The 56,108-nt window shown below is 73.2% G+C and carries 56 protein-coding genes (2 of these 56 only partly in view); 31 read left to right on the top strand and 25 right to left on the bottom strand.

Translation table 11 applies throughout. The features are described from left to right. The 7 genes from rbfA to Mco01_RS03730 all read left to right on the top strand — a co-directional run. Positions 1–266, top strand: partial view of a 30S ribosome-binding factor RbfA gene (gene rbfA, locus Mco01_RS03760; protein WP_204055553.1) — the 3' portion only. 223 nt of this gene lie to the left of the window's left edge; only the last 266 of its 489 coding nucleotides appear in the window; its start codon lies off the left edge, out of view; the stop codon is at positions 264–266. Continuing rightward, on the top strand, positions 263–1,273 hold the full coding sequence (locus Mco01_RS03755; RefSeq protein WP_204055463.1) for a DHH family phosphoesterase: 1,011 nt from the start codon (positions 263–265) through the stop codon (positions 1,271–1,273). Before rbfA ends, Mco01_RS03755 begins: the two co-directional genes overlap by 4 nt. Further along, positions 1,270–2,154, top strand: coding sequence for a tRNA pseudouridine(55) synthase TruB (gene truB / locus Mco01_RS03750; RefSeq protein WP_204055462.1), 885 nt, complete (start codon positions 1,270–1,272; stop codon positions 2,152–2,154). Before Mco01_RS03755 ends, truB begins: the two co-directional genes overlap by 4 nt. Before the next feature lie 147 nt (positions 2,155–2,301). Next, complete coding sequence (locus Mco01_RS03745; protein WP_204055461.1) at positions 2,302–3,252, top strand: bifunctional riboflavin kinase/FAD synthetase; 951 nt, start codon at positions 2,302–2,304, stop codon at positions 3,250–3,252. A 193-nt stretch (positions 3,253–3,445) separates the two neighbouring features. Beyond that, entirely contained in the window at positions 3,446–3,715 is a 270-nt protein-coding gene (gene rpsO / locus Mco01_RS03740) for a 30S ribosomal protein S15 (protein ID WP_204055460.1), read from the top strand. A 340-nt stretch (positions 3,716–4,055) separates the two neighbouring features. After that, the gene (locus Mco01_RS03735; protein WP_204055459.1) at positions 4,056–6,380 is read left to right on the top strand and encodes a polyribonucleotide nucleotidyltransferase; all 2,325 of its coding nucleotides are present in this window, start codon (positions 4,056–4,058) and stop codon (positions 6,378–6,380) included. Next, the gene (locus tag Mco01_RS03730) at positions 6,377–7,687 is read left to right on the top strand and encodes a M16 family metallopeptidase (RefSeq protein WP_204055458.1); all 1,311 of its coding nucleotides are present in this window, start codon (positions 6,377–6,379) and stop codon (positions 7,685–7,687) included. The genes Mco01_RS03735 and Mco01_RS03730 overlap by 4 nt, the downstream gene beginning before the upstream one ends. A 56-nt stretch (positions 7,688–7,743) precedes the next feature. On the opposite strand, the gene Mco01_RS03725 is transcribed toward Mco01_RS03730, so the two are convergent. Continuing rightward, positions 7,744–8,688: a CU044_5270 family protein gene (locus tag Mco01_RS03725; RefSeq protein ID WP_204055457.1), complete on the bottom strand. Its 945-nt coding sequence runs from the start codon at positions 8,686–8,688 to the stop codon at positions 7,744–7,746. Further along, positions 8,685–9,239 (bottom strand): RNA polymerase sigma factor, encoded by a 555-nt coding sequence (locus tag Mco01_RS03720; protein ID WP_239103310.1) that lies wholly within the window; start codon positions 9,237–9,239, stop codon positions 8,685–8,687. The genes Mco01_RS03725 and Mco01_RS03720 overlap by 4 nt, the downstream gene beginning before the upstream one ends. A gap of 135 nt (positions 9,240–9,374) precedes the next feature. Here Mco01_RS03720 and dapB point away from each other — a divergent pair, with 135 nt between their 5' ends. Continuing rightward, positions 9,375–10,112, top strand: a complete 738-nt coding sequence (dapB, locus tag Mco01_RS03715) for a 4-hydroxy-tetrahydrodipicolinate reductase (protein ID WP_204055456.1) — start codon at positions 9,375–9,377, stop codon at positions 10,110–10,112. 151 nt (positions 10,113–10,263) lie between these two features. After that, complete coding sequence (locus tag Mco01_RS03710; RefSeq protein WP_204055455.1) at positions 10,264–10,833, top strand: hypothetical protein; 570 nt, start codon at positions 10,264–10,266, stop codon at positions 10,831–10,833. A gap of 72 nt (positions 10,834–10,905) precedes the next feature. On the opposite strand, the gene Mco01_RS03705 is transcribed toward Mco01_RS03710, so the two are convergent. From Mco01_RS03705 to Mco01_RS03690, 4 genes are all read right to left on the bottom strand, one after another. Next, the gene (locus Mco01_RS03705) at positions 10,906–11,775 is read right to left on the bottom strand and encodes a 1,4-dihydroxy-2-naphthoate polyprenyltransferase (protein ID WP_204055454.1); all 870 of its coding nucleotides are present in this window, start codon (positions 11,773–11,775) and stop codon (positions 10,906–10,908) included. Positions 11,776–11,933: 158 nt separating this feature from the next. After that, entirely contained in the window at positions 11,934–12,536 is a 603-nt protein-coding gene (locus tag Mco01_RS03700; protein ID WP_036322462.1) for a GNAT family N-acetyltransferase, read from the bottom strand. 38 nt (positions 12,537–12,574) lie between these two features. Then, positions 12,575–13,120, bottom strand: coding sequence for a CGNR zinc finger domain-containing protein (locus Mco01_RS03695; protein WP_204055453.1), 546 nt, complete (start codon positions 13,118–13,120; stop codon positions 12,575–12,577). 207 nt (positions 13,121–13,327) lie between these two features. Further along, positions 13,328–14,740, bottom strand: coding sequence for an aminotransferase-like domain-containing protein (locus tag Mco01_RS03690; RefSeq protein ID WP_204055452.1), 1,413 nt, complete (start codon positions 14,738–14,740; stop codon positions 13,328–13,330). Between Mco01_RS03690 and Mco01_RS03685 the strand changes: the two genes are divergently transcribed. Then, complete coding sequence (locus Mco01_RS03685) at positions 14,739–15,677, top strand: DMT family transporter (protein WP_239103309.1); 939 nt, start codon at positions 14,739–14,741, stop codon at positions 15,675–15,677. The two genes, Mco01_RS03690 and Mco01_RS03685, sit on opposite strands and share 2 nt — an antisense overlap. A gap of 6 nt (positions 15,678–15,683) precedes the next feature. On the opposite strand, the gene Mco01_RS03680 is transcribed toward Mco01_RS03685, so the two are convergent. After that, positions 15,684–16,652 (bottom strand): quinone oxidoreductase family protein, encoded by a 969-nt coding sequence (locus Mco01_RS03680; RefSeq protein WP_239103308.1) that lies wholly within the window; start codon positions 16,650–16,652, stop codon positions 15,684–15,686. Between the two features lie 97 nt (positions 16,653–16,749). Between Mco01_RS03680 and Mco01_RS03675 the strand changes: the two genes are divergently transcribed. After that, complete coding sequence (locus tag Mco01_RS03675; protein WP_036322455.1) at positions 16,750–17,367, top strand: TetR/AcrR family transcriptional regulator; 618 nt, start codon at positions 16,750–16,752, stop codon at positions 17,365–17,367. 70 nt (positions 17,368–17,437) lie between these two features. After that, positions 17,438–18,460: a hypothetical protein gene (locus Mco01_RS03670; RefSeq protein ID WP_204055451.1), complete on the top strand. Its 1,023-nt coding sequence runs from the start codon at positions 17,438–17,440 to the stop codon at positions 18,458–18,460. Between the two features lie 31 nt (positions 18,461–18,491). Here the strand turns inward: Mco01_RS03670 and Mco01_RS03665 are convergent, their stop codons facing one another. From Mco01_RS03665 to Mco01_RS03655, 3 genes are all read right to left on the bottom strand, one after another. Next, the gene (locus Mco01_RS03665; RefSeq protein ID WP_204055450.1) at positions 18,492–19,193 is read right to left on the bottom strand and encodes a hypothetical protein; all 702 of its coding nucleotides are present in this window, start codon (positions 19,191–19,193) and stop codon (positions 18,492–18,494) included. Between the two features lie 83 nt (positions 19,194–19,276). After that, positions 19,277–20,710, bottom strand: a complete 1,434-nt coding sequence (locus tag Mco01_RS03660; protein ID WP_204055449.1) for an MFS transporter — start codon at positions 20,708–20,710, stop codon at positions 19,277–19,279. 301 nt (positions 20,711–21,011) lie between these two features. Beyond that, positions 21,012–21,467 (bottom strand): nitroreductase family deazaflavin-dependent oxidoreductase, encoded by a 456-nt coding sequence (locus tag Mco01_RS03655; RefSeq protein WP_204055448.1) that lies wholly within the window; start codon positions 21,465–21,467, stop codon positions 21,012–21,014. 481 nt (positions 21,468–21,948) lie between these two features. Here Mco01_RS03655 and Mco01_RS03650 point away from each other — a divergent pair, with 481 nt between their 5' ends. Further along, on the top strand, positions 21,949–22,581 hold the full coding sequence (locus tag Mco01_RS03650; protein ID WP_204055447.1) for an NAD(P)-dependent oxidoreductase: 633 nt from the start codon (positions 21,949–21,951) through the stop codon (positions 22,579–22,581). A 29-nt stretch (positions 22,582–22,610) separates the two neighbouring features. Here Mco01_RS03650 and Mco01_RS03645 read toward each other — a convergent pair whose 3' ends face one another. Next, the gene (locus tag Mco01_RS03645) at positions 22,611–23,117 is read right to left on the bottom strand and encodes a hypothetical protein (RefSeq protein WP_204055446.1); all 507 of its coding nucleotides are present in this window, start codon (positions 23,115–23,117) and stop codon (positions 22,611–22,613) included. A 1-nt stretch (position 23,118) separates the two neighbouring features. After that, complete coding sequence (locus Mco01_RS03640; protein ID WP_036322443.1) at positions 23,119–23,436, bottom strand: PadR family transcriptional regulator; 318 nt, start codon at positions 23,434–23,436, stop codon at positions 23,119–23,121. A 122-nt stretch (positions 23,437–23,558) separates the two neighbouring features. Here Mco01_RS03640 and Mco01_RS39710 point away from each other — a divergent pair, with 122 nt between their 5' ends. Next, the gene (locus Mco01_RS39710) at positions 23,559–23,936 is read left to right on the top strand and encodes a ClpX C4-type zinc finger protein (protein ID WP_204055445.1); all 378 of its coding nucleotides are present in this window, start codon (positions 23,559–23,561) and stop codon (positions 23,934–23,936) included. 304 nt (positions 23,937–24,240) lie between these two features. On the opposite strand, the gene Mco01_RS03630 is transcribed toward Mco01_RS39710, so the two are convergent. From Mco01_RS03630 to Mco01_RS03610, 5 genes are all read right to left on the bottom strand, one after another. Continuing rightward, the gene (locus Mco01_RS03630) at positions 24,241–24,948 is read right to left on the bottom strand and encodes a hypothetical protein (protein ID WP_204055444.1); all 708 of its coding nucleotides are present in this window, start codon (positions 24,946–24,948) and stop codon (positions 24,241–24,243) included. Positions 24,949–24,981: 33 nt separating this feature from the next. After that, a complete protein-coding gene (locus Mco01_RS03625; RefSeq protein WP_204055443.1) occupies positions 24,982–25,461 on the bottom strand; it encodes a GntR family transcriptional regulator in 480 nt (159 codons plus the stop codon). Between the two features lie 44 nt (positions 25,462–25,505). Beyond that, positions 25,506–25,988, bottom strand: coding sequence for a GntR family transcriptional regulator (locus Mco01_RS03620; RefSeq protein ID WP_204055442.1), 483 nt, complete (start codon positions 25,986–25,988; stop codon positions 25,506–25,508). 124 nt (positions 25,989–26,112) lie between these two features. After that, positions 26,113–26,766, bottom strand: a complete 654-nt coding sequence (locus Mco01_RS03615; RefSeq protein ID WP_036322436.1) for a JAB domain-containing protein — start codon at positions 26,764–26,766, stop codon at positions 26,113–26,115. Positions 26,767–26,818: 52 nt separating this feature from the next. Then, positions 26,819–27,556, bottom strand: coding sequence for a GntR family transcriptional regulator (locus Mco01_RS03610; protein ID WP_204055441.1), 738 nt, complete (start codon positions 27,554–27,556; stop codon positions 26,819–26,821). 194 nt (positions 27,557–27,750) lie between these two features. On the opposite strand from Mco01_RS03610, the gene Mco01_RS03605 reads away from it, so the two are divergent. From Mco01_RS03605 to Mco01_RS03590, 4 genes are all read left to right on the top strand, one after another. Next, positions 27,751–27,993, top strand: coding sequence for a hypothetical protein (locus Mco01_RS03605; RefSeq protein ID WP_204055440.1), 243 nt, complete (start codon positions 27,751–27,753; stop codon positions 27,991–27,993). Between the two features lie 280 nt (positions 27,994–28,273). Continuing rightward, complete coding sequence (gene dapA, locus Mco01_RS03600) at positions 28,274–29,191, top strand: 4-hydroxy-tetrahydrodipicolinate synthase (protein ID WP_204055439.1); 918 nt, start codon at positions 28,274–28,276, stop codon at positions 29,189–29,191. An 88-nt stretch (positions 29,192–29,279) separates the two neighbouring features. Continuing rightward, the gene (locus Mco01_RS03595) at positions 29,280–30,965 is read left to right on the top strand and encodes a ribonuclease J (protein WP_204055438.1); all 1,686 of its coding nucleotides are present in this window, start codon (positions 29,280–29,282) and stop codon (positions 30,963–30,965) included. A 57-nt stretch (positions 30,966–31,022) separates the two neighbouring features. Further along, on the top strand, positions 31,023–31,511 hold the full coding sequence (locus Mco01_RS03590; RefSeq protein WP_204055549.1) for a ribonuclease FAU-1 family protein: 489 nt from the start codon (positions 31,023–31,025) through the stop codon (positions 31,509–31,511). Between the two features lie 54 nt (positions 31,512–31,565). Here Mco01_RS03590 and Mco01_RS03585 read toward each other — a convergent pair whose 3' ends face one another. The 5 genes from Mco01_RS03585 to Mco01_RS03565 form a co-directional block, all read right to left on the bottom strand. Continuing rightward, the gene (locus Mco01_RS03585; RefSeq protein ID WP_204055437.1) at positions 31,566–33,107 is read right to left on the bottom strand and encodes a DHA2 family efflux MFS transporter permease subunit; all 1,542 of its coding nucleotides are present in this window, start codon (positions 33,105–33,107) and stop codon (positions 31,566–31,568) included. A 68-nt stretch (positions 33,108–33,175) separates the two neighbouring features. Next, entirely contained in the window at positions 33,176–36,394 is a 3,219-nt protein-coding gene (locus tag Mco01_RS03580) for an ATP-binding protein (RefSeq protein ID WP_204055436.1), read from the bottom strand. A 15-nt stretch (positions 36,395–36,409) separates the two neighbouring features. Next, on the bottom strand, positions 36,410–37,531 hold the full coding sequence (locus tag Mco01_RS03575; protein WP_204055435.1) for a hypothetical protein: 1,122 nt from the start codon (positions 37,529–37,531) through the stop codon (positions 36,410–36,412). Then, the gene (locus tag Mco01_RS03570; protein ID WP_204055434.1) at positions 37,528–38,787 is read right to left on the bottom strand and encodes a glucarate dehydratase family protein; all 1,260 of its coding nucleotides are present in this window, start codon (positions 38,785–38,787) and stop codon (positions 37,528–37,530) included. Before Mco01_RS03570 ends, Mco01_RS03575 begins: the two co-directional genes overlap by 4 nt. Further along, positions 38,781–39,686 (bottom strand): 5-dehydro-4-deoxyglucarate dehydratase, encoded by a 906-nt coding sequence (locus tag Mco01_RS03565; protein ID WP_204055433.1) that lies wholly within the window; start codon positions 39,684–39,686, stop codon positions 38,781–38,783. The genes Mco01_RS03570 and Mco01_RS03565 overlap by 7 nt, the downstream gene beginning before the upstream one ends. Before the next feature lie 307 nt (positions 39,687–39,993). On the opposite strand from Mco01_RS03565, the gene Mco01_RS03560 reads away from it, so the two are divergent. From Mco01_RS03560 to Mco01_RS03545, 4 genes are all read left to right on the top strand, one after another. Then, on the top strand, positions 39,994–40,794 hold the full coding sequence (locus Mco01_RS03560) for an NAD-dependent epimerase/dehydratase family protein (RefSeq protein WP_239103307.1): 801 nt from the start codon (positions 39,994–39,996) through the stop codon (positions 40,792–40,794). 1 nt (position 40,795) lies between these two features. Further along, complete coding sequence (locus tag Mco01_RS03555; RefSeq protein WP_204055432.1) at positions 40,796–42,229, top strand: aldehyde dehydrogenase (NADP(+)); 1,434 nt, start codon at positions 40,796–40,798, stop codon at positions 42,227–42,229. 173 nt (positions 42,230–42,402) lie between these two features. Beyond that, positions 42,403–43,176, top strand: coding sequence for an IclR family transcriptional regulator (locus Mco01_RS03550; protein ID WP_036322409.1), 774 nt, complete (start codon positions 42,403–42,405; stop codon positions 43,174–43,176). 122 nt (positions 43,177–43,298) lie between these two features. Then, the gene (locus tag Mco01_RS03545; protein ID WP_204055431.1) at positions 43,299–45,815 is read left to right on the top strand and encodes a DNA translocase FtsK; all 2,517 of its coding nucleotides are present in this window, start codon (positions 43,299–43,301) and stop codon (positions 45,813–45,815) included. A 70-nt stretch (positions 45,816–45,885) separates the two neighbouring features. Here the strand turns inward: Mco01_RS03545 and Mco01_RS03540 are convergent, their stop codons facing one another. Then, on the bottom strand, positions 45,886–47,406 hold the full coding sequence (locus Mco01_RS03540) for a PucR family transcriptional regulator (RefSeq protein WP_204055430.1): 1,521 nt from the start codon (positions 47,404–47,406) through the stop codon (positions 45,886–45,888). A 94-nt stretch (positions 47,407–47,500) separates the two neighbouring features. Here Mco01_RS03540 and Mco01_RS03535 point away from each other — a divergent pair, with 94 nt between their 5' ends. The 8 genes from Mco01_RS03535 (at position 47,501) to Mco01_RS03500 (ending at position 54,443) form a co-directional block, all read left to right on the top strand. Beyond that, positions 47,501–47,962: a nucleoside deaminase gene (locus tag Mco01_RS03535; RefSeq protein WP_204055429.1), complete on the top strand. Its 462-nt coding sequence runs from the start codon at positions 47,501–47,503 to the stop codon at positions 47,960–47,962. Next, positions 47,959–48,915 (top strand): isopenicillin N synthase family dioxygenase, encoded by a 957-nt coding sequence (locus Mco01_RS03530; protein WP_204055428.1) that lies wholly within the window; start codon positions 47,959–47,961, stop codon positions 48,913–48,915. Before Mco01_RS03535 ends, Mco01_RS03530 begins: the two co-directional genes overlap by 4 nt. After that, positions 48,912–50,300 carry a purine-cytosine permease family protein gene (locus tag Mco01_RS03525; RefSeq protein ID WP_204055427.1) on the top strand — a complete coding sequence of 463 codons (1,389 nt, stop codon included), beginning with the start codon at positions 48,912–48,914 and terminating at the stop codon, positions 50,298–50,300. The genes Mco01_RS03530 and Mco01_RS03525 overlap by 4 nt, the downstream gene beginning before the upstream one ends. Before the next feature lie 124 nt (positions 50,301–50,424). Then, positions 50,425–51,168 carry a helix-turn-helix domain-containing protein gene (locus Mco01_RS03520; protein ID WP_275410459.1) on the top strand — a complete coding sequence of 248 codons (744 nt, stop codon included), beginning with the start codon at positions 50,425–50,427 and terminating at the stop codon, positions 51,166–51,168. A gap of 30 nt (positions 51,169–51,198) precedes the next feature. Further along, positions 51,199–52,617 (top strand): 30S ribosomal protein S12 methylthiotransferase RimO, encoded by a 1,419-nt coding sequence (gene rimO / locus Mco01_RS03515; RefSeq protein WP_036322398.1) that lies wholly within the window; start codon positions 51,199–51,201, stop codon positions 52,615–52,617. Next, positions 52,614–53,333: a CDP-diacylglycerol--glycerol-3-phosphate 3-phosphatidyltransferase gene (gene pgsA / locus Mco01_RS03510; RefSeq protein ID WP_204055425.1), complete on the top strand. Its 720-nt coding sequence runs from the start codon at positions 52,614–52,616 to the stop codon at positions 53,331–53,333. The genes rimO and pgsA overlap by 4 nt, the downstream gene beginning before the upstream one ends. Beyond that, a complete protein-coding gene (locus Mco01_RS03505; protein WP_204055424.1) occupies positions 53,330–53,824 on the top strand; it encodes a CinA family protein in 495 nt (164 codons plus the stop codon). Before pgsA ends, Mco01_RS03505 begins: the two co-directional genes overlap by 4 nt. A 253-nt stretch (positions 53,825–54,077) precedes the next feature. Then, positions 54,078–54,443: a helix-turn-helix domain-containing protein gene (locus Mco01_RS03500; protein ID WP_036322396.1), complete on the top strand. Its 366-nt coding sequence runs from the start codon at positions 54,078–54,080 to the stop codon at positions 54,441–54,443. On the opposite strand, the gene Mco01_RS03495 is transcribed toward Mco01_RS03500, so the two are convergent. Together Mco01_RS03495 and Mco01_RS03490 are read right to left on the bottom strand one after the other, a co-directional pair. Continuing rightward, on the bottom strand, positions 54,440–55,267 hold the full coding sequence (locus Mco01_RS03495; RefSeq protein WP_204055423.1) for a DNA-formamidopyrimidine glycosylase family protein: 828 nt from the start codon (positions 55,265–55,267) through the stop codon (positions 54,440–54,442). The genes Mco01_RS03500 and Mco01_RS03495 overlap by 4 nt on opposite strands. A gap of 7 nt (positions 55,268–55,274) precedes the next feature. Beyond that, positions 55,275–55,739 carry an RrF2 family transcriptional regulator gene (locus Mco01_RS03490; protein WP_204055422.1) on the bottom strand — a complete coding sequence of 155 codons (465 nt, stop codon included), beginning with the start codon at positions 55,737–55,739 and terminating at the stop codon, positions 55,275–55,277. A gap of 96 nt (positions 55,740–55,835) precedes the next feature. On the opposite strand from Mco01_RS03490, the gene Mco01_RS03485 reads away from it, so the two are divergent. Beyond that, positions 55,836–56,108, top strand: the 5' end (the start) of a protein-coding gene (locus Mco01_RS03485; RefSeq protein WP_204055421.1) for a cryptochrome/photolyase family protein. Its footprint extends 1,224 nt past the window's final position; 273 of the gene's 1,497 nt are visible here — the first part of the coding sequence; the start codon lies at positions 55,836–55,838; the stop codon falls past the right edge of the window.

Raw genomic sequence — 56,108 nt, 5'->3', positions numbered from 1 at the left:
TCAGATCCGAGGTCGGCCGGCAGACCGGCCTGCGGCACACCCCCACCCTCACGTTCGTGCACGACCCGCTCCCCGACAGCGCTCGCCACATGGACGACCTGTTCGCCCTCGCCCGGGCCAAGGACGAGGAGGTCGCCAAGAAGGCCGAGGGCGCCGAGTTCGCCGGCGACGCCGACCCCTACCGGTTCGACGAGGACATCGAGGACGAGGCGGCCGAGGCGGGCGAGGAGGAGCCCACCGGCCGGGCGGGGCACCGCGCCCTGTGACCGCCGACGCAACCGCCGTCCCCGAGGCGGACTGGGACCGCGCCGTCGCGCTGGTCCGCGCGGCGGACACCGTCGCGCTGGCGTGTCACGTCACCCCGGACGGCGACGCGCTCGGCTCGATGCTGGGCTTCGGCCTCGCCCTGCGCGCGGCCGGCAAGCACGTGGTCGCCTCGTTCGGCGACCGCGGTTTCACCGTCCCCCGGCTGCTGCGGTTCCTCCCGGGCCAGGACCTCCTCGTCGAGCCCGCGGCCTACCCGGCCGAGCCGTCCCTGATGATGACGTTCGACGCCTCCACCATGGACCGGCTCGGCCTGCTGGCCCCCAACGCCGGCAAGGCCGCCGAGCTGGTCGTGGTCGACCACCACGTCTCCAACACCCGCTTCGGCTCGCTCCACCTGGTCGACCCGGGAGCCGCCTCGACGACCATGCTCGTCGAGAGGCTCGCCGGGCGGCTCGGCCTCACGGTCGACCGCGACGTCGCCACCTGCCTGTACGCCGGCCTGGTCACCGACACCGGCTCGTTCCGCTACTCGGCCACCACCCCGGCCGCCCACGCGATGGCCGGACGGCTCATCGCGGCCGGGCTCGACCCCGACGCGATCGCCCGTGAGCTGTGGGACCGGTCGCCGTTCGCGTACCTGCGGGTGCTCGGCGCCGCCCTCGACAGGGTGACGCTGGAGCCGGCGGGGGCGGGCGGGCGCGGGCTCGTCTGGACCTACCTCACCCGCGCCGACAGGGCCCGGCACGGCCTGCCGTACGACGAGGTGGAGGGCGTCATCGACGTCATCCGCCGGGTCGACGAGGCCGAGGTCGCCGTGGTGCTCAAGGAGGACGACGAGGGCGGGTGGAACGTCTCGACCCGCTCCAAGGGCGCCGTGGACGTCGCGCGGGCGTGCACCGCGCTCGGCGGGGGCGGCCACCCCTGCGCGGCCGGGTTCTCCTCCACCCTGTCCCCGGAGGAGACCATGGCCTCCCTCCGCCCCCTCCTCACCCCGGACGCCGCATGAAGCGCACCCCGCCCCCCAGCGGGCTGATCATCGTGGACAAGCCCGCCGGCTGGACCTCGCACGACGTCGTCGGCAAGATGCGCGGCATCGCGGGCACCCGCAAGGTCGGGCACGCCGGCACGCTCGACCCGATGGCGACCGGCGTCCTCGTGGTGGGCGTGGAGAAGGCCACCCGGCTGCTCGGGCACCTCGCGCTGACGGAGAAGGTCTACGAGGCCACGATCCGGCTCGGCGTCTCGACCAACACCGACGACGCCGAGGGGGAGGTCGTCGCGACCGCCCCGGCCGGGCACGTGCCCGACGAGGACGTGCGCGCGGGGATCGCGGCGCTGACGGGCGAGATCCTGCAGGTCCCTCCCCAGGTGAGCGCCATCAAGGTGAACGGCGAGCGGGCCTACAAGCGGGCCCGGGCCGGCGAGGAGGTCGAGCTCGCCGCCCGGCCGGTCACGGTCCGCGCGTTCGAGGTCACCGCCGTCCGCCGCGAGGGGGAGACGGTCGACGTGGACGCCGTGATCACCTGCTCCAGCGGCACGTACATCCGCTCGCTCGCCCGCGACCTGGGCTCCGCCCTCGGCGTGGGCGGGCACCTCACGTACCTGCGGCGCACCCGCGTCGGTCCGTACGGGATCGAGTCGGCCCGCACGATCGAGGAGCTCCAGCGGGGGTGCGTGATCATGCCGATCGCCGACGCGGTGGCGGCCGCGTTCCCGCGCAGGGACGTGACGGACGAGGAGGCGCGGCTGGTGGCGCACGGCGGGCGGCTGCGGGCCGCCGGGCTCGGTCCCGGCCCCGCGGGCGTGTTCGCCGGCGACGGCACGCTGCTGGCGCTCGTCGAGGAGCGCGGGGGCGCGGCCCGGCCGCTCGTGGTCTTCGTCTCCTGACCCGCGCCGCCCCCGGTGGGCGGGGGCTGGTTCCCGCCCACGCCTTACGGCATGGCAGGCTGTCTACTGCGCCGCGGCGGCGCGGCCGCACGACCGCGCGGGCCGTCGGCGCCGCAGAGGCGATGGGTAGAGCGAATCGAGGTCGAGGTGCAGAGCTGGCACGGGCTGGACGACGTCCCCGATGACTGGGGCAGGTCCGTCGTCACGATCGGCGTGTTCGACGGCGTGCACCTGGGGCACCAGCGCATGGTGGCCCGTGCGGTGGAGACGGCCCGGTCCCTCGGGCTCCTCTCCGTGGTCGTGACCTTCGACCCGCACCCCGACGAGGTGGTGCGGCCGGGCAGCCACCCGCCGCAGCTGACCACCCCGCGGCGGCGCACCGAGCTGCTCGCGTCGCTGGGCGTGGACGCGGTCTGCGTGCTGCCGTTCACCCTGGAGTTCTCCCGCATGTCGCCCGACGAGTTCGTGCAGACGGCGCTCGTCGACCGCCTGCACGCCGCGTGCGTGGTCGTGGGGGAGAACTTCCGCTTCGGGCACAAGGCGTCGGGCGACCTGGAGACCCTGCGCACGCTGGGTGAGAAGTACGACTTCGTCGCCGAGGGCGTGCCGCTGGTCAGCGAGGGCGAGGCCATCTCCTCCACGCTGGTGCGCGAGCGGCTCGCCGCCGGAGACGTGGCCGGGGCGGCCGCCGCCCTCGGCCGGCCGCACCGGGTGGAGGGCGTGGTGGTCCGGGGGCACCAGCGCGGCAAGGCGCTCGGGTTCCCGACGGCCAACGTCGAATCGCCGCAGCACACCGCCATCCCCGCCGACGGCGTCTACGCGGGCTGGCTGCAGTGCACGCAGGCACCCTCGCCGTACGAGGGGGAGCGCTGGCCGGCCGCCATCTCCATCGGGACGAACCCGACGTTCGACGGGGTGGAGCGCACGGTCGAGGCGTACGCGCTGGACCGCGACGACCTCGACCTGTACGGCGCGCACGTGGCGGTCGACTTCGCCGAGCGCCTGCGTGAGACGTTGCGCTTCGACTCGATCGAGGCGCTCATCAGCCAGATGCGCGCGGACGTCGACCGCGCCCGTGAGGTGACCTCGGGCCGCTGATCCCGGCCGTCCCGACCACGGCAAGTGATCGGAGTTGTGCAGGGCGCGGCGTCGCGATGGTACCGTTGAATGTCAGCCCTCTTCGGGTGACGTCCATCGTCTCCCGGCTGGCCTGTCACGGCGACTGTAGGCACGCACGGTCGTTCGCGGGCTCGGAAAGTGTTGTGCGTGCCTCCCATCAGAAGGAGAAGCAGTGTCGCTCGACGCCGCTACCACCAAGACCATCGTCGCCGAGTACGGCACCACCGAGGGTGACACCGGGTCCCCGGAGGTCCAGATCGCGCTGCTGAGCAAGCGCATCAGCGACCTGACGGAGCACCTGAAGGTCCACAAGCACGACCACCACAGCCGCCGCGGCCTGCTGCTGCTCGTCGGCCGCCGGCGCCGCCTGCTGAAGTACCTGCAGGCCAAGGACATCACGCGGTACCGCTCCCTCATCGAGCGGCTCGGACTGCGCCGATAATTTGAGAAAGGAGCGGCGATCCTTCGCCGCTCCTTTCCCATAGCGGGCCACAATGGGCCTGCGGTAAACCACAACTGAACAGCCGACAACTCAACAGCCGACAGGGAGAGCGGGCCGCGAGGCCGGCTCGGCCCGACAGACCAGTGCCCCGCGTCCGCACGCAAGCCGCACGCGCGATCCCGCGGCGTGAGAGGGCCGGTCCTCGGTAGTGGCCCCCGGTCGCCACGGCGTCAGCCGTGCGGACGGACCGGGCGCTTCGATCGAAGACCGGCACTGCACCTGAACGGGGAGCCCGGCGAACTGAGCGACGCGGGAGACCGATCCGACAAGGAGGTCCCCCGTGGAGGGTGTCCACAGCACAGAAGCCGTCATCGACAACGGCTCATTCGGCACGCGTACGATCAGGTTCGAGACGGGCCGCCTGGCCCGCCAGGCGGCGGGCAGCGCCGTGGCCTACCTGGACGACGAGACCATGGTCCTCAGCGCGACCACCGCGTCCAAGCATCCCAAGGAGAGCCTGGACTTCTTCCCGCTCACCGTGGACGTCGAGGAGCGGATGTACGCCGCGGGCCGCATCCCCGGCTCGTTCTTCCGGCGTGAGGGCCGGCCGTCCGAGGACGCGATCCTCACCTGCCGCCTCATCGACCGGCCGCTGCGCCCGTCCTTCGTGAAGGGCCTGCGCAACGAGGTCCAGGTCGTCGCCACCATCATGGCGCTCCACCCCGAGCACCTCTACGACGTGGTCGCCATCAACGCGGCGAGCCTGTCGACCCAGCTCGCCGGGCTGCCGTTCTCCGGCCCGATCGGCGGCGTCCGCGTCGCGCTGATCGACGGCCAGTGGGTGGCCTTCCCGACCCACTCCGAGCTGGAGACCGCCACCTTCGACATGGTCGTGGCCGGCCGGGTGCTGGCCGACGGCGACGTCGCGATCATGATGGTCGAGGCCGAGTCGACCCGCCACACGCTGAAGCTGGTCGCCGAGGGCGCGGCGGCGCCGACCGAGGAGGCCGTGGCCCAGGGCCTGGAGGCCGCCAAGCCGTTCATCAAGGTGCTCTGCGAGGCCCAGTCGAAGCTGGCCGAGGTCGCCGCCAAGGAGACCCAGGAGTACCCGATCTTCCTCGACTACCAGGACGACGCCCTGGAGGCCGTCACCGCGGCCGTCAAGAGCGAGCTGGCCTCGGCGCTGACGATCGCCGGCAAGCAGGAGCGCGAGCTGGAGATCGAGCGGGTCAAGGCGCTGGCCGCCGAGAAGCTCCTGCCCGACTTCGAGGGCCGGGAGAAGGAGATCGGCGCCGCGTTCCGCAGCGTGACCAAGAAGCTGATGCGCGAGCGCGTCATCAACGAGGGCGTCCGCATCGACGGCCGCGGCCCGAAGGACATCCGGCAGCTGAACGCCGAGGTCCACGTGGTGCCGCGGGTGCACGGCTCGGCCCTGTTCGAGCGCGGCGAGACCCAGATCCTCGGCATCACCACGCTGAACATGCTGCGCATGGAGCAGATGATCGACACGCTCAATCCCGAGCGGACCAAGCGTTACATGCACAACTACAACTTCCCGCCGTACTCCACCGGTGAGACGGGCCGCGTGGGCTCGCCGAAGCGGCGCGAGATCGGCCACGGCGCGCTGGCCGAGCGGGCGCTCGTGCCCGTGCTGCCGTCCCGCGAGGAGTTCCCGTACGCCATCCGGCAGGTGTCGGAGGCGCTCGGCTCGAACGGCTCGACCTCGATGGGCTCGGTCTGCGCCTCGACGATGGCGCTGCTCGACGCCGGTGTGCCGCTCAAGGAGATGGTCGCCGGCATCGCGATGGGCCTCATCGGCGAGGGCGACCAGTACGTCACGCTGACCGACATCCTCGGCGCCGAGGACGCGATGGGCGACATGGACTTCAAGGTCGCCGGCACCAAGGACGTGATCACCGCCCTGCAGCTGGACACCAAGCTGGACGGCATCCCGGCCCACGTGCTCGCGGCGGCGCTGAAGCAGGCGAGGGGCGCCCGGCTGGCGATCCTCGACGTGATGCAGGAGGCCATCGACTCCCCGGCGGAGATGAACCCGACCGCGCCGCGCATCATCACGATCAAGGTCCCGGTCGACAAGATCGGCGAGGTCATCGGCCCCAAGGGCAAGATGATCAACCAGATCCAGGACGACACGGGCGCCGAGATCACGATCGAGGACGACGGCACGATCTACATCGGCGCCACCGACGGCCCGTCGGCCGAGGCGGCCCGGTCGCTGATCAACGGCATCGCGAACCCGCACATGCCGGAGGTCGGCGAGCGCTACCTGGGCACGGTCGTCAAGATCGCCGCCTTCGGCGCGTTCGTGTCGCTGCTGCCCGGCAAGGACGGCCTGCTGCACGTCTCGCAGATCCGCAAGCTGCACGGCGGCCGCCGGATCGAGAACGTCGAGGACGTCATGAACGTCGGCGAGAAGATCCAGGTGGAGATCGCCGAGATCGACTCGCGCGGCAAGCTGTCCCTCGTCCCGGTCGAGGTCGTGGAGAAGGAGGCCGCGGAGAAGGCCGCCTCCGGCGAGGCCGGCGGGGCGGCCGCGCCCGCCGAGGTTCCCGCCCCGGCGTCGCAGGACGGCTCGCAGGAGGAGCGCGCATCGCGCCCGCGTCGCAGCCGCACCCGCGGCGGCCGGGACGAGCGCAACTCGTGACGACCACGGTTCTGTTTCCGGGGAAGGACGGCGCCGGGGCCATCCGCCGCACCGTCCTCCCCGGTGGCCTCCGGGTCGTCACCGAGACGATGCCGACCGTCCGCAGCGTGGCGGTCGGCATGTGGGTCGGCATCGGCTCCCGGGACGAGGCGCCCGAGCACATGGGCGCCACCCACTTCCTCGAGCACCTGCTGTTCAAGGGCACGCCGACCAGGGACGCCATGGAGATCTCGGCGTCGATCGAGGGCATCGGCGGGGAGATCAACGCGTTCACCGCGAAGGAGTACACCTGCTACTACGCGCGGGTGCTCGACGAGGATCTCCCGCTGGCGATCGACGTCCTGTCCGACGTCGTGACCTCCTCCCTGGTCGCCGCTGAGGACGTCGAGTCCGAGCGGGGCGTGATCCTCGAGGAGATCGCCATGCACGACGACGACCCCTCGGACGTCGTGCACGAGCAGTTCTCCGCCGAGCTGTACGGCGACACGCCGATCGGGCGGCCGATCCTCGGCAACGACGACTCGATCAACGCGCTCACCCGCGACCGCATCCACGAGTACTACCAGCGCTTCTACGTGCCGCCGCGGACCGTGGTGTCGGTGGCCGGCAACGTGGACCACGACATCGTGGTCCGCCTGGTGGCCGACGCCTACGAGCGCGCCGGCGCCCTCGGCGGGACGGCGGCGCCCGCCGACCCGCGCATCGGCGGCCCGGGGGTGGAGCGGCGCTCCGGCGTCCGGGTGGTCGACCGGCCCACCGAGCAGGCCAACCTGGTCCTCGGGACGACCGGCGTCTCCCGCACCGACGACCGCCGCTTCGCGCTCGGCGTGCTGAACGCGGCGCTCGGCGGCGGCATGTCGTCCCGGCTGTTCCAGGAGATCCGGGAGAAGCGCGGCCTCGCCTACAGCGCGTACAGCTACACCTCGCAGTACGCCGACACCGGCCAGTTCGGCATCTACGTCGGCTGCCTGCCGTCGAAGATCGACGACGTGCTGAAGATCTGCCGCGACGAGGTGGCCAGGGTCGTGGCCGAGGGCATCACCTCCGAGGAGATCGCCCGCGGCAAGGGCCAGATGCGGGGCGGGCTCGTGCTCGGCCTGGAGGACACCGGCTCCCGGATGTCCAGGATCGGCAAGAGCGAGCTCGTGTACGAGCAGCTCATGCCGGTCGACGAGGTGCTCACCCGGATCGAGGCCGTCACCCCCGACGACATCGCCGAGGTGGCGGCGGACATCCTCAACCGCCCGATGACGCTCGCCGTGATCGGGCCGTACCCGGACAAGGACTTCGGCTTCGCCGTCGCCTGACCTGGTCGCACCGGGCCGCGCGGCCGCCCATACGGGCGCCGCGCGGCTTCGTCGTCTCAGGGGAGCCGGCCGGCCGCGTCCGTCACGCCCTGGGCGAGGACGGCGCTGGCGCTGAGCACGGTTCCCGCCTCGCCGCGGCCGGAGTCGCGGACCAGGTAGTCGCGGCTGCCGAGGTAGACGAGGGAACTCCGGTCGAAGACCCACTCGGTGCGCTCGCCGTTCGCGTCGAACGCCACGCCGACGCCGTCGCGGCCGAGCGCGTCCTGCGACCGGCGCACCACGCGCACCCCCGGGATGAGGGCCGTGGCCCGGTAGAGCGCGGCGCGGGCGGCCGGCGGCACGACCGTCTCGTCCAGCAGCCCCTGAACCTGGTCGAACGCCCGGGCCGGGCTCCGGTCGCCCTGGCGGGCGTACAACCATTCCAGCGTGGCCTCGGGGTCCGCGGGCAGGGCCGCGAGCTGGTCGTACGTCGGCGTGTCCCGGGCAGGGGACAGCGTGGTCTCCCCGCCGTTCTCGCGGATGAGGCCCTTCCCGGACGCGTCCCCGGGAATCCAGGCCTGCCGCTCGTGCAGGGCGATCGGCTCCAGGGGCCCGCCGAACGTCCGCTCGCGATCGGGGCGGGAGCTCGACACCACGCTCCTGGTGTACGCGAACCCGCCCGGTGGCAGAACCGTGACGGGCCGGCGGGCGGCCGCGTCGGCGATCCGGCCGAGCGTCTCGGCGACGCCCTGCGCCGTGGCGTCCGGCACGCGGATCACCGGCGCCGTGGTGGAGGAGACCTCCCGGGCCGGAACGTCGTGCGGGCGCAGCACCGCGAACGCCAGGACCAGCGCGAGCACGGCGGCGGCCGCCGGAGCGAGCAGTAGACGGGGGCGCCGGCGGCGGCGCCGGCCGATCTCCCGGACGAAGTGGTCCCGCATCTGCCGGTGCCGCATCGGCGGCAGCTCGGGGCCCCCCGGGTCGGGGAGCATGCGGGCGAGGTCCTCGATCTCGGCGTTCACCGGTTCTCCCTTCGCGTCGTGACGGCCTGCTCCCGCAGCCGGGCCCGCGCCCGGGACAACCGGGAGCGCACGGTGCCCACGGGGATGCCCAGGGCCTCGGCGGTGGCCGCGTAGTCCAGTCCGGCCCAGACGCACAGCATGATGATCTCCCTGTCGGCGGCGCTCAGCCGGGACAGCGCCGCCCGCGCCGCGGCCAGCCGCTCGGCGTCCTCGGCGCGGCCGGCCAGCGCGTCGGCGAAGTCGGGCACCTCGTCCCGGACGGGCAGGCGGGACAGCGCCGCCCGGTGCCGCCGAGCCGCCCGCGCCGTGTTGCGGAGCACGTTGGTGGCGATGCCGAAAAGCCACGGGGCGACGGCGTCACCCTCCGGGTCCAGCCGTCCGCGCAGCCGCCAGGCCTCCAGGAAGGTCAGCGACACCACGTCCTCGGCCGTCGACCGGTCCCCGGTCGCCCGCGCGGCATGGCGGAAGATCGCCTGTGCGTGCTCGTCGAACAGCTCGCCGAAGGCGGCCGTGTCGCCGGCTCTGAGCCGGGCGCGCATCGTTCGTTCCACGTCTCGACCTGTCCGTCCCCGCCGCCGGGTTCCCGTGATCCGCGTCACACACGCGGCCGTCCCCACACGCGGCCCGGGCACTGTACCCGCAGGTGGCGTCGGCGCGGGAACGGCGGGTGGCTATAGCCTTGGCCCGTGATTAAGGTCGGTGTACTGGGCGCTCGCGGGCGCGTCGGCGTGGAAGTGTGCAGGGCCGTGGACGCGGCCGACGATCTGGAGCTGGTGGCGGCGGTCGACAAGGACGACCCGCTCGACGCGCTGGCCAAGGCCGAGGTGGTGGTGGACTTCACGCACCCGGACGTGGTCATGTCCAACCTCGAGTGGTGCGTCGGCCACGGCATCCACACGGTCGTCGGCACGACCGGCTTCGACGCGGAACGGCTGGAGACGGTCCGCGGCTGGCTCGCCGCCAACCCGGGGACGAACGCGCTCATCGCCCCCAACTTCGGCATCGCCGCCGTGCTGATGATGCACTTCGCCCAGCAGGCGGCGAAGTACTTCGAGTCCGTCGAGATCGTCGAGCTGCACCACCCGCACAAGGCCGACGCCCCCTCCGGCACGGCCCGCCGTACGGCGGAGCTCGTCGCGCGGGCGCGCCGGGAGGCGGGGCTCGGGCCCTCGCCCGACGCCACGACCACCGAGCTCGACGGGGCCCGGGGGGCCACGGTGGACGACGTCCACGTGCACGCCGTACGGCTGGCCGGTCTGATCGCCCACCAGGAGGTGCTCCTCGGCGGCGAGGGGGAGATCCTGACGCTCCGCCACGACACGATGAGCCGGGCATCCTTCACCCCAGGGGTTCTTCTCGGCATCCGGCGCATCAGCGGACTGAACGGGCTGACGGTGGGGCTGGAGCCCCTCCTGGACCTATAAGCCTCGTCCCCGGGGTGTGCGTGTCTCCACCGCCGCGCGCCCGCCTGTGGAGGACGCGTCCGAAGCGCCGCGCGAGCCTCGCCCGCTTCCGCCAAAGTATGGCGGGGCCGCCGGTCGGCGGCCGTCCGGACGACCCCCCGAGGAGAAAGGCATGATCAGCATGGTGGGCGAGAGCTTCGAGGACCGCATCACGGGCCTCGAGATCGACGTGCAGTCCATCAAGATCCTTATCGGCAGCGTCGACAACAAGGTCGAGCGCGCGCGGCTGGAGGTGCAGCACGCCCAGGGCGCCAACACGCGCATGATCCAGGCTCTGCACGACGACCTGTCCGAGTTCCGCGGCGAGGTGAAGGCGCGGTTCACGGACATGGGCGAGCGCTTCGACGCCGTGGAGGACCGGTTCATCACGATGGACGGGCGCTTCGATGCCGTGGACGAGCGGTTCGTCGGGATGGACGGACGCTTCGACGCGGTCGACGAGCGGTTCGTCGCGGTGGAGGAGAGGCTCGCCGCCGTGGACGAGCGGCTCATCGCCGTTGACGAGAGGCTCGCCGCGATGGACGAGCGATTCGTCGCGGTGGACGAGCGGTTCGGGGCGGTGGACGAGCGGTTCGACCGTGTCGACCGGCGCCTGGACCTGATGGACGCGCGTATCGACGCGCGGTTCGACGAGGTGCTGGCCCTGATCAAGGAGACGGCCGGAGGCGCGGCACGGGCGTGACGGGCGTCTGAGGCAGGATCGCGAGGTGACGGCCGCCGTCCGCCAGGCCGGCGGCCGCTCCCTCGGGACCGGTCAGAGCGCGAGGCCGAGCGCGAAGAGGGCGCCGAAGACGAGCTGGAGGCGGCCGGTCTGCTGCAGGGTGGCGATGAGGGCGGGGCCGACGGCGCCGGAGCGGACCGCCCTGACCGGCGGGAGCGCGAGCGGCAGGGCCAGCAGGGTCAGCGCGGCGAACGGGCGCCAGGGCACGAGGGCGATCGCGACGGCGAACGGCAGGATCAGCGCCGCCGAGTACAGCAGCCGGGTGCGGGTGTCGCCCAGCACAACGGCCAGCGTGCGCTTGCCGGACGTCCCGTCGGTGGCGATGTCGCGGAGGTTGTTGACCACCAGGAGCGCGCAGGCCAGCAGCCCCACGGGGACGGCGGCGGCCACCGCCACCCAGCTCAGGCGCTCCACCTGGACATAGGTGGTGCCGACGACCGCCACGAGGCCGAAGAACACGAAGACCGAGACCTCGCCCAGCGCGCGGTAGCCGTACGGGCGGGAGCCCCCGGTGTAGAACCACGCGGCGAGGATCGCGGCGAGGCCGACGAGCAGGAGCCACCAGGCCCCGGTCGCCACCACGAGCACGAGCCCGGCGACGGCGGCGGCCAGGAAGCAGCCGAGCGCCGCGGCCAGCACGTCCCTGGGGGCGGCGACCCCCGACCCGACGAGACGCATCGGGCCGACGCGGTCCCGGTCGGTGCCCTTCACGCCGTCGCTGTAGTCGTTGGCGTAGTTGACCCCCACCTGCAGGGCGAGGGCCACGAACAGGGCGAGCAGGGCCCGCCACCAGATCGCGCCGCCTTCGTAGACGGCCGCGCCGGTGCCGACGGCGACCGGGACGACGGCGGCGGGCAGCGTACGCGGGCGCGCGCCGGCGAACCATTCAGCTGGGGTGGCCACGTGACTTCCTTTTCCTGCCGACTTCCTGCCTGCGGCTTCCGTCCGCGCACTCCGCCGGGGGGCGCGACAGACGCGCATCCACGGACGTACGGGACGCACCGACACGATATCGGCAGGTCGCCGGTCCCCGACGGCGGGCCCCGGCGATCACAGAAGGGTCAGCTGATGTCGGTGCTCAGGCGGATCATCCGGATGGGGCGGCCCATGTCGAGGACGCGCTCGGCCTCGTCCTCGCCCCAGCCCGCGGACTCCAGGAAGCCCAGCATCGGGTGGTTGTCGGCGAACACCCACGTGACCACCGTGCTGTAGCCGTCCTCGCGCAGGTGGTCGACGGTCGCGTTGAGCAGGCGGCTGGCGTGGCCCCGACGGATGTGGTTGGGGTCGACCAGCAGCGTGAGCAGTTCGGCCGTGGTGGAGGGACGCAGGTCGGGGTCCTCGGCGGGGCCGTGAGAGGCGAGCCCGACGACCCGGTCGGACGCCCGCTGCGCGGCCGTGGCCAGAATTCCGCCAGGCCCGAGCGCGGTGAAGGCGTCGGTGTCGGGGACCACCCGCTCGACCGCGACCAGCACGCGGTGACGCGGGGTGGGCGGGGAGAGGATCGCCTCCTCCCACTGGCGGCGCCACATCTTCTCAGCCGCCGGGCCGGTCATCTGCTCCAGGGGACCCGGAGGCAGGAAGTCTCGGTAGGCCGCCTTCCACGCTCGAATCTGGGTGCTCGTCACCGCGTCGACGTCCTCGAGGCGGGCAGCTCTAACACCCATCCGGCCGGCTCCTTTCTTTGCCTGTAACACCGTACTGGTCAGGAAGGGCTCGGCGTACCTTCTGCGTGGCGTCGTGCCCGATATGCCCTTGTTTTGGTGCGGTTTCCGCACACGCGCATGGAACACCAGGAGCGTGACCGGTTCTTGGAGGAGTCGATGAAGGCCCACTGGCACGTGCTCTCGGCGCAGACCTTGAGCCGGGGCCAGGTGCCGTCGGCGTGCGTCGCGGCGATCATGGCGGCGATCCTCGCGAGCCCCCCGCCGACCCCGTCCGTCAGGGGAGTGAGCGCCGGGGTCCCTCCGTCGAGCGTCACCCGCACCGGGAGCGCCGCGAGCGCGGCGTCCAGATCGGGGGGGACGGCGTACGGCCCGCCGTCGTGGTTGCGCAGCAGTGCGTGCCGCAGCCCCTCACGCAGGTGGGCGGCGAGGGCGAGGTCCTCGTCGACGGCGCGGTCGTCCTCGCCGACCAGGCCTCGTTCGCGCAGCCACACGGACAGCTCGGCCGGTGAGGCCAGCTCGTCGGCGTCTTGCTCGACATCGTAGGTGTTCACGAAATCGCGGAGCAGCTCCGCCGGGCCCGTCATTGTCGATCACCCCTCGTGACCACTTTACGACAGTAGGAGGTTGCGGAATGCCAACACCGGCGTAAGCGTTATGATGGTGTCAATCATTCCGAGGAGGATCCGATGCGCGTCAGTTACCTGGCCTACCTGGCCATGCGCGAGAAGGAGCGCCGGGAGCGCCGCCGGGCGGCGGCCGACGCTCAGCGTCCCCGCACCCGCTGAGCGGGCTCACACCGGCGTCCCCGAGACGCCCGCGAGGGCGGCGCCCAGGCGGCGCACGCCCTCGTCGAGTTCCGCCACCCCCGCCGGGGCCATGTGCGTCAGCCGCAGCCGCGGTCCCGGCGGCTCGGACGGGTAGTACATCCGTCCCGGGCTGACCAGCACACCCTTGAGCTGGGCCGCCTCCGCCACGGCCGCCTCGTCCGCCGCCGGAGGGAGCCGCACCCACACGTGCATGCCCCCGGAGGGGACGAGGTGGACCTCCAGGGCGGGGGCGTGCCGGGCGAGACCGGCCAGCAACGCGGCCTGCCGGACCCCGATCTCCTGCCGCACCGCGCCGAGGTGCCGCCGCCAGGCGGGGGAGTGGACGAACTCGAGCGCCGTCTCCTGCAGCGGCCTGGCCACGAAGAACGCCTCCACCACCTGGACGGCCCGCAGGCGATGGGCCGCCGGACCGCGCGCGATCAGCCCCGCGACGCGCAGGCTCGCCGAGGTGATCTTGCTCAGCGACAGGATGTGCACGACGGTTCCGTGCGCGTCGGTCGCGACCATGGGCGGCGGCGCGGGTGCCGTGGTGAGATACCGGGCGAAGTCGTCCTCGATGACGAACGCTCCCGCCGCCCGCGCGACTGCCAGCACCTGCTCCCTGCGCTCCCGGCTGAGCGTCGCGCCCGTCGGGTTCTGCAGCGTCGGCTGACAGTAGAAGACCCGGGCGCCCGTCAGCGCGAACGCCTCGGCCAGCAGGTCGGGCCGGACGCCGTCGCGGTCGGCCGGGACGGCGTGCGGCCGCAGGCCGGCGATGCGCGCGGCCGCCAGCGCGCCCGGGTAGGTCGGCGTCTCCACCAGCAGCGGCGATCCGGGTCCCGCCAGCGCCCGGAACGCGTGCGTGAGCGCCGCCTGGCCTCCGCTGACCACGAGCACGTCGCTCTGCGTGACCGTGCCGCCCGCCTCGCCGGCGAACCACCGGCGCAGCTCCGGCAGGCCGTTCAGCGGCGGCATGTCCCACGCCTCGGGCCGTCGTACGGCTCTCGCCGCCGCGGCGGCCAGCGCCCTCGCCGGCCGGAAATCGGGGTTGAGGTAGCCGCCGGTGAGCGGCACGACGCCGTCGGCGGGCCGGGCCAGCAGCGCGGCCACCGCGGAGTCGTCGACCACCCGGTCTCCCAGGGCGACCGTCTGCCAGGACGGGTCGGGCGCCTCGCCCGCCGGCGGCCGCGCGGGCGCGACGAACACGCCGCTGCCAGGGCGGCTCACCACCCGCCCTTCGGCGGCCAGTTCGGCGATGGCCCGCGACACGGTGACCGGCCCCACCCCGTGCCTGCGCATGATCTCCCGGCTCGACGGCAGCCGGTCGCCCGGACGGGCCCGCGCGGCCTCCTCCCGGAGGATCGCGGCGAGCCGGACGATACTGCTATCGTCATTCATGAAAGCTGACGATAGCGCTATCGCCATACCGCCGGTAGCGGTGCGGGAGCGGACGCCCCGGCGCCGGGCCTGGCAGGGGAGCCTGCTGGCGGGGGCGGGGATGGCCGCGTTCTCCGGCTCGTTCCCTGCCACCGTCTTCGCGATGCGGGGGTTCGACCCGTACCTGGTCGCCATCGGCCGGGCCGCCCTCGCGGCGGTCGCCGCGGCCGCCTGTCTCGCGGCCGCCGGGGCGCCCCTGCTGCCTCCCCGCTCCCACCTGCGGTCGTACGCCCTGATCGTGCTGGGCGTGGTCGTGGGCTTCCCGCTGTTCAGCGGGCTGGCCCTGCACGGCGGCGCGAGCGCGGCCCACTCGGCCGTCGTCATCGGGCTGCTGCCCGCGGCGACGGCGGCGTTCGCCGTACTGAGGGCGGGGGAGCGGCCGCGCCCCCTGTTCTGGGCCGCGTGCGCGGCGGGCGCGCTGTCGATCACCGTGTTCACCCTCACGCGGGGGACCGGCCGCTTCGCCGGGGCGGACGCGCTGCTCGTGCTCGCGCTGCTGTCGGCGGCCGTGGGCTACACGGAGGGCGGCCGCCTGGCCAGGCAGACCCCCGGCTGGCGGGTCATCTCGTACGCGGTCGTGCTGGCCGCGCCGGTCACGGTCCCGGTGACGGCCGTCCTCGCGCTGACCACGCACCCCCGGCTCACCGCCGTGTCGCTGGCCGGGTTCGCGTACGCCGGCCTGGTGTCCATGTTCCTGGGCTTCGTCCCCTGGTACGCCGGGCTCGCGATGGGCGGTATCGCCAGGGCCGGGCAGATCCAGCTCGCCCAGCCGCTGCTCACGCTGGTGTGGGCGTGGTGGCTGCTGGGCGAGCGGTTCGGCGCCGCCACCGTCGCCGCCGCTCTCGCCGTCCTGGTCTGCGTGGCCGTCACCCAGGTCAGCAGGGGAGCGCCGAGGTGAGCCCGCTCAGGGGACGAGGACGATCTTCCCGGAGGCCGCGCGCTCCTCGATGCGCCGGTGCGCGGCGGCCGCCTCCTCCAGGGGCAGGACGCTGTCGACCCACGGGCGCAGCCGCCCCGCCGCCAGCATGTCCAGCACCTCGGCCCGGGCCTCCTGGACACGCAGGGCCCATCCCGTGAGGCCGCCGCACCCGGCGAGCGTCAGCCCCCGGCGGAGCAGGTCCATCGGGGCGACGGCGGGCGGGCCGTCGAGGACGCCGTAGAGCAGCATCCGCCCGCTGCCGGGCGTCATCGCGTCGAGGAGTCGTCCGGCCGAGGCGCCCCCGATCGACTCGAAGACGACGTCGAGGGTGCCGCCCGCCTCGGCGACCCGGTCCGTCCAGCCGGGGTCGGTGTGGTCGAGGACGAGGTCCGCCCCCAGGTCCTCCGCCTGCCGCCGTTTCCCGGCGCTTCCGGCGGTGGCGATCACACGGCTAGCCCCCATCGCGGGGGCGAGCTGGGTGAGGTACGCCCCGACGCCGCCCGCCGCGACCTCGACCAGCACCGTCTCGCTCCCCGTCAGGCGCGCCTCGCGCACCAGCGTGAGCGCCACGGCGCCCTGGACGGCGACCGCCACGGCGTCGGCGGGTGTCACCGGATCCGGGACGACGGTCAGGGAGTCCGCCTCCGCCCTCGCGTACTCGGCGTAGGTGCCGCCGTCCCCGCCGAGCCGCAGCGTGACCACCCGGGTGCCCACGAGCGCCGGATCCACCCTGTCGCCCGTCTCCGTCACCGTTCCGGCCGCCTCGAAGCCGAAGACCGCCGGCAGCGGGACGGGCAGGGGGAAGCCGCGGGCGCGCAGCAGCGTGTCGGCGTAGCCCACCCCGGCCGCCTCGACCCGGATGACCACCTGCCCCGGGCCCGGCGACGGCTCAGGGACCTCCTCCGGCCGCAGGACCTCCGGCCCTCCCGGTTCGTGCATGACGATCGCGCGCACGGCGCCACCTCTCTAACTGAACCACCGGTCAACTTCGCTCGGCAGTACTATATGGACCGGCGGTTCAGTTGTCACGGGCCGGGTGAGGAGGAGGCGGGTGGGCGAGCAGCGCCGCGAGCGCGCCGACGCGGCCCGCAACCGGCGCGCGATCCTGGAGGCGGCCGAGGACCTGCTGCGGCGGCACGGGCCCGACCAGGTCTCGCTCGAGGATGTGGCCGCGGCCGCGGGCGTGAGCAAGGGCACGGTCTTCCACCGCTTCGGCAGCCGTACGGGACTGATGTGGGCGCTGATCGAGCAGCGGGTGCTCGCCCTCCGCGAGGCCGTCACGTCGGGACCCCCGCCGCTCGGGCCAGGGGCTCCGCCCGCCGACCGGCTGGAGGCGTTCGTGGACGCGATCGTCCGTCTGGTGGACGGCAACGTCGGCCTGATGGCGGCGCACGAGCACGCCCTGGCCAACCGGCGCCACGCCGAGGGGGACCGCGAGGCGAACCCCGTCTACCTCTTCTGGCACGGCCACATGTCGGCGCTGATCGCGCAGGCCCGGCCGGATCTGGACGCCGACGTGCTGGCGCACGTCCTCATCGGGTCCCTCCACAACGACTCCGTCGTGCGTATGCTGCGGCAGGGGGAGGCCGACCGGCTCGCGGCCGGCATGCGGACGCTGGCGTCCGGTCTGCTGCGCGGGGCCGCCGATCCCCGTCCCGCCGGGGCTTGAATCGTGTGACGCCGGGGCGCAGGATGGGGACGTCGGTGTCATATCGTCGCGGCGCGGGAGGGTGAGGGGATTGGCGGACGTCACGATCCCGGAGGGCGGATTCTGGCCTGCGCCCGAGATCCCGCAGCCGAACATCTACCCGATGGAATGGCGGGTGGAGACCGAGAAGCTGGCGGCCATCTACGAGAAGTCCAAGCGCATGGTCTGGAACCCCGCCGACCTGCCGTGGGACCTGCTCGACCCGGACGGCTTCACGCCCGAGCAGCGGCTCGGGATCATGTACTGGTTCTCCGTGCTGGCCAACTTCGACGCCTCCGGGCCGGCCGTGTTCGCCCGCGCCACGATCCAGGCGTTCGAGAAGCACGAGGAGGACCCGGTCCGCAAGTGCTTCTTCTCCATCACCCGTGACGAGATGAACCACGAGGAGTGCTGCCAGCGGGCCATCGCCCTGCTGTGGCCCGGCGGGCCGCTCGACTGGGAGCCCCGGACCGACCTGGAGCGGGCCGCGCACAACAACATCGGCTGGCTCTACCACAACGGCGGCCGGTACTGGAACGGCTACACCACGGCCGTGGGGAAGTACTCCCTGGCCGTGCTGTTCACCAGCTTCATGATGGGCGAGATGGCGGCCTCCACGCTGTTTCGCGGCATGGCGTCGGGGACGGTCCACCCGCTGTTCTCGGACATGTTCCACAAGATCGGCCGGGACGAGTCCCGGCACCTGCAGATCTGCATGACGATCCTGGAGAACGAGTGGCCCGGGCTCACCGACGACGTCCGCGGCCTCATCACCCGTCAGCTGCGGGCCGGGTTCGTGTTCCTGTCGATGATCCTCTGGGAGCCGCCGGGCGGCTTCTGGGAGCTGCCGCCGTACTTCCTGCACAACCACCGCGTCCTCATGGACCACGCCCGCGAGGGCGGGCTCGGCGTGCTCTCGTACGACGAGCAGGCCGACAACTGGCGGCTGGCCATGGCCCGGGTGCGGGCGATCGTCGAGCGGTGGGGCATCGAGTTCCCCGCGATCCCCGAGCTGGACATCGAGGGCGTCGCGGTGGACGTCGTCGATCCCGAGGACATCATCCCGGTGTTCTAGACGTCCCCGCCGACGACGGCACCGGAGCTGCTCAGCCGGCTCGTGCGAAGCTGCGGCCGAGCAGCACGTATCCCACCGCGTACGGCGCGGCGCCGACGATCTCGAAGACCGACGTGACCATCGAGTGCGGTCCGAAGCCGAACAGCGCCGCGGTGCCGCCGATCGCGTAGACGACGCCGCCGAATCCCAGGAGCAGGCCGGTCAACCGCTGTCCGTACCGGTTGAGCAGCAGGGCGAGCAGCACGTATCCCAGAGGGAAGACGATGTTCGCCGCCAGCACGATGATGCCGCCCTCGACGTCGATGTCCTTGGAGGTGTGCACGAGGTCGGGCGCGTACTTGGCCGTCACCGGGTTGTGGCCGCCGTCGAAGACGATGAGACCGAACCACAACATGGTGCCGGCCAGAGCGGTGTACAGCGCCGCGAGTCCGCGCGAACCGAACTCGCGCATGCCCAGAGCCAGGACGCCGGCCAGGCAGGTCGCCTGGACCAGCAGGCTGATGGCCTCCATGGAGTGGGTGAACGCGTACCACTGGGCGTGCGCCGCGATGTCGTGCCCGTCGCGGGCCGGGTGCAGGATGACGGTGAGCAGGAACAGCGGGCCCCCGATCATCGCGGTGAGGTTCACCATCATCCGCATATACCGGGTGCCGTCCTCGATGCCGGGCCGGCGAAGGGGACGGGGAGGGGTCATGGTGCCGGCGTCGTCGCGCGCCGGGCGGTGGGCGTTCATCGTCGTTCTCCTCAAGGGTCGTGTTCGGATCGGCGTGCCGTCGACGCGCCCGCGTACGGCTCGGCTGCGACGGCGGGTCGGCGTCAGTGGGCGTGCGGTGTCGCACCGGCGGGTGCGACTCCCGGGGGTACGACGAACACGCTCAGCGCGGCGGCCGCCAGAGCTGCGACGGCGCCGACCGTGAAGGCCAGGGCGACGCCGGTCGCGCTGACCTCGCCGGTCACGCCGCCGGCGGCGACCGTGGACAGGACGGCGACCCCGAGCGCGCCGCCGAGTTCGTGGAAGGTGTTCACGATGCCCGAGCGCGTTCCCGCCTCGTCAGGAGCGACGGCGGTCAGCGCCGCGGTGACCGCCGTGACCAGCGCGGCGCCGACACCGATCGCCGCCAGGGTGAGCCCGGCGATCAGCAGGGCGGGCCCGCCGGCACCGGCCGCCAGCCCGCATCCGGCCGCGGTGACGGTCAGTGAGCCGGCGGCGAGCACACGTCCGTCGAGGTGCGTGACGGCGCGGCTGCCCGTGTGGGCCCCGATGGTCGTCCCGAGCGCGATCGGCAGGAAGGCCAGGCCGGTCGTCGCGGCGCTGTAGCCGTGAAGACGCTGGAGATAGAACGACCCGAGGAAGAACGCGCTCACCAACAGGCCGGTGGCGACCAGCATCAGTGACGCCCCGGCCACGACCGGGCGGCGGGTCAGCACCCGCAACGGCATCAGCGGTGTGGCGGCCCCGCGCTCGACCACCGCGAACACTCCGTAGAGCAGGACCGCGGCGGCCAATGACAGGAGCGTCGAGCCCGCGAGCCAGCCGTGCCCGCCGGCGTTGATCAGTCCGTAGATGGCGGCGCCGGTGGCGAGGGTGACCGAGAGCGCACCGGCGACGTCCACCCGGCCGGTAGCGGCCAGGTGCCGCCGGCTGGCGGGGATCAGCGTGGGCAGGAGCGCCAGGATCGCCAGCCCGGCGGGCACGTTGATGAAGAACACCCACCGCCAGCCTGGGCCGGACGTCAGCAGGCCGCCGAGGATCACGCCCAGGGCCGAGCCGGCGCCGCCGATCGCCGCCCATACGCCCAGCGCCCTGGACCGGTCCTCGCCGGCGAAGGTCGTGGTGATCACCGACAGCGCCGCCGGCGACATCAGCGCCGCGCCGACGCCCTGCGCCGCTCGGCCGGCCAGGAGCATCGTGGCGTCAGCCGCGAGTCCGCTGACCAGCGACGCGAGGACGAAGATCGTCAGACCGCCGAGGAGCACGCGGCGAGCGCCGGACATGTCGGCGGCGCGGCCGCCGAGCAGCATGAGACCACCGAACGCCAGCGTGTAGGCCGTCAGCACCCATGGCACGACTCCGCCCTGCAGTGCCAGGTCGGCGCCGATGTCGGGCAGCGCCACGTTCACGACGGTCACATCGAGAACGAGCATGAACTGCGCGACGCTCAACAGCCCCAGCAGCCACCACCGGCGCGGGCCGGGTGGCCCGGGGTGGTCCCGGCCGGTGGAGATCGGCGACGGTGACGTAGCGGCCATGACCTGCTCCCTCCTGCGTGGACGGGCGCATGATTAACCCGAACACGTGTGTACGACTTCCGAGGCTAGCACTAATCCGTACATTGGTGTTCGGGTTATTCGCTCTGAAGATCGCAGCAGGTGCGGTGAGGTCACTGTGAAAGGTGCTTCGTTGACGTGAGCGCTCACGGGGCAGGGCCGTCACATCACCCGGCTCCGGCGGCGAGCCACTCGGCGAGCCCGCCGGCGAGAACAACCGCGGAAGGACTGGCCTACTCGCCGCCGGCGGCGGCGCCCCTGAAATGTGGCGGGCGGAGGTCTCCTACGTGTGGGCCCCCCGCGGAGTGGCGCTGAACAGCGTGCAGCGCGGGGCGGCCGCGGCGAAACTCTCAGGAGACGGGGAATCGACCAGGCCGTTCTGCACGAAGGCACGGACACCGAGGGGGTTCTGGCGGGGGAACTCCCGCAGGATGTCGGCGCGCTGCGCCTCGGGGACCTCCGCGAGGTCCACGGCCTGGCTCCGGCGTCCGCGGGTGAGCACGCCCTGCCCCGCGGCCCGGGCGTTCTTGGCCCAATCGGAGTTCGGATACGCCTGCAGTACGTAGTGCACCCCGTCGACGACCACCGGGGCCACCGGAGTGGTCCGCGGAAGGCCGCTCTTCCGGCCGGGGACCGTCAGCAGGTGGATCGGGCCGATCGGCAGCCCGACGCGGTGCAGGAAGACGAAGATGCGGTTACGCACCCGATGACTGCGCGAGATCGTGCTGTGTGCGCTCACGGTGAATCCTTCCCGGGAGGATGTCGGCCAGATGGCCTGGAAGCCGGGCCGGCGGGATTTCCGAACTCGACGCCGCCGAGTTCGGGGTGGGCGTCGATCCATCGCGACTCGAAGGCGTGGCCGTTGACCGTCCACCCGTTCCGCCGGGTCACGCGATGCACGTGCGGACCCTTGCCGCCCACGACCGAACGGTAGACGGTCACGCTGAGCCGTACATCAGGTGACAGATGTAGCTCAGCGCTACACCCTCGGATGTAGCCGTCGCCGGGCCACGCCGCCGCCGGGGGTAGTGCGAATGCGTTCCCATGTCCGACGACACGACCGCCCGGGCCCGGCATCGTGAGGCATCGCACGGACTCCGCCTGCGCCGCGCTCGACGGTGCCCTTCCCTTGTCGCGGCAGGCGGCGGCGCTGCCAGACCTCGAACACGAAGAACCCGGGCCAGTCCCGCCTCGATCCCGTTCATGACAGAGGAGAAACGATGAAGATCGCGCTTTTCGGTGCGACCGGAGGCACCGGCCGGCAGTTGATCCGGCAGGCCTGCGAGGCGGGGGACGAGGTCACCGCGGTGGTCCGCGACCCGGCCCGGCTCACCGAGTCGCATCCTCACCTGACCGTGCTGCGGGGTGACGTGACGGATCCCGCCACGCTCCGCCCCGCCATCGAGGGTTGTGACGCGGTGGTGTCGGCGCTGGGCTCACGCGACGGGCGGGTACCGACGACCGTCTGCGCCGCCGGGACGGCCGGCATCGCCCAGGCCATGCGCATCGTACGCGTCCGACGGCTCGTCGTGGTCAGCGCCGGCACCCTCACCACCGAGGGCGACGGCCCGCTCACCCGCCTGATCATGAAGCCGCTCCTGGGCAACCTGCTCAAGCACACCATCGCCGACAAGCGCCGGATGGAGGAGGTCGTGCGCGCCAGTGGTCTGGAGTGGACGATCGTGCGTCCCCCGATGCTGACCGACGGACCCCACACCGGCGCCTACCGCAGCGCCGTCGACCGCAACGTGCGCGGCGCACTCCGCGTCTCGCGCGCCGACCTGGCCGACTGCATCCTGCAGTGCCTGCTCCACAACGAACCGATCAACGCCGCCGTCTCGATCGGGTACTGACCCCGCCGATCCGGGGCCTCGGTGACGGTTCAGATGCCCCACGTGTGCAGGAGCAGCGTGGCGCTCACCGTGACGAGGACCAGGCTGCCGAAGACCAGTGAGGCGATCCAGGCCCGCCGGCCGCCACTCGACGGTCCACGCCGCGACAGGGCCGACCTGCGCAGGTCGAACAGGTCGCGCCAGTCTCCGAGTCCGTACGGCCGGCCGAACCTGCGGATGATCATCAGGAGGAACGGCAGCGCGACGCCGGCCAGCGCCGTGGCCGCGCCAGGGATCCAGTCCTCCCGCGTCAGCGCGAGGCGGATCCCGCCGATCACGAGGACGACCGCGAGCCCCAGCGCCGGGGCGGCGCCCGCCGTGAGGTTCATCGCGACGGCGGCCCTCAGGGCGCCGAGGGCGACGGACAGGCCGCTCATCCCCAGCTCGGCCGCGCCCACGGCGTCCGCGAGCCACTGCTCGCGGTAGCGCTCGCGCTGCCCGGGCCGGGGCAGGGCCGCGGCCGCCACCAGGATCGTCCCGCGGATGATGGGGTTCACGTCACGTCCCGGGCTGCGGCAGCGTACGGCGGACGGGGGCCCGGGCGGCGTCGCGCGCGCCGCACGCGCGCCGGGCGGCCGGAACGGCGTCGCCCGTGAGCTGGTAGAGCCGCCTGCGCGGCCCCCTGCGCTCGGAGTCGGCCTCCCACATGGAGACCACCCATCCGCTGCGCTCCAGGCGGTCGAGAATGGGGTAGACGGTCCCGGAGGCCCTGCCGGTCGCCTTGATGATCTCCAGCCCCCAGCGGGGCTCCTGGCTCTGCAGGAGCACGTCGAGGACGTCGACGGTGGCCGAGGTGATCCGCGAGAGCGGTTTCATGCCTCCACCGTACTACCTATGTAGATCTGGGCACACTACCTATGTAGAGGAGGCTTGTCAGGGAGCGCCTTACGCGGCACACTCTGTCAGGAAACGCCTGACGCGATACCTCCGGAGAACACATGCCCGCCCCCTCCACCGCCGAGCAGGACATCCGCTGCTCGTTCTGCTCGAAACCGAAGACCGAGGTCACCAAGATGATCGCCGGGCCCGGTGTCTTCATCTGCGACATGTGCGTGGCCCTGTGCAACGACATCATGAGCGAGGTCCTCTCCACGCAGCCTCCCCCGCCTCCCGAGATCCCCTGGGCGGAGAGCATGTCCGACGAGGAGATCCTCGAGTTCCTCCCCAAGGTCGCCGCGGTGAGCGCGCAGGTCGAGGCCAATCTGCGGGTCTGGGTCGAACGCCTCCGGGACCGGGGCGTCACCTGGGCCAGGATCGGCGCCGCCCTCGACATGACCCGCCAGTCCGCCTGGGAACGCTTCTCCGGCGAGGAGTGATCCCGCCGGCGCGCTGAGCCCGGGCCAGCGCCAGGATGCCGCCGCCGACGGCCCAGCAGACGAGGCCGGCGCACACGGCGTTCCACCAGCCGGTGCTCAGGGAGACATCCTCGGCGAGGACGACGGTGAGCGCGACGACGGCGACGGCCAGCAGGGCGAAGACCCGCAGCAGCACGCTCGCCTCGGCGCAGCGCCGAGCAGCCGGCCAGCCGATCCACCAGGCACCGGCGGCCGCGAGCGCCGCACCGGCCGGGACGGCGGCGAGGGCGAGGACAGGCACGATCGTCCCGCCGCCGGCCGGTCGTCAGCCGGGTGAGGACCGCGCACCGCCGGGGCGGTGTGCGGGCCGCGGTGCTGCGCCGATCGCGCCCAGCGCGGCGACCACTCCGACGCCGAGCAGGGTCCAGCGGAGGCGGCGGAGGAGGCGACGTCTCCTCGGCATCCGGGCCCGGGCCAGTAGGTCCTGCGTCCGCCGGTTCGCCGGAGCGAGGTCGAGGGCGCGTTCGAGGACGGCGACGGTCTCGGCGCGGCGGGTGGGGGCGGGAAGCGGCGCCGAAGTATGCAGGGCGGCGCCCAGGACCAGATGCGCCTCCGGCCGGTCCGGGGCGAGCGCGACGGCGCGCCGCGCCGCGGCGATCGCCAGGGGGGGACCACGGGGTGAGAAGGGTGGCGCACCAGGCCTGGACCCGCCACCCGCCCTCCTCCGCCCGTGCCGCGCGCAGGCCGTACAGCCGCGCGCGGGTCGTCTCACCCATGACCGCGAAGACTGGCTGGCGCGGAACAGGTCGACGGGGCGGAGCAGGGACTCGCCGCGCGAGATCCGCTCCCGTGCGCCGGCGTGCCGGCCCTCGCGCACGTCGACCAGCGCCCCGAGGAGGACGGGGACCGGGCCGGAGGGATCAGCGCGGGCCATCGGCCACAGCGAGGACCGGGCCTCGGCGTACCGTTTCCGCGCGCACGCGCGGGCGACCCCCGCGATGTCGGACGACGTGAGCCAGATGCGGGTCCACAAGATTCGGATTGTGTCAGCCGGCACCCGACCGGGTCAGCCGGTCGGCCACCTCTCCTCAGGTGACACGTAGCTTCCGCGCTGCGGGACGGTGAAGACCCAGCCCTGGGCGCGCAGGGACGCCACGGCCTGCCGGACGGTCACCTTGGCCACTCCGTACTGCTGCATGAGCGACTTCTCGCTGGGTATGGGCCGGTTCGGTTTGAGCTCCTGGCGCCGGATGCGCTCGGTGATCTCCAGGCTGATCCGCTCGTGGGCGGGGATCCTCCGGCGGGCCCGGCGGATCGGCCCTCTGCCGACGAAGGTGCCTTCGCCCGGAACCGTGCGTACGAGGCCGAGGTCCCGTAGTTCGCGGGCGACCCGCCGCGCCGTCGTGCGGGCGACGCCGTAGCCGGTCTCCAGTTCCGCCTCGCTCGGAACCGGGTCTCCGTCGGCCAGATCTCCCCGGCGGATCTGTTCCCCGATGGTCTCGGCGATCTGTTTGTAGAGCGGTACGGGCCCCTCGCGATCGAGCATGAGCCCACCGTAGACAAGGCGAGACGACTAGACGAGGCGAACCGTCAACTCGCGGGCCAGTTCTCCTCGGGGGAGACGAAGGTGCCGCGCTGGGGAACGGTGTAGACCCAGCCCTGCTCCCGGAGGAGGGCGATCGCCTTCCGGGCGGTTTCCCGGGCCACCTCGTACTGCTGGACGAGGGCCGTCTCGCTGGGAACGGCGCGGCGGGGGAGAAGCTCTCCACCCCGGATCCGGCCGGCGAGGTCCTCGGCGATCTTGCGGTACATCGGCGTCGTGCGCGGCTCTCTCGGGGCCGCGTCCGGGGAGCCGACGAACGTGCCCTCGCCCTGCACCGTGTAGATGAGCCCTTCCTCCCGCAGCATGTGGAAGGCGCGCCGGGCCGTCGTGCGGGCCACCCCGAACTCGCTCTGGATCGCGGCCTCGCTGGGAATCGGATGTCCCGGGAGAAGGTCGCCGCGCTGGATGCGCTCGCGGATGAACTCCGCGATCTGCACATACAGGTGAGTGTCACCGTCATGGTCGAGCACGATCGCACCATAGGCGACCGATAACGAGCATAGATGGGCGACTATGCCTGATTGGGCGTTATGTTTGCACTAGACGGAGCGATACAACTAGACGTATTATGCAGACGAGCATTCGGGAGAGAGGTCAGGGGATCCGGCGCCAGGCGGTGTCGGTGACGATCACGTGGTCGAGGAACCTCAGGCCGACGGTCTCCGCGGCCTCGTGGAGGAGGGCCGTGACCTCGAGGTCGGCGGCGCTGGGATCGAGCGAACCGCTCGGGTGGTTGTGGGCGAGGCCGAAGGCGGCACCGCCGGAGACGAGGACGGTGGTGACGATGTCGCGGACAGGTGCTGGAGTGTGGTCGCTCCCGCCCTCGCTGACGAGGGCGCGGCGGAGCACGGCGCCGCGGGCGTCGCAGACCACCACCACGAGCCGTTCCCTCGGGTGCCCGTGCAGGAGGGGCGCGGCCGCCGCGGCGATGTCGGCCGAGCACGTGATGCGGCTGCGCCCGGGCTCGGCCTGGGCGCGCCGGACGAGATGGAACGCCGCGGCGACCCGGGCGGCCTTGGCCGGGCCGACGCCCGGCACGGCGAGGAGCCGGTGGGCCTCCGCCCGGGAGAGCTCCCCGAGGTCGCCGCAGTGCGCGATGACCTTGGAGGCGAGCTCCACGGCGCTGACGCCCCTGCTGCCCGAGCCGAGCAGCAGGGCGAGCAGCTCGCGGTCGGCCAGCGCCGCGGCGCCGGACGCCAGGAGCCGCTCGCGCGGCTGGTCGGCCTCGGGCAGATCCTTCACGCGCATCGGCACCTCCGGATGGGACAACCGGATCGGTTGTACCAGCGGGCACCGACAGTCAGAGGGAGACGGGAATGCCGTAGACCAGGCGGAACCTGTCGCCAGGGATCACCGCGTCGGTCGTCTCGACGGCGCGGTCGCCGGCCCAGTAGGTGCGCTCCACGTGGAGCACCTGCACGCCGGCGGGCAGCTCCAGCAGGTCGCTCTCGGTCGGCTGCGGCACGCGGACGTGGACCGTCTCGCCGATCTCGGTGATCGGCGTGCCGCCGGCCGCGAGCCGGAAGGCGGCGCTCCTGCGCTCGCCCGAGCCCTCCTCCGGCGCCTGGCTCTGGCCGAACTCGACCGGCTCGTACGACGTGAGGAGCTGCAGCGGGCGGCCGTCGCCGCGGAGGACAGAGCGGACCCGGATCACCGGGCTCCACTCGCTGACCCGCAGGCGCTGCGCGATCTCGGGCGGCGCGTCGGCGAGCTCGCTGCGCCATGTGCACGTGGGGTGCCGTCCCCCGGACTGCACGTCCGCGGCGAACGCCGCGAGCGGCTCGGTGGTGCGGGTGCGGTGCAGCGGGAGCAGGGTCGGCCTCTCCCGCACGCGGTGCCCGGACCCCACCCGCCCGATGATCAGACCCTCCTGGGCGAGCACGCGCAGGGCGTGACGGGCGGCCGTCTCACCGACGCTGTACTTCCTGGTGATCTGATGCCGCGACGGGATGGGCGCCCCTGGAGGGAGCGTCCCGTCGACGATCTGGCGGCGAAGGTCCTCGACTACACGCAGGTAGACCGGATCAGAGTTGGCCATCAATCCATCCCGGGGGGGTGACGAGGGTTTCCCAATCTTGGCGTATCCGGAGGGCAACCGAGAGTAACGGCCGCTACCTGTGACTCCAACTTTGCGCGGTGAAAGGTCGGCAAATGGACCAATCTGACGTTACGCGGTCACCTGCTGAAATTCCGCTCCCGCCCCCCTATCACGGGCTCCATCTCGCGCCCGTGATGCGTGGCTTCGAGCCGATCGTCTGGCTGTCCCCGACCCGGCGCAGCGACGTGGTCCGCGTGCGGCGGCACACCTGCGAGTGCGTCCCGATCATCTATGAGCTGTGTCACTCCGGTGGGCTGCTGTTCATCCGCAGGACGGTGCGGAACGCCGAGGGCCCGAGCATCCATGAGAGCGAGCGACTCATCACGGTGCGCATGGAGGCGCTCTGGGAGAGGTTGATCACAGGTCAGGCCCGATGAGCGGCGCGCTTCGGGCTATCCGCAAAATTCTTCCCATCGGCGTGTAACACGGGCGTAAGACGCGGCGATTCTCGGATAGAGGTCGCTGATGTGTGTACCCCCGAGCACATATCGGCGGCCTCTTTCGCTGTCCGGGGCAGGGCGGTGATCGCCGGAGACCCCTCTCCGGCACCCGCGCGATCATCCCAATCCCGGCAGTCGTCGCGACGCGGGCATAACCACCGGCCATAACGGGGTGGCGAGGTCCACCGGCCGCGTGGATCCGGGTAGCGTTCCGTCTATGGCATCGCCAACCGGAACCTCAGACGCCCCCTTCGGCCGGATGCTGACCGCCATGGTCACGCCGTTCACCTCTGACGGCGCCGTCGACTACGAGGGCGTCCAGCGGCTGGCCGTATATCTGGTCGACGAGCAGCGCAACGACGGGCTCGTGGTCAGCGGCACGACGGGGGAGTCCCCGACCACCAGTGACGACGAGAAGGACCGCATCCTCAGGGCGGTCGTGGAGGCCGTGGGCGACCGAGCCGTCGTCGTCGCCGGCGCGGGCACCAACGACACCCATCACAGCGTCGAGCTCGCCAGGGCCGCCGAGCGGGCGGGCGCGCACGGTCTCCTGGTGGTCACCCCGTACTACAACAAGCCGCCGCAGGAGGGCCTGTTCCGGCACTTCACCGCGGTCGCCGACGCGACCGCGCTGCCGGTGATGCTGTACGACATCCCCGGGCGCTCCGGCGTCCCGATCGCGACCGACACGCTGCTGAGGCTCGCGGAGCACCCCCGCGTCGTCGCGGTGAAGGACGCGAAGGGCGACCTGTTCGCCGGCTCCCACGTCATGACGGCCTCGAAGCTCGTCTTCTACTCCGGCGACGACCTGCTGAACCTGCCCTGGCTCTCGGTCGGCGCGGCCGGCTTCGTCAGCGTGGTGGGCCACGTGGCCGGCGCCGAGCTGGCCTCCATGGGCGAGATGTACCGTTCCGGCGACGTGGCGGGCGCCCTGGCCGTCCACCGTCAGCTGATCCCGGTCGTGACGGCGATCATGACCCGCACCCAGGGCGCGATCATGACGAAGGCGGCGCTGAGGCTGGCCGGCCAGGACGCGGGACACGTCCGGCCGCCGCTCGTGGACGCCACCGGCGAGCAGATCGCCGCATTGCGTGAGGACCTCATCGCAGGAGGTCTCAAACTTGCCGACAGTTAGCACACAGATGGAGACGAATGAGCCAGACAAACGGTAAGCGACGCGACGACACGGCACGCCGCCTCAGGCCGACGGGCGAGGAGGGGGCATGAGTCATCCGCACCCCGAGTTGGGACCGCCCCCGCCACTGGCGGAGAACGGCCTGCGCATCGTGGCCCTGGGCGGCCTGGGGGAGATCGGCCGCAACATGGCGGTCTTCGAGTACGACGGCCGCCTGCTCGTCGTCGACTGCGGCGTGCTGTTCCCCGAGCCCGACCAGCCCGGCGTCGATCTCATCCTGCCCGACTTCGACTACATCCGGGGCCGGCTGGACGACATCGAGGCGGTCGTGCTCACGCACGCGCACGAGGACCACATCGGCGCCGTGCCGTACCTGCTGCGCGAGCGGCGCGACATCCCGCTGGTGGGCTCGCGGCTCACGCTCGGGCTGATCGAGAGCAAGCTGTCGGAGCACCGGATCCAGCCGGTCAAGGTCGAGGTGATCGAGGGGGAGCGGCGCGCGTTCGGGCCGTTCGACTGCGAGTTCGTCTCGGTCAACCACTCGATCCCGGACGCGCTGGCGGTGGCGATCCGCACGCCCGCCGGAATCGTGCTGCACACCGGCGACTTCAAGATGGACCAGCTTCCGCTGGACGGGCGGCTGACCGACCTCGGGGCGTTCGCGCGGCTGGGGTCCGAGGGCGTCGACCTGCTCATGTCGGACTCGACCAACGCCGAGGTGCCGGGATTCGTCACGAGCGAGCGCGAGATCGCGCCGGTCATCGACGACGTCTTCCGCACGGCCGACAAGCGGATCATCGTCGCCAGCTTCGCCTCGCACATCCACCGCGTGCAGCAGATCATGGACGCGGCGGAGAAGCACGGCCGCAAGGTCGCGCTGATCGGCCGCTCGATGGTGCGCAACATGGGAGTGGCGCGCGACCTCGGCTACCTGAAGGTGCCGGCGGGCCTGCTGGTCGACTCCCGGGAGATCGAGGAGTGGCCGCCGGAGGACGTGGTGCTGATCTGCACCGGCTCCCAGGGCGAGCCGATGGCGGCGCTGTCGCGCATGGCCAACCGCGACCACCCGATCCGCATCGCGGCCGGGGACACGGTGCTGCTGGCCTCGTCGCTGGTCCCGGGCAACGAGACGGCGGTCAACAAGGTCATCAACGGCCTCAACCGGTGGGGCGCCCGCGTCGTCCACAAGGGCAACGCCCGGGTGCACGTGTCCGGTCACGCCGCCGCGGGCGAGCTGCTGTACGTCCTCAACCTCACGAAGCCGTCCAACTTCATGCCGGTGCACGGGGAGTGGCGGCACCTGCGGGCGCACGCCCGCCTGGCCGGGCTGACCGGCGTCCCGGACGAGAACATCGTGATCGCCGACGACGGCGTGGTCGTCGACCTGGTCGACGGCCGGGCACGGATCGCCGGCGCCGTCCCGTGCGGCTACGTGTTCGTGGACGGCACCTCGGTCGGCGACATCACCGACGTGGCCCTCAAGGACCGGCGGATCCTGGGCGACGAGGGGTTCATCTCGGTCGTCGTGGTCGTCGACTCCACGACCGGCAAGCTCACGGGCGGGCCGGAGATCACGGCGCGCGGATCGGGCATCGACCCCGAGGCGTTCGACGCCGTGATCCCGCAGATCGAGGCCGCCCTGCAGGAGGTCGCCGCGGCGGGCGTCGCCGACGACCTGCAACTGCGCCGGACCATCCGCCGTACGGTGGGCCGCTGGGTCAGCGACACCTACCGCCGCCGCCCGATGATCATCCCGGTGGTCGTCGAGGTCTAGCGGATATCCGGTTGTGCTCGGAGACGGGCGTGACATAGCGTCCCGCCCGTGTCCGAGATGAGGGTCGTGTACCGCAAGTACGGCGGATCGCTGCACTGGAACCACCCCGGCCGGCTGCTCGGCGAGGACGAGCACGGCGTCTGGATCGGCTGCCCCGCCGGGATGCTCGCGCGGCGGGGGCACGAGCCGCCCACGGTCTTCGAGTTCGCGTCGGTCATGCTCTTCCCCCGGGACGCGTGGTGGACGGCGGCCTTCAACGCGCGGCCGCACGATCCGGAGATCTACTGCGACGTCAGCACGGTGCCGCAGTGGACGGACGACGAGGTCACCATGGTCGACCTGGACCTCGACGTGCTGCGCTTCCTTGACGGCCGGGTCCACCTGGACGACGAGGACGAGTTCGCCGATCACCAGGTCAAGTACGGGTACCCGGAGGACATCGTCAGCCAGGCGGAGCGGTCGGCCGCCTGGCTGATGGAGGCGGTGGGCGCCGCGGCCGGTCCGTTCGGCGGCGCCCACACGCGCTGGCTCTCGCTCGTCATGTGACGGTCATCGGACGGCCGCGCCCACGCGCGCCGGCTGTCGCTCGTCACGTGACGGTCATCGGACGGCGGCCGGGGCGTCGGCGGGCTCCTCGCGCTCGGGGATGACCGCCGGCACGCCGCGCAGCGCGACCAGCGTGCCCGCCGCGAGGCAGACCAGGACGGCCGCCCCGGTGAGCACGGTGACGTGGAGGGCGTGCACGAACGCCTCTCGAGCGGCCGTGGCGACGGCCCCCGCGGCGTCGCCGGTCAGCGTGGAGGCGCCCTTGAGCGCGCCGGCCAGCGTGTCGCGGGCGGCGTCCCGCACCGGGACCGGCGTCCCCGGAGGGAGGCGCAGGCCGTCGCGGTAGGCGCCGTTCAGGACCGTGCCGAGGACCGCGATGCCGAGCGCGCCGCCCATCTCATGGGCCGTCTCCGAGATCGCCCCCGCCGCGCCGGCCCGCTCCTTCGGCACGGACGCGAGGAGCGTGTCGTTGGTGACGGCGAACGTGAACCCCATGCCCACGCCCTGCACGATCATGGCGACCAGCATGTACGGGTACGCGGTGTCCAGGCCGATGCGGCTGAACAGGACGAACCCGACGGCTGTGAGGGCCAGGCCCAGGGAGACCACGCGGGCGCGCCCCCACCGCTGCACGAGCGTCCCGGCCAGCGCCCCGCCCGCGCCGCCGGCGAGGCCGCCCGGCATCCCGGCCAGGCCCGCGACGAGCGGCGTCCAGCCGAGCACGAGCTGGAAGTACTGGGCGAACACCACGGACATGGCCAGCATGGCGAACACCGCGATCAGTTCGGCGCCGACCGACGCGGAGAAGGCCCGCCGCCGGAACAGCCGCACGTCGATGAGCGGCTCGGCCAGCCGCGTCTGCCGCCGGACGAACGCCAGCAGGGCGGCGATCCCGACGAGGCCGGACACGACGACCGGCGTCTGGGCGAGTCCGCCCTGGGCCCCCTCCTTCAGCGCGTAGATGAGCCCGAGCACGCCGGCGGCCGACAACGGCACGCTGACCAGGTCGAGGCGGCCGGGACGGGGGTTGCGCGACTCGGGCAGCACGACGAGCCCGGCGACGAGGACGACCGCCACCACGGGCAGGTTGACGAGGAAGACCGAGCCCCACCAGAAGCGGTCGAGCAGTGCGCCACCCACGATCGGCCCGAGCGCGAACCCCACCGCCGAGACGCTGCTCCAGATCCCGACCGCGGTGGTCCGCTCCCTGGGGTCGGTGAAGACGTTGCGGACCAGCGACAGCGTCGAGGGCATGATGGTGGCGCCCGCGACGCCGAGCAGCGCCCGTGCCGCGATGAGGAGCTCCGGGGTGGGGGCGTAGGCCGTCAGCGCGGAGGCCGCGCCGAACGCGGCGGTCCCGGCCAGCAGCAGCCGCTTGCGCCCGATCCGGTCGCCCAGGTTGCCCATGGTGACCAGCAGCGCGGCCAGGGCGAAGCCGTAGATGTCGGCGATCCACAGGAACTGGGTGCCGGACGGCGCGAGGTCCTCGACCAGCTTCGGGAGGGCGAGGTGCAGCACGGTGAGGTCGACGGACAGCAGGAGCACGGACACGCAGGCGATGGCCAGGGTGCTCCATTTGCGGGAGGTGTCGTTCATGCGGCACAGCCTCGGCGGCCCCGCTGACGGCCCGCCCACCGTCCGCTGACGTACGCCCGCCCGGCCGGTCAGCCGTCGAAGGCGGACAGGTGGCCCTCGATGAGGGCGAGCGCCGGCGGCCCGGCGTCCGCGGCGGCGGCGCCCGTCATGCGCGCGCCGGTCGCGGTCAGCGCCCGCCCGTACGCCCGCTCGTAGGCGGCCTCGCCGATCCGCTCCAGGCACTGGGAGGCGACACGGCGGATGTCGGGGTCGTCCGGGCGCGGGGAGCCGCGCAGCGCGGCGCCCACACCGAGCAGCCCCGCCGCCCGGCCGGGGTCGCCCTCCAGCAGCGCGACCCCGGCGAACCCCTCGGCCACCCGGGCGGCCATGGCGAGGTTGCGCTCGCCGAGGCCGGTGGTGAGCGCGCGCCGGTGCCACGCCAGCGCCTCGCCGGCGTCGCCGGACATCTGGGCGGCCCAGCCGAGCGCGAGGTAGACCCGTGACCGGGTCTCCTCGGCGGCGAACCACTCGGCCGTGCACTCGGCGAGCGCGCTCTCGTACAGCCGCCGCGCCTCGGCTGTCTCCCCGCGCAGCCGGGCCAGCTCGCCGAGCCCGAGCAGGGCCTCGGCGAGCATCTCGGAGGCGCCGATCCGCCGGGCGAGGGCGGCGGCGCGCTCGTAGTCGGCGCGAGCCTCCGCCACCGCGCCCATCCGCGTGCGGGCGGCGCCGCGGCGGCACAGCGTCTCGGCCACGTCGCTGGTCGCCCCGAGCACCTCGACCAGGTCGAGCGCCTCGTCGGTCAGGGCCACGACCAGGGCGTGGTCGTCGCGCCAGTCGGCGATGTCCGCCAGGGCGGACAGCATCATCGCGGTCAGCCAGCGGTCGCCGACCGCCCGGGCCTCCCGCACGGCCGCGTTGACGGTGTCCTCGGCCTCCACCAGGCGGCCGTCGAACAGCTTGAGGTAGCTCAGGCCGAAGGCGCTGAGCGCCCGGGTCCAGGGGTCGGCCGTCATCAGCGCGTACCTGTGCTCCAGCTCCCGCAGCGCCTCCCGCTCCGGTGGGCCCGCCACCATGGCCCGCAGTACCAGCAGGAACGGCTGGCGCGGCATCCCCGGATCGGCGTCCAGCCGCTCGACCGCCTCCGCCAGCCACGCCCCCACCGCCGTCCCCCTGGATCCCCAGGCGGCCACGCAGGCGCACAGGCCGTGCTCCTCTTCCAGCCCGGCGGGCGGCCGCGGCCCGGCGACCGCGAGCAGGGCCTCGGCGAGCCCGGCGGCCTCCGAGCGCAGGCCGCGCAGCATCCAGTAGCCGAGCGTGGCCGCCATCAGCCGCAGCCCGCCCTCGACGTCGCCGTCCTCGGCCGCGCGGCGCACCGCCGCGTGCAGGTTGTCGTGCTCGGCGTTCAGCCGCCGCAGCCACTCGACCTGCTCCGGCCCGCGCAGCCGGGGGTCGGCGGCCCGTCCGAGGTCGAGGACGTAGGCCCGGTGGGCGTGCCGGAACCGCTTCTCCTCGCCCGCCTCGGCCAGCCGTCCGGCGCAGAAGGCCCGGATCGTCTCCAGCATCCGGTAGCGGCCGTCCACCGCCTCGACGAGGGACTTGTCGACCAGCGAGGCGAGCACGCCGTCGGTGTCCGGGAGCCCGCACACCGCCTCCGCGGCCTCCAGCGTCGCCCCGCCCGCGAAGACGGTGAGCCGCCGCGCCAGCGTCCGCTCGGTCTCGTCGAGCAGGTCCCAGCTCCACTCCACGACCGCGCGCAGCGTGCGGTGCCGCGGCTGGGCCGTGCGGCTGCCCCGCGACAGCACCGAGAAGGGGCCGGCCAGCGAGCCGAGGCGGGAGGCGATCTCCCCGACGGGCAGCGAGCGCATCCGGGCGGCGGCCAGCTCGATCGCGAGCGGCAGCCCGTCGAGGGCCCTGCAGACGCTCACCACGTCGCGGACCACGGCGTCGTCTCCGTCCCCGGCGTCCAGCAGGAAGTCCGGCCGTACGGCGCGGGCCCGGTCGGCGAACAGTTGTACGGCGGGGGAGGCGAGCGCCGCCTCCACGGGCGCGCCGGCGGGCGGGAGATCCAGGGGCGGCACCGGGTGCAGCCGCTCCCCGGTGATGCCGAGCGCCTCGCGGCTGGTCGCCAGCACCCGCAGCGACGGGCAGGCCCCGAGCAGCCGGTCGGCCAGCCGCGCGACGTCCTCGACGACGTGTTCACAGTTGTCGAGCACCAGCAGGGCGGGCCGGGCGGACAGGGCCGCGACCAGCCTGGCGGCCGGGTCGGCGGGGACGGCCGGCCGTCCCGGTCCCGGCCCGGCGGGCAGGCCGCCCTCGCGCAGGCCGAGCGCGCCGAGGACGGCGTGCGGGACGTCGGCGCCGTCGCCCAGCGCCGCCAGCTCCACGAAGAAGACGTCGCCGGGGCGGCGGGCGGCGGCCTCGGCGGCCAGCCTGGTCTTCCCCGTGCCGCCCGGGCCGGTCAGCGTCACCAGCCGCGACCCGGCGAGCAGGGACGCGATCCGGTCGAGGTCGGCGTCGCGGCCCACGAGGGGCGTGAGCTGCGCCGGCAGGCAGACGCGGGCGGGGGAGGGGGACAGGGCCGGGTCGCCGCGCAGCACGGCGAGGTGGACGGCCGCCAGCTCGGGTGAGGGGTCGGCGCCCAGCTCGTCGGCGAGCATGCGGCGTCCGTCCTCGAAGACGGCCAGCGCCTCCGCCTGGTGCCCCGCGGCGTACAGCGCGCGCATGAGCTGACCCCGGGACCGCTCGCGCAACGGGTGGGCGGCGACCCGCTCGCGCAGCTCCGCGAGGAGGTCGGCGTGGCGGCCGAGCGCGAGCCCCGCCTCGGCGAGGTCCTCGGCGGCCGCGAGCCGCAGATCCTCCAGCCGGGCCGCCTGCGCGGCGGCGAACGGCGCGTCCGTCACGTCGGCGAGCGCGGGCCCGCGCCACAGGCCGAGCGCGTCCCGGAGGAGGGCGGCGGCGGTGGCCTGGTCTCCCGCCGCCAGCGCCCGCCGTCCCTCGGCGGCGAGCCGCTCGAACCTGGACGCGTCGACGTCGTCGGGCTCCACGGCCAGCCGGTAGCCCGCGGGCTCCCGCACCACGAGGTCGCCGAGGTGCCGGCGCAGCCGCGAGACCTGGGCCTGGAGCGCGTTGACGCCCCCGGTGGGCGGCTCGTCGCCGTACAGGCCGTCGATCAGCCGCTCGACCGCGACCGTCCGGCCGGCTCCGAGGGCCAGCAGGGCGAGCAGCGCCCGCAGCCCCGGGCCGCCGGCCGCGACCGGGCGGACGCCGTCGGGACGCGCCTCAGTGGGGCCGAGGATGCCGACACGCATGCCCCCGATTGTCCCTCACCGGAGGACGGCCGCGCGGATGGCGTCCAGCCGGGCGGCCGACGCGAGGCCGCCGTGGTACCAGTGGATCTCCGCCGCCCCCGCCGCCCGGTAGGCGTCGGCGAGCCACGACAGCGCCGCCCCGTCCGCCGGGCGCGGCGGCAGGGCGAGGACGTACGCCCCGACGCGCGGGCCGAGCGCGGCGAGCGCCCGCAGGCCGGCCTCGTCCACCTCCGGGGCGTTCCAGCAGTTGCCGACGAGCAGGTCGGCGTCCACCCCGGCGGGGACGGTGGCGAACGGGCCGGTGGCCCAGGGGTCGGCGCTCGCGTGCAGGGCGACCGGCATGCCGGGCCGCGACGAGCGGGCCTGGGCCAGCAGCAGGTCGCGCAGCTCGCCCGCGAGGCCGGTCCGCAGGTCGCGCACGGCGTCCGCGACCTCCCCGAGCGCGTCCTCCACCGAGGCGGGGGAGCCGTCGACGCCCGCCCGCACCCGCGCCCGCAGGTCCGCCGCGTCGAGATCCGCTGACTCGTACCGGCGCGCGCAGGCCGCGCAGAAGCACAGCGACAGCAGCGCGACCTGCGCGGCAGACCAGTCGGCGCCGTCGGTCTTCTCGTGGTGGCCGCCGTGCCGGAAGCCGAGCGCTCCGCAGGCCTCCAGGATCAGCCCGTCCGGCTCGCCCAGCTCGACGATCTCCCGCACCAGCGTCCGGCAGTAGTCGCGCACCTCCTCGTGGGCCGGGCACAGCGCGTACGGGTAGGGCTCGCCGAAGGCGTTCGTGACGACGAGGTCCGGGCAGGCCGAGCCGAGCAGGGTGTTGTGGGTGAGCACGGTCCACGCGTGAACCGGCAGGCCGGCGGCGCGCAGGGCGTCCCCGGCCTCGCCGAACGGATCGCCGGACGCCATCCAGGAGGGCGTGGCCGGCACGAGCCGGGCGCCCTTCCACGCCTCCTCCCGCACCGGGACGTAGCACGCGGAGTGCTGTGCGTCCACGAGCCGGTGGGCCGGATGCGCGGGGGTCGCGGCCCGCGTCGTGTGGTACGACGCGGCCAGCGCCACGGCGTCCACGCCGAGCGACCGCAGCCGGGCGGTGGCCCCCGGGTCCCCGACGAGGTCCCAGGGGTAGGCGTAGACGACGTTCACCAGCGTGGCCTCCGGGTGGAGAACGACGGCTCGAAGGCCCGCATGTACGTCGCGTCGTCGCGCGCCCGGATGCCGCACTTCTCGTACTGCTCGTTCATGACGGCCAGGGCGTCCCGGTCGAGCTCCACGCCGAGGCCAGGGCCGTCCGGCACGGGGACCGCGCCGTCGACGAACCGCAGCGCGCCGGGCGCGACCACGTCCTGCCCGGCCTGCCACGGCGTGTGGGTGTCGCAGGCGTGCGTGATGGCGGGCGTGGCGGCGGCGAGGTGGGTCATCGCCGCCAGGCTGATCCCGAGATGCGAGTTCGAGTGCATCGACAGCTCGATGCCGAACGTGGCGCAGAGCGTCGCGATGTGCGAGGAGCGCAGCAGCCCGCCCCAGTAGTGGTGGTCGATCAGCAGCACGCCGATGGCGCGGCGCTCGATCGCCGGGGCCAGGTGCCCGGGGGTGACCACGCACATGTTGGTGGCCAGCGGCATCGGCGCCTCGGCCGCGACCCGGGCCATGCCGTCGATGCCCTCGGTGGGGTCCTCCAGGTACTCGAGGACGCCGTCGAGGGCCCGGCCCACCTCGATCGAGGTCTCCACGCTCCAGACCGCGTTGGGGTCGAGGCGCAGCGGGTGGCCGGGGAACGCGTCCCGCAGCGCCCGGATGCCGTCGGCCTCCTCCATCGGCGGCAGGACCCCGCCCTTCAGCTTGATGGAGCGGAAGCCGTACCGGTCGACGAACAGGCGGGCCTGCTCGACCAGCCCCTCGGGGTCGAGCGCAGCGCCGAACGCGTCCTCGGCCTCGCCGGGGTGGCCGGCCCACTTGTAGAAGAGGTACGCGCTGTAGGGGACGGCGTCCCTGACCCTGCCGCCGAGGAGGTCGACGACGGGACGGCCGGCGGCCTTGCCCTTGATGTCGAGGCAGGCCACCTCGAACGGCGAGAACACCCGGTCGACCGTCTTCTCCCGCGTGGCGGCGCCGATGAGCCCGTGCCGGTCGGTCACGACCGCGTCCCCGACCGACCTCGCCACCGCGGCGTACAGGTCGTTGTGGCGGTAGACGTCGAGGCCCACGAGGGCGGTGGCGGCCCTTCTCACCTCGTCCAGGTGGTCGAGGTCGCCGTAGGTCTCGCCGAGGCCGGTCAGGCCCTCGTCGGTGACGACCTCGACGACGGTGCGCAGAGCCCAGGGCTGGTGGACGCCGGCGGCGTTGAGCAGCGGCGGGTCCCGGAACGCGACCGGGGTGACGGTGATCTCGCGAATCAGCATCCGACGATCTCCAGCCCCCGGTCCATGATCTGCCGCAGCCGCTCGACGTGCTCGGGCGCGGCGTCCAGCAGGGGCGGCCGCACCACTCCGGCGTCGAGGCCGCGCAGGGTCACGCCGGCCTTGATGAGGGCCACGGCGTACCCGGGCACGAGGTCGCGCAGTTCGACGAGCGGCCGGTAGAACCCGGCGAGCAGCCGCCGGGCCAGGTCGTCGTCGCCCGCCGTGACGGCCTTGTGGAAGGCGAGGGCCACCTCGGGCACGAAGCAGAAGACGGCCGAGGAGTACAGCTGGACGCCGATCCCCCGGTAGGCCTGCACGGTCATCTCGGCCGTGGGCAGCCCGTTGAAGAACGTGAACTCCCGGTCGGTCGACTCCCGTACGGCGAGGATGATCCGCTGGAGGAGGTCGAGGTCGCCGAGACCGTCCTTGAACCCCATGACGTTCGGCAGCGCGGCCAGGGCGGCGGCGGCCTCGGGGGTGAACCGGGCGTTGCCGCGCTGGTAGACGATCGAGGAGAGCCCGGTCGCGCCGGCCACCTCGGTGAAGTAGCGCACCAGGCCGGTCGGCGGGGCGGTCACCAGGTACGGCGGGAGCAGCAGCAGGCCGTCCGCGCCCGCCCGCTCGGCGGTCTCGGCGCACGCGCGGGCGAACGGCAGCGCGCCGCCCGCCCCCGAGAAGACGGGAACCCGGCCGGCGGTCGCCTCGACCGAGATCCGCACCACCCGCTCGTACTCGTCGAGCCCGAGCGCGTTGAACTCACCCGTGCCGCAGGCCGCGAACACCCCGCCGGCCCCCGCGCTCACGCCGCGCTCGACGTGGACGCGCAGGGCGTCCTCGTCGAGCGTGCCGTCCGCCCTGAACGGGGTCACCGGAAAGAACAGAACACCTTCGAGACGCATGTATCCACTCAATCTTGTTTAGCCCGTCGCCGCACCGGCGGCCCGGGCCGGTCACGAGGGCGCAGGGAGAACACGGAGTCGGGGGCGGTGGGCGGCGTCCTGTCAGGATTCAAGTATGTGAACAAGAGTCAGCATTGTGAACAGCCTGCCGCAACTGTAAGAATCGGTCCGAACGGTGTCAAGGTCTGCGCGACGGGCGGAGGCGGCGGGTGACTGGGGCGCCGGCGGGAACGCGGACGTGACCACGGACGGGTAGCGGGAAGACGGACGGAACACGGCCCCCGGGCCGATGTCTGACGGGAGACACATGCGAATTCTCATGACCGGCGCCGCGGGCGGCGTGGGCACCCTGCTGCGGCCGCGGCTCGCCCGCGAAGGGCGGGTCCTGCGCCTGCTCGACGTCGCGCCCGTCGAGCCGGGCCCCGGCGAGGAGGCGGTCACCGCCGACATCACCGACCAGGACGCGATGGCCAAGGCCATGGACGGCGTCGACGCGGTGGTGCACCTCGGCGGGCACAGCGTCGAGCGCCCCTGGGCCGAGATCCTCGACGTCAACATCAACGGCACGTACGTCGTCCTGGAGTCGGCCCGCAGGGCCGGGGTGCCGCATGTGGTGCTGGCGAGCAGCAACCACGCGGTGGGCTTCCACCCCCGGACGGACGAGGCGGGCGACTACCTGTTCCCCCGCCCGGACACCTTCTACGGCGTCAGCAAGGTCACCAAGGAGGCCCTCGGCTCGCTGTACCACGACCGGTACGGCATGGCCGTGACGTGCCTGCGGATCGGCTCGTGCTTCGAGCGCCCGAGGGACCCCCGGATGCTGGCCACCTGGCTGTCCCCCGACGACTGCGCCCGGCTCGTCGAGGCCGCCGTGGCGGCGGACGGCTACCACGTGGTCTGGGGCGTGTCGGCCAACACCCGGCGGTGGTGGTCGCTGGAGGAGGGCCGGGCCATCGGCTACGAGCCCCGGGACGACGCCGAGGTCTTCGCGCGGGACCTGATCGCCCGGCACGGCGAGCCCGACCTGTCCGCGCCGCCCCACACGCTGGTCGGCGGCTCGTTCTGCGGTCCCGAGCTCGACGTCGACAACCTCACCCGGGAGCGCTGAGATGACCGGCCACGCGGACGTGAACGAGGCCGTCGAGCGGGCCGCGGCCGCCGGGGCGCGCTGGCGGGCCACGCCCGCCGAGGAGCGGGCGCGGGTGCTCGAGGGCGTGGGCGACGCGCTGCTCAAGCACGCCGAGGAGCTGTGGCCGGCGGCGCACGCCGAGACCCACCTCGGCGAGGTGCGGCTGCGCGGCGAGATCGCCCGCACCGCGGCGCAGTTCCGGCTGTTCGCCGAGGTGCTCAGGGACGGCGCCCACCTCGACGCCGTCATCGACCACCCCGACCCCCACGCCACGCCTCCACGGCCGGACGTGCGCCGGGTGAACCAGCCCCTCGGCGTCGTGGGCGTCTTCTCGGCGAGCAACTTCCCGTTCGCCTTCTCCGTCGCCGGCGGCGACACGGTGTCGGCGCTCGCCGTCGGGTGCCCGGTCGTGGTGAAGGCCCACGAGGGCCACCCGGAGACCTCCGACCTGACCGCCGCCGTCGTACGGCAGGCGCTGCCGGACCCCGACCTGCTCGGGCTGGTGCACGGCTTCGAGGCGGGCGGCGCGCTGGTCCGGCACCCGCTCGTGACCGCGGTGGGCTTCACCGGGTCGATCGCGGGCGGCCGGGCCGTCCAGCGGATGATCGACGAGCGCCCGGTGCCCATCCCCTTCTACGGCGAGCTGGGCAGCGTGAACCCCGTGGTGGTGCTGCCGTCGGCCGACCCGGCCGCGGTCGCCTCCGGGTTCGCCGCCTCGCTGACGCTGGGCGTCGGCCAGTTCTGCACCAACCCCGGCCTGGTGTTCGTGCCGGAGGAGGGCGGGTTCGACCGGGCCATCGGCGCGGCCGTGGCCGCGACCGCCGGCGGCCGGATGCTCACGGCCAAGATCCGTGAGGGCTACCTTCGTGGCGTCGGACGGCTGGACGACCGCACGGGCGAGGGCGGCCTGGCCGTCCTGGCGAGCGGCACGGCGGGCGAGGAGGAGGACGCGGTGACGCCGCGGGTGTTCTCCACCGGGCTCGACGCGTTCGCCGGCGGCCTGCCCGAGCTGGGGGAGGAGTGCTTCGGCCCGGCCGCCGTCGTCGTCCGCTACCGGGACGCGGCCGGCCTGCCCGCCGTGCTCGACCGGCTGCCCGGGTCGCTGACCGCGACCGTGCACGCGTCGGACGCGGAGGAGGCCCGCGACCTGGTGCCCTCCCTGCGGCGCCTGGCCGGGCGCCTCATCTGGAACGGCTGGCCGACCGGCGTCGCCGTCTGCTGGGCCATGCACCACGGCGGCCCGTGGCCCGCCACCACCACGCCGGCCCACACCTCGGTGGGCGCCGTGTCCATCAGGCGCTGGCTCACCCCGGTCGCCTACCAGGACTGGCCGGCCGAGCTGCTCCCGCCCGAGCTGCGCGACGACAACCCCCTCGGCGTCCCCCGCCGCGTCGACGGCCGGCTCGTGCTCTGACGGCCGGGACCGTACGGCGGGCCGGCCGGGCCCGCCGTACGGCCACGGAGGGGTCAGGAGACCTTGCGGTCGATCGTGTGATCTCGATCCCGATCACATCGCCGCCCGGAGCGTCGCCGGCTGGGAAACCGGCCCACAATAGGAGGCGGACATGGGGGTCAGGGAGGTGCCACATGGCGGAACCCGTGCCGCACGTGAAGTCGGCGCTGCGTACGGTCGAACTGCTCGACTTCTTCGCGCAGTATCCGGGCCTGCACAGCCTCACCGACCTGCAGGGCAAGCTCGGCTACCCGAAGAGCAGCCTGCACGCGCTGCTGCGCACGCTGGTCGACCTCGGCTGGATCGAGACCGACGTGACGGGAACGCTCTACCGCATCGGCATGCGGGCCCTGCTCGTCGGCGCCACCTACATCGACGGCGACCCCGTTGTCCAGCTCGCCCGCGACGCCCTCGACTGGCTGGCCGAGGCCACGGGCGAGACCGTCCACCTGGCCAGGCTCGACCACTTCGACGTGGTCTACCTGGCCACCCGGGCCTCCCGCCACTACCTGCGGCCGTTCTCCCGCGTCGGGCGCCGTCTGCCCGCCAGCACCACCTCGCTCGGCAAGGCGATCCTCGCCTCCCGCGACGAGGCGGAGGTGCGCGGCATGCTCCCCGCCGACCTGCCGTCCCTGACCCGGCACACGATCGTCGACCCCGACCAGCTCCTCGCCGACCTGCGCCGGGTGCGCAAGCGCGGCTACGCCGTCGACCGCGAGGAGAACACCGAGGGCCTGCGCTGCTTCGGCGTGGCCCTGCACATCACCGACCCGCCGCGCGACGCGATCAGCTGCTCGGTGCCGATCCCTCGCCTCACGGCCGAGCGGGAGAAGGACATCGCGGCCTGCCTGCTTGAGGCCCGCGAGCGCATCGAACGGTCGGCCCTGCGGCAGCGCCGCGCCTACTGACGTCCCCCGGCGGACCCTGCCCTGGCGACGCCGAGCCGGGCCGGCCCTCCTCCACCGGTCGCGTCCTCGGCGTACGGCGTTTCTCCCGGACATCTCGGTTCCTCCGGGGTAACTTCGGCATCATGGCCACCCGTACGTCCGGACAGGGGTCCGGCAAGCGCCCCACGCCCCGCGCCGGGTCCCGTACGGCTTCCGCGAAGCGACCCGCCGCGGGCTCCCGCGGCAGGCCCGCGCCGCGATCGGCCGCCCGGCGGCCCGTCGCCACCGGACAGGACCCGATCAGCTGGGTCTTCCTCATGATCGGCAAGCTCGTCATCGGGCTGTGGCTGCTGCTCGCCCACGGCATCGGCGGGGCCGCCCGCGCGCTCGGGCAGGGGGCGCGGGACCTCGACCCGGCCCACCGCCGCGACGGGGCCGGGCTGGCCGTGCTGGCGGGGGCCGTCGTGGTGGCGGCCATCACCTGGCGGGAGACGAAGACCGGCCTCGCCCAGATCGTCGACGCCGTCGTGCGCGGCTCGGTGGGGTCGCTCACGTGGGCCGTCCCCGTGCTGCTCGCGCTGCTCGCCTGGCGGCTGCTGCGCCACCCCGAGCAGAACGCCGAGACCGGCCGGATGAGCATCGGGTGGACCGCGCTGCTGGCCGGCCTCCTCGGGGTCGTCCACGTGGCCCACGGCACGCCCTACCCGTCGGGCGGGCCGAACGACGGCATGGACAAGGTGTCGGCGGCCGGCGGCATGATCGGCTTCATCGTGTCGGCCCCGCCGTCGAGCATCCTGCCGTCGTTCATCACGATCCCGCTGCTCCTGCTGCTGTCCGGGTTCGGCCTGCTCGTGATCACCGCCACCCCGGTGCACCGCATCCCGGAGCGGCTGGCCGAGATCCAGCACATGCTCTTCCAGCGGCCGGAGGAGGAGTCGCCGGGCAGGCCCGCCGCGCCGCGGAAGCGGCAGAAGAAGCAGGCGGACGGCGGGCGCGAGGTCGGCGACAACGTCAAGCCGTACGACACCCCGGTGCTGTCGGAGAAGGACCACTCGCCGGAGATCGTCCCCGGCCTGGTGGACGACGACGAGGCCGAGCCGCCCGCGCCGGAGGCGCAGAAGACGCCGCCGCAGCCCCCGCTGCCGACCCCCGCGCCGCGCAAGGTGGAGCAGCTTGTGCTGTCCGCCCAGGAGGGCCCCTACACGGTGCCCGACCTGACGCTGCTGCGCCCCGGCAGCCAGCCCAAGCCGCAGACCAAGGCCAACACGGTCGTGGTGAACGCGCTGACCAGCGTGCTGGAGCAGTTCGGCATCGACGCCCAGGTGATCGGCTTCACCCGGGGCCCGACCGTGACGCGGTACGAGATCGAGCTGGGCCCGGCCGTCAAGGTCGAGAAGGTCACCGCGCTCACCAAGAACATCGCGTACGCCGTGAAGTCGGCCGACGTGCGGATCCTGTCGCCGATCCCCGGCAAGTCGGCGATCGGCGTCGAGATCCCCAACACGGACAAGGACCTGGTGTCGCTCGGCGACGTGCTGCGGTCCCAGGTCGCCCAGGCCGACCACCACCCGATGATCGTGGGCCTCGGCAAGGACGTCGAGGGCCGCACGATCGTGGCCAACCTGGCCAAGATGCCGCACATCCTGATCGCGGGCGCCACCGGCGCGGGCAAGTCGACCTGCATCAACGGCTTGATCTCCTCGATCCTCATGCGGGCCACGCCCGACGAGGTGCGCATGGTGCTGGTCGACCCCAAGCGGGTCGAGCTCACCACGTACGAGGGCATCCCCCACCTGATCACGCCGATCATCACCAACCCGAAGAAGGCCGCGGAGGCCCTCGAATGGGTCGTGGGGGAGATGGACCGCCGGTACGACGACCTGGCGGCCAGCGGCTTCCGGCACGTCGACGACTTCAATAAGGCCGTGCGGGCGGGCAAGCTCGTGCCCCCGCCCGGGAGTGAGCGGGTCTACCAGCCGTACCCGTACCTGCTGGTGATCGTCGACGAGCTGGCCGACCTGATGATGGTCGCCCCCCGGGACGTCGAGGACTCGATCGTCCGCATCACCCAGCTCGCCCGCGCCGCCGGCATCCACCTCGTCATCGCCACCCAGCGGCCGTCGGTCGACGTGGTCACCGGCCTCATCAAGGCCAACGTGCCGTCACGGCTGGCGTTCGCGACCTCCTCGCTCGCCGACTCGCGGGTCATCCTCGACCAGCCGGGCGCGGAGAAGCTGGTCGGGCAGGGCGACTCGCTGTTCCTGCCGATGGGCGCCAGCAAGCCGATGCGCCTGCAGAACGCGTTCATCTCCGAGAAGGAGATCGCCGACGTCGTCGCCCACTGCAAGGCGCAGATGCAGGCCGAGTACCGCGACGACGTGGCCGCGCCGGCCGCGGCGAAGCGGGAGATCGACGAGGAGATCGGCGACGACCTCGACCTGCTGGTGCAGGCGGCCGAGCTGATCGTGTCGACCCAGTTCGGCTCGACCTCGATGCTCCAGCGCAAGCTCCGGGTGGGCTTCGCGAAGGCCGGGCGGCTGATGGACCTGCTCGAGAGCCGCAACGTGGTCGGCCCGAGCGAGGGCTCCAAGGCCCGTGAGGTGCTGGTGAAGCCCGACGAACTGCCTGGCCTGCTCGCCGACCTGCGCGGCGGCGAGTAGCGCCGCCCGCGACCGAGGCGGCCCACCGTCAAGGCTGGTGCCGGCGCGGTCCGGGCGGATGTCGGCGCGGTCAGGGGGTCGCGTCGCGGCGGGCGGTCGTCCGGTGGGCGGCGGTGGCCAGCAGCAGCGCGGCGTGCGCGTCGGGGTCGGTCACCGGGTAGCCCAGCAGCGCCTCGATGCGCTGCAGCCGCTGGTAGAACGTCTGCCGCCCGAGGTGCAGCACGGCCGAGGCCCGCGTCGCGCTGCACCCGTGCAGCAGGAACACCTCCAGCGTGCCCACGAGGTCGGTGCGGTGGGCGGCGTCCCAGTCCAGCAGCGGGCCGAGCGTGCGGCGGGCCACCTCCGCGGCGTGCCGCGCGTCGCCATGCCGGGTGAGCTCCAGCTCCAGCGCGAGCGCGCGGGCCGTGACGAGGCTCCTGCCGCGCCGCAGCCCGAGGGCGGCCCGGGCGTCGCGCAGCGAGCCGCCCAGCTCGCCGAGGTCCGCGGTGGGGTGGCCCACGGCGACCCGGAGCTCCGGCGCGCCCAGCCGCTTCAGCCCCTCCTCCAGCGCCTGCGCGGCCGCCCCGACCGCGTCCGCGACGGCCCTCGGCACGGCCAGCGCGCCCAGCACGAGCCGGGCGACCCGGCCGCGCAGGGCCGTCGTGTGCAGGATGTGCGCCGCCCGGTCGATCACGGCCACGGCCGCGGCCGTCTCCACCGCGTCCACCGCGACCCCCACCAGCATGTGGCCGGGGCCGGGGTGGAAGCCCGCGATGACGGCCCGTACGGCGGGGTCGGCCTCGGCCGTGCCCTCGATCAGGTCGCGCAGCAGCGCGGAGGCCTGGCGGTCGCGCTCGCTCGGCGGGCTGCCGGTGCGGAGCATGGCCAGCGCGAGCGCCACGGCCGTGCGCTCCAGCGCGATGGCGAGCTCGTCGGCCCGCAGCGCGGACCCGGGTCCGGCGACGAGCCGTCCCCACGGCTGCCCGTGCAGGGTGACCGGGGACGCGCAGACGGCGTGCTCGGCCGCCCGCCAGGCGTCCCGGTCGCCGGCCACCCCGTGCGCCGCGACCAGCGCGCCGCCGGCCGACAGCAGCACGAGCGGCGCGCCGATCACCTCCATGCCCGTCGCCAGCACGCCCGCCACGCCGGCTCCGGCGATCAGCGCCTCGTTCAGGGCCCGGGTGGCCGAGTCGCCGAGCCGCAGCTGCCTGCCGGCGTAGTCGACGATCAGCGTGTTGACGTGCTCGGTGATCCGGATGAACGGCACCACCGCGTGCAGGGCGACGAACGGCAGGTCCTGGCGGCGGGCCTCCTCGACCAGCTCGCGCGGCGTCTCGGGGAACGTGCGGCCGAGCTCCAGGGCCACCCCCGCGACGCCGCGGGCGGCGATCTCCCGCAGGTAGTGGCGGCGGGCCCCCGCGTCGGTGCCGGCCAGCCCGAGGCCGGTCGTGAGGAGGAGCTCCCCGCCCGTGAGCAGCGGGCCGATCTCGTAGATCTCGCTGGAGTGGACCCAGCGCACCACCCGGTCCAGCGCCCCCTCGCCGGCGAGCACCTCCGGCCGGGCCTCCCGCAGCACGTCGAAGGAGAGCAGCTCGCGCAGCGTCAGAGGCATGGGTCCACCCCTATACGGATCGTCCGTTCAGGGTGGCCATAGTACGGACGATCTGTCCGTTCCCGAAGCCCCCGTGCGGGGGGATAGTGAGCGCATGACCAGCAACGTTGTGAGCCCGGCCGCGATGCTCGCCGTCGCGCTGGACGAGGCCGGGAAGGGGTACGCCGAGGGCGGCATCCCGATCGGCGCGGCGCTGTTCGGACCGGACGGCCGCCTGCTCGGCCGCGGCCGCAACCGCCGGGTGCAGGACGGCGACCCGTCGCTGCACGCCGAGACCGCCGCCTTCCGCGACGCGGGCCGCCGGCCCGGCTACCGCGGGACCACGATGGTGACGACGCTGTCGCCCTGCTGGTACTGCAGCGGCCTGGTCCGCCAGTTCGGCATCTCCCGGCTCATCGTCGGCGAGTGCCGGACGTTCATGGGACGGCACGAGTGGCTCGCCGAGGCCGGCGTCGACGTGCTGGTCCTCGACTCGCCCGAGTGCGCCGCGCTCATGACCGCGTTCATCGCGGCCGAACCCGCCCTGTGGAACGAGGACATTGGAGATGAGGCATGAGAACGGTTCCCGTCGTCGACCTCGGCCCGTGGTTCCACGGCGGCCCTGAGGGCCGCGCGGGGGTGGCGGAGCGGGTCGACGAGGCGCTGCGTGAGATCGGCTTCCTGCTGGTGACAGGTCACGGGGTCCCGCCGGAGCTGGGCGACCGGGTGCGCGCCGCGGCCAGGCGCTTCTTCGCGCTGCCGCACGAGGTGAAGGACCGGTACGCCGTCACGGTCGGGGAGCGGGGGTGGCTGCCGCCCGGCGTGGAGGCCAACGGCTACGCCGAGGGCACGCCGACCCCGCCCGACCTCAAGGAGACGTTCGCCGTCGGGGCCGACCAGCCGATCGGCCGTCCGGAGATCGACGCCGAGTGGTTCCTGGAGAACGTGTGGCCGGCGGAGGTCCCCGAGATGGAGCCGCTGCTGACCGAGTACCTCGCCCGGATGCGCGCGCTCGCCGACGAGCTGCTCGTGCTGTGCGCGACCGCGCTCGGGGTCTCGCCCGGCTTCTTCACGTCGCAGGCCGACCACCCGTCGTACACGATGAACATCAACCGCTACCCGCCGTTGTCGCAGGTGGGCCCGCCGGAGCCGGGGCAGTTCAGGATCGGCCCGCACACCGACTTCGGCACGGTCACGATCCTCGACCGGCAGCCGGGCGTCGGCGGCCTCCAGGTCTACACGCCGGACGGCGAGTGGATCGACGCGCCCTTCGTGCCCGGCTCCTTCACGATCAACATCGGCGACCTGCTGGCGCGGTGGACCGGCGACCGCTGGCGGTCGAACCGGCACCGGGTGCTCCCGCCGGACGCGTCGGCCCCGGACGAGGAGCTCGTCTCGCTCATCTACTTCTACGAGTGCAACCCGCTGGCCGAGGTCGTCTCCCTCGGCCCTCCGATCGGGCGGGTCTCCCACGAGCCCGTCCTCGCGTCCGACTACCTCCTCGAGAAGCTGAAGGCGATCACCATATGACCGTTCTGGAACCCCCCGCCGTCGCCGTACGCGAAGGAAGCTACGGCGACAAGGTCGCCGCGATCGAGCCGGGCGGCGTCGAGTTCATCCCGTTGTCCGAGCGCCACGGCAGGCCGCGCCAGCTGTTCTGGACCTGGATGTCGCCGAACATGGAGTTCGCCACGATCTTCCTCGGCGTGCTCGCCGTGGCGGCGTTCGGGCTCGGCTTCTGGGCGGCCGTGCTCGCGGTCGTCGTGGGGACCGGGCTCGGGGCGGCGGCGCACGGCGTGCTGTCGGCCCGGGGCCCGTCGGCCGGGCTGCCGCAGATGGTCCTCGGGCGGCTGCCGTTCGGGTACCGCGGGAACATCCTGCCCTCCGCGGTCAACTCGGTCGCGGCCGGGATCGGCTGGTTCGCGGTCAACAGCGTCAGCGGCGCGCTCGCGCTCAACACGCTGACCGGCCTGCCCGCGTGGGCCTGCCTGCTGATCGTGGTCGCGGTGATGGTCGCGCTCGGCTTCTTCGGGCACAACCTCGTGCAGGCCTTCGAGCGGTACGCCTTCCCGGTGCTGGCCGTGATCTTCGCGGTGGCGTCGGTGATCATTCTGTCCAAGGCGCACCCCGGCCACGCGGGCTCCGGGGGAGGCCTCGGTGGCTTCCTGCTGACGGTCGGGGCCACGTTCGGGTACGCCGCGGGCTGGAACCCCTACGCCGCCGACTACACCCGGTACCTTCCGGCCGGCGCGAGCAGGCGGGCCACCGGCCTGGCCGCCGGGCTCGGGGTCTTCGTCTCCTGCGTGATCCTGGAGATCGTCGGGGCGGCCTCGGTCACGATCGGCGGCGGCGACGCCCTCGGGCAGCCGACCTCGGCGTTCACCGGCCACCTGCCGACGGTGGTCGCCGACCTCACGCTGCTGGCGATCGCGCTCGGCGCGATCTCGGCCAACGCGCTCAACGTCTACTCGGGCGCGATGTCGCTGCTCGCGCTCGGCGTACGGCTGCCGCTGACGATGCGCCGGGCGATCGTGGCGCTCGCGTGCGGCGTGGCCGGCTTCCTCGTGGCGCTGTCGGGGCTCGACGACGCCGGGCACAAGTACGAGGCGTTCCTGCTGGTCATCGCGTACTGGATCGGGCCCTGGCTGGGAGTGGTGCTGACCGACATGGTCCTGCGGCGCGGCCGGGACATCCGTGATGACGAGCCGCTCATGTTCGACCGCGGGCACGCCAACTGGGCCGGGCCCGTCGCGATGGTCGTCGGCGTCGTGCTGTCGGTCTGGCTGTTCTCCAACCAGGAGCAGTACGTCGGCCTCGTGCCCAAGCGGGTGCCGGCGGTCGGCGACATCGCGTTCGAGGTGGGCTTCCTCATCTCGGCGGCCGTCTACCTCGCGCTCAAGCCGCTGCGGCGCTGACTTCCACCCCCCCGATGTCGCTCTCGGTATACCCCCCGGGTACCGTTCGTAGTCGGTTACTGCTTGAATGTGACTAACTACGCATTGTGGGGCGAGCGGAAGCTCGGACAGGGGGGCGTGACCAATGAGCGTTGGCGCTGCTTTGGCGGAGGCGCGACAGCGGGCTGAGCTGACCGTGGGTCAGCTCAGCTCCCGCACCTTCATCCGTGAGACGATCATCGAGGGGATCGAGCGGGACGACTTCTCCGCGTGCGGGGGCGACTTCTACACGCGCGGCCACATCCGTGCCATCGCCTCCACGCTGGGGCTCGACCCCGACGCCCTCGTGCGGGAGTACGAGCAGGAGCACGGCGGCTCCCGGCCGAACATCCGGGCGTCGACGTTGTTCAAGGTGGACAACCTGCTGCACCAGCGGAGCCACCGCATGCCCAACTGGACGATGCTGGCGGCCGTGGCCGTCGCGTTGATCGTCGTGGTGGTCCTGGTCCGGCTGCTGTCGGGCTCGGGGGAGAAGGCGGGCCAGACGGCCGTCGAGCTCCCGGTGGTGCACCCCAACGCGGGCGCCCACCACGCACGGGCGCAGGAGCCGGCCGCCGCCCGGGTCCCGAACGGGACCGTGGTCCTCAAGGTCTACGCGCGCAAGCCGTCCTGGATCACGGTGAAGGACGCCAAGGGCCACGCGATGTTCCAGGGGACGCTGCCCGAGGGGGCCGCCTCCACGTGGACCGGCAAGGACAAGCTGAAGGTCGTGATCGGGGACGCGGGGGCCGTGCGTCTCGAGGTGAACGGCAAGGACCTGGGCACCCCGGGCAAGGACGGCCAGACGGTCCGGCGGACGTTCGCGGCGGGCGGCCCGGGTCCCCGCTGACCGCCGACTGCCGATACCGTAGTCAGCATCATGTCTTCTCGCCGAACCGTATCGCTGATCACGCTGGGCTGCGCCCGCAACGAGGTCGACTCGGAGGAGCTGGCCGCGCGGCTCGAGGCCGCCGGCTGGCGGATGGGCGACGACGACCCCGACGTCGTCGTCGTCAACACGTGCGGCTTCATCGACTCGGCGAAGAAGGACTCCATCGACACGCTGCTCGCGGCGGCCGACTCCGGCGCCAAGGTCGTGGCGGCGGGCTGCATGGCCGAGCGGTACGGCGATCAGCTCGCCGGCGCGCTGCCCGAGGCCGCCGTGATCTCCTTCGACGACTACACGGAGATCGGGGCGCGGCTCGACGACGTGCTCGCCGGCCGGCCGCTCGTGCCGCACTCGCCGCGCGACCGGCGCACGCTGCTGCCGATCAGCCCGGTGGAGCGCTCCGCGGCGCACGCGCACATCCCCGGGCACGGCGCCGGCGCCGACGACGCCCTGCCGGAGGGCGTGGCGCCGGCGAGCGGCCCCCGGACCCTGCGCAAGCGGCTGAGCGGGGGCCCGGTGGCCTCGCTCAAGCTCGCGTCCGGGTGCGACCGCCGCTGCACGTTCTGCGCGATCCCCGCCTTCCGCGGGTCGTACGTCTCGCGCCACCCGGACGACCTGGTGGCCGAGGCCCGCTGGCTGGCGGAGCAGGGGGTCAGGGAGCTCGTCCTCGTCAGCGAGAACTCCACGTCGTACGGCAAGGACATGGGCGACCTGCGGGCGCTGGAGAAGCTCCTGCCGAGGCTCGCCGGGGTCGACGGGGTCGAGCGGGTGCGGGTCAGCTACCTGCAGCCGGCCGAGCTGCGTCCCGGCCTGCTCGACGTGATCGCCGCGACCGAGGGCGTCGCGCCGTACTTCGACCTGTCCTTCCAGCACGCCAGCGGTCCGGTGCTGCGGCGGATGCGGCGCTTCGGCGACCCGGTCCGCTTCCTCGACCTGCTGGCCCGCATCCGGGAGCGCGCTCCCGAGGCGGGCGTCCGGTCCAACTTCATCGTCGGCTTCCCCGGGGAGACCCACGGGCAGTTCGAGGAGCTCGTCGGCTTCCTCGAGGAGGCCAGGCTCGACGTCGTGGGCGTCTTCGGCTACTCCGACGAGGAGGGCACCGAGGCCTACGATTTCGACGGCAAGCTCGACCAGGACACGATCGACGAGCGGGTGGCCGCGCTGACCGAGCTGGCCGAGGAGCTGACCGCCCAGCGCGCCGAGGAGCGCATCGGCGACGACCTGGAGGTCCTCATCGAGGAGGACCTCGGGGACGGCGGCTACGAGGGCCGCGCCGCCCACCAGGGCCCCGAGGTGGACGGCGCCGTCACCGTCCAGGGCATCGGCCTGGTGCCCGGCCAGATCGTCCAGGCGGTCGCCGTCGACTCCGAGGGGGTCGACCTGATCGCCCGGATCAAGGCAGGCACATGACGGAGCGCAGCGAACCGCCGCTGGAGGCGGCGGGCCCGCCCGGGGCCGTGCCGGGGCCGCCGGCCCCGCAGGTCGCGGCCGTGCCCGCGCCGTCTCCGGCCGGATCCGCTGCGTCCGAGCCTGCGGGCGGTCCCGCCCCCGCCGAGGCCGCGCGCGCGCCGTCGGCGGTGAGCACGTGGAACATCGCGAACGCGCTGACGATCGCCCGGCTGGTCATCGTCCCGGTCTTCGCCGTCTTCCTCTTCCTGGAGGGCACGGGCTGGCGGTACGCCGCCCTCGGCGTCTTCCTGCTGGCCTCGCTGACCGACCAGCTCGACGGCTGGCTGGCCCGCAAGTACGGCCTGATCACCGACTTCGGCAAGATCGCCGACCCGATCGCGGACAAGGCCCTGATCGGCGCGGCCCTGGTCTGCCTGTCATACCTGGGCGACATCCCGTGGTGGGTGACCGTGGTCATCATCGCCAGGGAGGCCGGGGTGACGCTGCTGCGCTTCTTGGTGATCAGGCACGGGGTCATCCCGGCGAGCTACGGCGGGAAGGTCAAGACGGTCCTGCAGATCGTGGCCATCGCGCTGTACATCGTGCCGGGCGTCCCCGGGCTCGTCCGGTGGGTGCCGCTCGGCGCCGCGCTGGTGGTCACGGTCGGCACCGGCCTCGACTACGTGGTCAGGGCGGTCCGGCTGCGGCAGGTGGCGAAGAGGGCGCGAGCCGCATGATGGGCGAGGCGGCCCAGGTCCTGTCGCTGCTCGTCCGCCGGGGCGCGACGGTGTCGGTGGCCGAGTCGCTCACCGGCGGCCTGATCGGCGCGACCATGACGGGCCCGATGGGGGCCTCCGCCGCCTTCCGGGGCGGCGTGATCGCCTACGCCACCGACCTCAAGGCGAGCCTGCTCGACGTGCCGTCCGACCTGCTCGACCGGGAGGGCGCCGTCCACCCGGAGGTCGCGGCGGCGATGGCGCGCGGGGTGCGGGCCCTCACCAAGTCGGACTACGGGCTGGCCGTGACCGGCGTGGCGGGTCCCGACCCGCAGGACGGCCGGCCGGTCGGGACGGTCCACGTGGCCCTGTGCGGCCCGGAGGAGCGGCTCTGGCGCCGCGACCTCCTGCTTACCGGGGACCGTGACGGGATCCGTCTGGCGACCTGTCAGGAGGCTTTGGGCCTGCTGAGAGGTGTGCTGGAGGCAAATTTGGGGGAACATTCCGGGTGATTACCGCGTTACGTCCCCAGCGAACATGCTCGCCACGGTCTGCCGCGGTGTCGCCCTCTACAGGTACGGTGGAGCTGTGAGTGAGGTCCGTGAGCCATTGGCGAGGAGCAAGTCAGGCGCACGCCCGGCGAAGGGGCCGAGCGAATCAATGATGACGGCGAGGAGTATGTACGAAGGGCGTTCGAAGAAGGGGCGACATGAGCCCACCGCGCGAGGCGTCGTAAAGGCGCCCCCCCTGGGGAGGGAGCGACACATGATCCTGCTGCGTCAGCTGCTCGGTGACGTGCTGCGGCGGCTGAGGGTGCGGCAGAATCGCACCCTTCGCGAGGTTTCCACGTTGGCGCGTGTCTCACTCGGTTACCTGTCCGAGGTCGAGCGCGGCCAGAAGGAAGCGTCCTCGGAGTTGCTCGCCTCGATATGCGGCGCGCTCGGCGTGCCGTTGTCTCAGGTGCTGCGCGAGGTCTCCGACCAGTTCGCGCTCGCCGAACTGCAGGCCGCCCCCGTTCTGGCAGAGGTGCCGGAGCACGAGCGCCTGGGCATCCCGGAGACCGTCCCCGGCGGCATCACCGGTCCCGAGTTCGACGGTTTCCCCGAGGTCAAGGACATGGTCGCCGCCTAGTCCGCCTGGCAGGCGCGGCACCAGTAGATCAGCCGTTCGTACGGCTGTGCCCCGATATCCCCACTACTGATCTCAGACCCGCAACGACGGCAGGGGCGGTGTGCCCTGCCGTACACCAGTAGTGAGCGCCCGGGCCGGGCATCGCCCGTCGTGACCGGCAGCGGTGCGTCCTTGCTCGCCTCCATCAGCTCGTGGGCGAGCCCGGCCAGCGCCTCCAGCTCGTCCGGCGTGATCGACCCCACGGTGCGCCAGGGCGACAGCCGCGCGGCCCACAACGTCTCGGCGCGCCAGATCGTGCCGATCCCCGCCAGATCCCGCTGGTCCAGCAGGGCCTCGCCGATCGTGCGGCCCGGGTCCCTCCGCAGGTTCCGCGCGGCCAGCGCCGCGTCCCAGTCCGGGCCCAGCAGGTCGGGCCCGAGGTGGCCGACCACCCGGTCCTCCCTGTCGGTTGGCACGAGGTCCACCATTCCCAGCTTGATCCCCACGGCCTGCCAGCGCGCGTTGGCCAGGATGAGCCGCACGACGTCGCCGCCAGGCACGCCGGAGCGGCCCCGCCCGCCCGGCCGGCCGTAGGCCTGCCCGGCCTGCCCCGCGGGGCTCACCCGCCATGTCCCGTCCATCCGCAGGTGCGTGTGGACCGTCAGGCCGCCCTCGACGCGGGTCAGCAGGTGCTTGCCCCGGGAGATCGTGGTCAGCACCGTCCGCCCGCGCAGGTCGGCCGTGGCGTAGCGGGGCACCCGGAAGTCGCTGCGGGTCAGCATCCGGCCGTCGAGGGCCTCCCGTAGCCGCTTCGCCGTCCGGTAGACGGCGTCACCCTCGGGCACGGCCGGCTCAGACCGGCATGTGGGAGTCCCACGCCGAGGGGTCGGAGGCCAGCTCGGTCACCCTCGCCGGGAGCTCGCCCTTGGCGATCTGCTCCAGGTTGACCTCCTCCAGGATGGCCCGCTCGCTGGCCCGCAGCGCGATCCACACCTGCTGGAGGGCCTGCGCGGCGCCCAGGTAGCCGACGTGCTCGGGGCGCTCGCCCCGGACGTTGGCCAGCGGGCCGTCCACGGCCCTGATCACGTCGGCCAGCGAGATCTGGCTGGCCGGGCGGGCCAGGACGTAGCCGCCCTCGGGACCCCGCTGGCCGCGCACCAGGCCGGCGCGCCGCATCTGCAGGAGGATGTTCTCCAGGTATTTGGGGGGCATCTCCTGCCCCTTGGCCAGCTCGCCCACCGTGGTGGGTCCCTCGCCGGCCGCGGCGAGCTCGGCGGCGGCACGGAGGGCGTAGTCGACGCGGGCAGAAAGTCGCATGTAGTCGATTATCCCGCCTGGTTGGCATTGGTATGACGCCAACCTGTCAACTCGCCCCGCTCGCGGGTGAGGCGTCGCGTCGTCCGACAATGCGGTATGGGGGACATCGGGAACGACGGCGGCAGGCGGTGGCTGTTCGCCGACCAGCTCGGCGGACACTTCCTCGACGCGCCCGGCCAGCCGGTGCTGCTGGTCGAGGCCACCTCGGTGCTGCGGAGGCGGCGCTTCCACAGGCAGAAGGCCCACCTCGTGCTGTCCGCGCTGCGGCACCGGGCGGCCGAGCTGGGCGACCGGGCGATCTTCGCGCGGGTGCGGACCTACCGGGAGGGGCTGGCCCTGGCCCCGGGCCCGGTGACCGTGTGCCGGCCG

It is taken from the genome of Microbispora corallina (assembly GCF_016863035.1).
Classification (GTDB): domain Bacteria; phylum Actinomycetota; class Actinomycetes; order Streptosporangiales; family Streptosporangiaceae; genus Microbispora; species Microbispora corallina.
Note: the sequence above shows the minus strand (reverse complement) of the source record. Positions and strands in the feature narration are given on the sequence as shown.

Coding starts and splice junctions, on each gene's coding strand:
- truB (WP_204055462.1), top strand. CDS start 1,270: ATGAAGCGCACCCCGCCCCCCAGCGGGCTGATCATCGTGGACAAGCCC.
- Mco01_RS03710 (WP_204055455.1), top strand. CDS start 10,264: ATGATCAGCATGGTGGGCGAGAGCTTCGAGGACCGCATCACGGGCCTC.
- Mco01_RS03700 (WP_036322462.1), bottom strand. CDS start 12,536: ATGGGTGTTAGAGCTGCCCGCCTCGAGGACGTCGACGCGGTGACGAGC.
- Mco01_RS03695 (WP_204055453.1), bottom strand. CDS start 13,120: ATGACGGGCCCGGCGGAGCTGCTCCGCGATTTCGTGAACACCTACGAT.
- Mco01_RS03685 (WP_239103309.1), top strand. CDS start 14,739: ATGAAAGCTGACGATAGCGCTATCGCCATACCGCCGGTAGCGGTGCGG.
- Mco01_RS03690 (WP_204055452.1), bottom strand. CDS start 14,740: ATGAATGACGATAGCAGTATCGTCCGGCTCGCCGCGATCCTCCGGGAG.
- Mco01_RS03665 (WP_204055450.1), bottom strand. CDS start 19,193: ATGAACGCCCACCGCCCGGCGCGCGACGACGCCGGCACCATGACCCCT.
- Mco01_RS03660 (WP_204055449.1), bottom strand. CDS start 20,710: ATGGCCGCTACGTCACCGTCGCCGATCTCCACCGGCCGGGACCACCCC.
- Mco01_RS03650 (WP_204055447.1), top strand. CDS start 21,949: ATGAAGATCGCGCTTTTCGGTGCGACCGGAGGCACCGGCCGGCAGTTG.
- Mco01_RS03640 (WP_036322443.1), bottom strand. CDS start 23,436: ATGAAACCGCTCTCGCGGATCACCTCGGCCACCGTCGACGTCCTCGAC.
- Mco01_RS39710 (WP_204055445.1), top strand. CDS start 23,559: ATGCCCGCCCCCTCCACCGCCGAGCAGGACATCCGCTGCTCGTTCTGC.
- Mco01_RS03625 (WP_204055443.1), bottom strand. CDS start 25,461: ATGCTCGATCGCGAGGGGCCCGTACCGCTCTACAAACAGATCGCCGAG.
- Mco01_RS03615 (WP_036322436.1), bottom strand. CDS start 26,766: ATGCGCGTGAAGGATCTGCCCGAGGCCGACCAGCCGCGCGAGCGGCTC.
- Mco01_RS03610 (WP_204055441.1), bottom strand. CDS start 27,556: ATGGCCAACTCTGATCCGGTCTACCTGCGTGTAGTCGAGGACCTTCGC.
- Mco01_RS03605 (WP_204055440.1), top strand. CDS start 27,751: ATGCGTGGCTTCGAGCCGATCGTCTGGCTGTCCCCGACCCGGCGCAGC.
- dapA (WP_204055439.1), top strand. CDS start 28,274: ATGGCATCGCCAACCGGAACCTCAGACGCCCCCTTCGGCCGGATGCTG.
- Mco01_RS03595 (WP_204055438.1), top strand. CDS start 29,280: ATGAGTCATCCGCACCCCGAGTTGGGACCGCCCCCGCCACTGGCGGAG.
- Mco01_RS03590 (WP_204055549.1), top strand. CDS start 31,023: ATGAGGGTCGTGTACCGCAAGTACGGCGGATCGCTGCACTGGAACCAC.
- Mco01_RS03585 (WP_204055437.1), bottom strand. CDS start 33,107: ATGAACGACACCTCCCGCAAATGGAGCACCCTGGCCATCGCCTGCGTG.
- Mco01_RS03580 (WP_204055436.1), bottom strand. CDS start 36,394: ATGCGTGTCGGCATCCTCGGCCCCACTGAGGCGCGTCCCGACGGCGTC.
- Mco01_RS03570 (WP_204055434.1), bottom strand. CDS start 38,787: ATGCTGATTCGCGAGATCACCGTCACCCCGGTCGCGTTCCGGGACCCG.
- Mco01_RS03565 (WP_204055433.1), bottom strand. CDS start 39,686: ATGCGTCTCGAAGGTGTTCTGTTCTTTCCGGTGACCCCGTTCAGGGCG.
- Mco01_RS03560 (WP_239103307.1), top strand. CDS start 39,994: ATGCGAATTCTCATGACCGGCGCCGCGGGCGGCGTGGGCACCCTGCTG.
- Mco01_RS03555 (WP_204055432.1), top strand. CDS start 40,796: ATGACCGGCCACGCGGACGTGAACGAGGCCGTCGAGCGGGCCGCGGCC.
- Mco01_RS03550 (WP_036322409.1), top strand. CDS start 42,403: ATGGCGGAACCCGTGCCGCACGTGAAGTCGGCGCTGCGTACGGTCGAA.
- Mco01_RS03545 (WP_204055431.1), top strand. CDS start 43,299: ATGGCCACCCGTACGTCCGGACAGGGGTCCGGCAAGCGCCCCACGCCC.
- Mco01_RS03540 (WP_204055430.1), bottom strand. CDS start 47,406: ATGCCTCTGACGCTGCGCGAGCTGCTCTCCTTCGACGTGCTGCGGGAG.
- Mco01_RS03535 (WP_204055429.1), top strand. CDS start 47,501: ATGACCAGCAACGTTGTGAGCCCGGCCGCGATGCTCGCCGTCGCGCTG.
- Mco01_RS03530 (WP_204055428.1), top strand. CDS start 47,959: ATGAGAACGGTTCCCGTCGTCGACCTCGGCCCGTGGTTCCACGGCGGC.
- Mco01_RS03525 (WP_204055427.1), top strand. CDS start 48,912: ATGACCGTTCTGGAACCCCCCGCCGTCGCCGTACGCGAAGGAAGCTAC.
- Mco01_RS03520 (WP_275410459.1), top strand. CDS start 50,425: ATGAGCGTTGGCGCTGCTTTGGCGGAGGCGCGACAGCGGGCTGAGCTG.
- rimO (WP_036322398.1), top strand. CDS start 51,199: ATGTCTTCTCGCCGAACCGTATCGCTGATCACGCTGGGCTGCGCCCGC.
- pgsA (WP_204055425.1), top strand. CDS start 52,614: ATGACGGAGCGCAGCGAACCGCCGCTGGAGGCGGCGGGCCCGCCCGGG.
- Mco01_RS03505 (WP_204055424.1), top strand. CDS start 53,330: ATGATGGGCGAGGCGGCCCAGGTCCTGTCGCTGCTCGTCCGCCGGGGC.
- Mco01_RS03500 (WP_036322396.1), top strand. CDS start 54,078: ATGATCCTGCTGCGTCAGCTGCTCGGTGACGTGCTGCGGCGGCTGAGG.
- Mco01_RS03490 (WP_204055422.1), bottom strand. CDS start 55,739: ATGCGACTTTCTGCCCGCGTCGACTACGCCCTCCGTGCCGCCGCCGAG.